We start from the raw sequence: 56,330 nt of genomic DNA on the forward strand, positions 1-56,330 counted from the left end.
AGGCTGATGCTCCGTTTCAAGAAGGGCACGCTCAACCCGCAGGCCATCCCCTCCACGCTCATCATCGACCGGGAGGGGAACGTCGCGGCCCGCTCGCTGTCGGCGCTCAGTGAGGAGAAGCTCCGCAAGATGCTCAAGCCGATCCTCGCGGAGAAGTGACCTGACGTGCTCCTCGCCGCAGCCACCGACGTGAACCAGACCGTTCTCACCGGGGCCCTGGTACTCGCCATCCCGATCGCCATGCTCGGCGGTCTGGTCTCCTTCTTCTCGCCCTGCGTCCTGCCGCTCGTACCCGGCTACATCTCGTACGTCACCGGCATCAGCGGCACCGACCTGGCCGACGCCCGGCGCGGACGGATGGTCGCCGGCGCCTCGCTCTTCGTCCTCGGCTTCACCGCGGTGTTCGTCTCCGGCGGCGCGCTGTTCGGCTACTTCGGCTCGACCCTGCAGGAATACCAGAGCACCCTCTCCAAGGTGCTCGGCGGCCTCATGATCCTCATGGGTATCTTCTTCATGGGCCTGATGCCCTGGGTCACCCAGCGCGAATTCCGCTTCCACAAGCGGCCGGTGGCCGGGCTCGCCGGCGCCCCCCTCTTCGGCGCGCTCTTCGGGATCGGCTGGACGCCCTGCATCGGCCCGGCCCTCGCCTCCGTGCTGGCCCTCTCCTCCAACGAGGCGAGCGCGGGCCGTGGGGCCATACTGACGATCGCGTACTGCGTCGGCCTGGGCGTGCCCTTCGTCCTCGCCGCGGTCGCCTTCCGCAAGGCGCTCGGTGCCTTCGGCTGGGTCAAGCGCCACTACGTGTGGGTGATGCGTATCGGCGGCGGCATGATGATCGCGACCGGCCTGCTCCTGCTGACCGGCGCGTGGGACAGCATCGTGCAGGAGATGCAGGGCTGGTCCAACGGCTTCACGGTAGGGGTCTGATCCATGAGCACGACACGGAACACCGACGTGCGGACCGAGGAAGAGAACGAAGAGAACGACACGGCGGCGCGGGACGCGAGCGAGCTCGGCGCGGCCGGGGCGCAGCTGTCCACCGCGCCCGTGGAGAAGGCGGTGCCCGGCTCCTTCGGCGGTTCGCGCGCCCCCGGTGCCGCGGGATGGCTCGCGTGGACGGGCCGCGAAACCGTCGGCTGGGCCCGCTGGTTCTGGCGGCAGCTCACCTCCATGCGGGTCGCGCTGATCCTGCTCTTCCTGCTGTCGCTCGGCGCGATCCCCGGCTCGCTCATCCCGCAGTCGGGGACCGACGAGACGAAGGTCGCCGACTTCCAGCAGCGGCACACCACGCTCGGGCCGATCTACGAGAAGCTCGGGCTGTTCCACGTCTACAGCTCGGTGTGGTTCTCGGCGATCTACATCCTCCTGTTCATCTCGCTCGTCGGCTGCATCGTGCCCCGCACCTGGCAGTTCGTCGGCCAGCTGCGCGGCCGGCCGCCGGGTGCGCCGAAGCGGCTGACCCGGCTGCCCGCGTACACGACGTGGCGGACCGAGGCCGAGCCCGAGCAGGTCCGTGCGGCCGCGCTCACCCTCCTCAAGAAGCGCCGCTTCCGGGCGCATGCCGCCGGGGACGCCGTCGCCGCCGAGAAGGGCTACTTCCGCGAGGTCGGCAACCTCGCCTTCCACCTCGCGCTGATCGTGATGCTGATCGCATTCGCCTGGGGCCAGCTCTTCAAGTCCGAGGGCAACAAGCTGATCGTCGAGGGCGACGGTTTCGCCAACACCCTCACGCAGTACGACGACTTCAAGTCCGGCAACCTCTTCAGCACCGACGACCTGGATCCGTTCAGCTTCACCCTGGACAAGTTCATCGGTACGTACGAGAAGACCGGCCCCAACCGGGGCACCCCGCGCGTCTACAAGGCCGAGGTCACCTACCGCGAGGGCGCCGACGGCAAGGAGCAGAAGACCTCCGTCGAGGTCAACGACCCGCTGGCGATCGGCGGTTCGAAGGTCCACCTCGTCAGCCACGGGTACGCGCCCGTCGTCACCATCCGGGACGGCAAGGGCGACGTCGTCCTGAGCCAGCCCGTGGCGCTGCTGCCGCTCGACTCCAACGCCACGTCCTCCGGTGCGATCAAGGTCCTCGACGGCTACCGGAACGCCAAGGGCGAGAAGGAACAGCTCGGCTTCAACGCCTTCTTCGTGCCGACCTTCGCCGGGGCGGGCCAGGGACAGATGCTCTCCCAGTTCCCCGCGCTCGACTTCCCCGTGCTCGCGCTGTCCGCCTACCACGGTGACCTGGGTGTCGACTCGGGACTGCCGCAGAGCGTGTACCAGCTCGACAAGACCAACATGAAGGAGTTCAAGGACTCCAAGGGCAACCTGCTCAAGCAGCGGCTGCTGCCCGGCGAGACCATGAAGCTTCCGAACGGAGCCGGCTCGATCACCTTCGAGAAGGACATCAAGGAGTGGGCCGGCTTCCAGGTCACCCGGCAGCCCGCCAGTGGCTGGGCCCTCGGCGGAGCCTTCACCGCGATCTTCGGCCTAGCCGCCTCCCTCTTCGTCCAGCGCCGCCGCGTGTGGGTGCGCGCCACGACCGGCCCCGACGGCGTCACCGTCGTCGAGATGGCCGGCCTCGGCCGCAGCGAGTCCGTGAAGGTCCCGGAGGAACTGGGCAACCTGGCCTCGCTCCTGTACGACGTGGCTCCGGGCGCACCCGACGCACCGGACCCGCACACCGACTCCGGGACCGACCCGGGCACGGACACCAAGGCTTCCCCCACCTCCACCTCCACCTCGACCTCCACCCCCTCCGAACCCCACGCCGTATCCGCCGCCGAAGGGGCTGACAAGAAGTGACTTTCGCCGCCGCAACCGAGCTCGCCGCCGCGACCAACGAAAACCTCGCGAACATCAGCAACACGCTGATCTACTCCTCGATGGCCGTCTACACGCTGGCCTTCTTCGCATACATCGCCGAATGGACCTTCGGCAGCCGCAGCAAGGTCAGCCGGACGGCCGCCGCGCTCACCGCCACCAAGGACGGCAAGAAGGCGGCGGCTCCCGCGGTCACGGTGAAGAAGGCGGGCGGTACCGCCGTCCTGGAGCGGCCCAAGATCATCACGCGGGCCGCCGCCGGCGCCCGTGACGTGCCGGACGGGCCCGGCGCGCACGGCGGCAACGCGCAGGGAGACCTCTACGGCCGTATCGCCGTGTCCCTCACCGTGCTCGCCTTCGCGATCGAGTTCGGCGGCGTGCTCACCCGCGCCCTGTCGGTGCAGCGGGCGCCATGGGGCAACATGTACGAGTTCAACATCACCTTCTCCACCGTCGCCGTGGGCGTGTACCTCGCGCTCCTCGCGCTGAAGAAGAACGTCCGCTGGCTCGGACTCCCCCTGGTCACCACGGTCCTCCTCGACCTCGGTCTCGCCGTCACTGTCTTGTACACCGCCAGCGACCAGTTGGTTCCCGCCCTCGACTCGTACTGGCTCTACATCCACGTATCCACGGCGATCTTCTGCGGTGCCGTCTTCTACGTGGGCGCGATGAGCTCGATCCTGTATCTCTTCAAGGACTCGTACGAGAACAAGCTCGAGAACGGCGGCAAGCCGGGCCGTTTCGCCACCTCCGTCATGGAACGGCTGCCCGCCTCGGCCTCGCTCGACAAGTTCTCGTACCGCGTGAACGCCGCCGTCTTCCCGCTGTGGACGTTCACGATCATCGCGGGCGCCATCTGGGCGGGCGATGCGTGGGGCCGTTACTGGGGCTGGGACCCGAAGGAGACCTGGTCCTTCATCACCTGGGTCGCCTACGCCTGCTACCTGCACGCGCGCGCCACGGCCGGCTGGAAGGGCCGCAAGGCCGCGTACATCGCGCTCGCCGCCTTCGCCTGCTGGCTGTTCAACTACTACGGGGTGAACATCTTCGTCACCGGCAAACACTCCTACGCGGGCGTATAACTCGCCGTACATCCCCGTACGTTGAAGGCCGGTTCGCGTGTGACCCAGGTCACCGGAACCGGCCTTCGTCGTACGGACAGGTAGAGGGCGTGGATACGAATCTCCGAAGACGCATCCGCGCGGGGGACCACGACGCTTTCGGCGATCTCTTCGACGCGTACGCACGCTCCGTCTACAACCACGCCTACCGGCTCACGGGAGAGTGGGCGGTGGCCGAGGACGTCGTCTCGCTGACCTTCCTGGACGCCTGGCGGCTGCGCGAGAAACTCGACGAGGAGGGCGGCTCGGTGCGGCCCTGGCTGCTCGGCATCGCCACCAACGTCACTCGCAACACCCGCCGCGCCGCCCGAAGACACACCGCCGCGGTCGCCCGCCTGCCCCGGGACGAGACAGTGCGCGACTTCGCCGACGAGGTCGCGGACCGCCTCGACGACGCCGCGCAACTGGCCGCCGTACGGACCGCGTTGGCGAAGCTGCGGCGGGCCGAGCGGGAGGTGCTGGCGCTGTGCGTGTGGTCCGGGCTGGACTACCAGGCCGCCGCCGAGGCGCTCGGAGTGCCCGTCGGCACCGTGCGATCACGGCTCTCCCGCGCACGGACGAAACTCGCGAAACATATGGAACCGCCGCTCGAGCGCGGACAGATGAGAGGTGACCGCACCACCGCGGTCGGGCCCCTGAGGGAGGGAAACCGATGAACCAGCTTCCCGAGAGAGACCTTCCGCCGGGCCGTCACCGACTCCTCAAGGAGTATCTGATGACCGAGATCCGGCGCGAAGACCAGCCGAACGCCCGAGCTCGCACCCCGTGGCTGCGGCCCGCGATCGCCGCTGCCGCCGTTGCGACCGCTGCCGCTGTCACCTTCGTCGTCCTCCCGTCGTCCGGCGGCGGCGTGAGCGCCCGGCCGCCCAGCGAGGCGACCGTCGCCCTGCTGGAGGACATCGCGCTGGCGGCCGAGCGCGAGAACGACTACGGCGACATCAGGGACGACCAGTTCGTGTACGTGGACAGCAAGGTGTCGTACTCCGAAGCGGCGGACGGGAAGGTCACCATCCCGCCGCTGCACCGGCTGGAGGCCTGGTGGTCGGTGGACGGTCTGCACGACGGCTTGCTGCGGGAGGTGGGCCGCGAGCCCTTCGTCATCGAGCCCGACGTCAAGCCGGGCGAGCTCGGCTGGGAGGTCTCCCACCTCTACAACCACGTGAAGACGCTGCCCACCGACGCCGACGCGATGTACGAGTACCTGTACAAGACCGCCCCGAAGTACAGCGGTCAGGAGACCTATCAGGCGATGTTCGTGCTGGTCGGAGACCTGCTGAAGCAGTCGATCGTGCCCCCGGAGCAGAGCGCCGCGCTCTTCCGGGCGGTCGCCAGGATCCCCGGGGTGACGGTGATCGAGGACGCGGTGGACGCCGCCGGACGGCGCGGTGTCGCCATCGCCCGAAAAGACCCCGACAACCCCAGCCGAGATGAGTGGATCTTCGACAAGGAGACCCGTGAGTTCCTCGGCGAGCGCAGTGTGGCCACCGACGACTACTCGGACGTGAAGGAGGGCACGGTCACCAGCAACACCGCCGTCCTGCGCCGGGCCGTCGTCGACGAGGCCGGCCGGCGGCCCTGACCTCACCCTGTCGCCTCACCCTGGCCTCTCTTCCTGGGCGGTGTCGTCGGGGGACAGCGGCGGCAGCGGAACGAGGAGCGCCCGGGAGGAGATGGACGCGTCCGGCTCCCAGCCGCTGCTCAGGGCCACCTCGGACAGCGTCCGGCGCACCGCGTCGCGCAGTGCCGGATGGCCCTGGCCGCGCAGCCCCGCGAAGAACGCCACCCGGTCTGCGATGCCCTCGGCCCGGTCCCGCAGCACCGGCCCGACCAGGCCGCTGCCCGGTGCGGTCTGCGCGTTGTCGATGAGGACGACCGGACGCCCGGGCCGGTGCGTGCGCTGGATGGCGCCGGTGTACGCGTCGTCGAGGTCGGTCAGCAGGGCCCGTACGAGATACCTCTCGGCGTGCGCGCGGGAGCCGCCGCACGCCCTGAAGTGCCCGGAGAGCAGGACGAGTCCGAGCTTCGGACTGCCGCTCGCGTTCGGGTAGTCGCGGTACCAGGCCGCCGCCTTCCGCAGCCGGCGATGGGCGGGCGAGACCCCTTCGCAGAACGCTTCCAGGGTCGCCTCGATGATCGGCTCGACCACCGGTCCCGTACCGGACATCGCCGCGATGACCTTGCCCGACACCCGGCCGACCCAGCGCCCCGCGAGCACGGGCGGCCATGCCCCGGTGTCGTTCAGCAGCAGGATCCGCTCGGTCTCCCGCCGGATGCGCGGCACGTCCCGGTCGCCCCAGCCACCCGCCGCGACGGCCAGCAGCCCCGCCGCGAGCCGCGGGAAGGGGATCCGGCCGGCGCCGGTCACCGGCTCGGCGAGCTGTTCGGCGATCGTCAGCAGCGCCTGCGACACGGGCGACCAGGCCTCGCGCGGCCGGTCCGGGGGCGCCCCGGCGAACTGCGGCTCCTCGCAGTCGATCAGCGCGACCGGAGTACGCCCCAGGTAGGCGTCGCGCAGTTCGCCGAGCACCGCGCTCTTGCCCAGGCCCCGGCCACCCGCGAACACCACGAAGGGAAACTCCTTCGCGTGCTCGTACGGACTGGACCCCTCCTGGAACGGGAGCAGGCCGACGAGCCGTGGAGCGAGGCCGGGCGGCTCTGTGTCGAACACCGCTCCACGCCCGTGCGGCCCTCCGTGCACGGCATCTCCCCCTGGCGCGGTCCGGCTTCTCTCCGTCTGTCTTTCTTTCTCTCTGCTGCTGTGAGGTGTATCAACAGCGGTGCGACAAGGGGGACTTGGTTCGGATTACTTCGGATCACGTCGCGTGATGCCCGTCGAGTTACGGACTTCTTCCGCTGTCAGCCGACCGTGATCGAGTCCAGCTTCTCCCGCAGATACGTGTGTGAGTCGACCGGCTCGTGCGCGACCCGCCCCACCGGAGCCGGGACGGACTCGACCAGCGTCCCCGGGGTGCACTCGCCGAAGTAGACCAGCGACATCAGCTCTTCGGCGGGCGCGTCGGCGGGCGGCGGCAGCACGCGGTGGCGGCCCGAGCGCCAGCGGTCTCCTGTCCAACGGGCCATCAGGTCACCGATGTTGATGGTGAACGCCTCCGGGTCGAAGGGCGCGTCCTCCCAGCCGCCCTCGTCGGTGTAGACCTGCAGGCCGCCCTTGCCCGCCTGCCGGTCCAGGATCGTCACCGTGCCGAAGTCGGTGTGCGGGCCGATACGGAACTGGCCGGGCTGGGGCTCGCCGATGACCTCCGTACCCGGGTACCAGTTGATGTTAAAACCGTAAGTGGGGTGGTCCATGTGCTTCGTGAAGAAGCTGGCCTCCAGACGGAGAGCCTCGCCGAGGAGGCCGAGGAGGTGGTTCTCCAGTTCCGCCATCCGGGCCAGGTACTCCTCGCAGAGCTTCCGGAGCTCGGGCGCCTCGGCCGGCCAGACGTTCGGCGCGTACCACTCCGCGTTGGTCTCGGGGTCCTCGAAGGGCTCGTGCGTCGCGAACGTGAGCGACTCCTTGAGGTCCGGGGGCGTCTCCGTACCCTCCGAGTAGCCGTTGGCCTCCGCGCCCGGGCCGAGCCAGCCGCGGCCGCCGACCTGGGCCGTGTATGGCTGCTTCACCTCGACCGGTAGCCGGAAGAAGGTGCGGGCGGCCTCCCGGATCGCCGCACGGAGCCCGGGGTCCACACCATGTCCGGTCACGAGCAGGAACCCGGCCGTCTGCAGGGCCTCGTCGACCGTGCGGGCGATGTCCTTGCGGGCCACCGGGTCGCCGGAGAGCCAGGGCCTCAGGTCGACGGTCGGGACGCGGGGGGTACGGGAGACAGGGGCCGTACGGGGGGTGGTGGACTCACTCACCAATGTCCTCATTCCACAGTGCCGGGTTGTTCTTGATGAAGTCGCGCATCAGGGACACGCACTCGGGGTCGTCCAGGAGCACGATCTCGACGCCGTGCTCAGCCAGCCAGTCGTGCCCGCCGTGGAAGGTCTCGGCCTCCCCGACGACGACCCGGGAGATCCCGAACTGCCTGACCAGACCGCTGCAGTACCAGCAGGGCGAGAGCGTGGTCACCATCGTCGTCCCGCGGTACGTGCGCTGCCGTCCCGCGTTCCGGAAGGCGGCCGTCTCCGCGTGCATCGAGGGGTCGTCGTCCTGGACGCGGAGGTTGTGACCGCGGCCGAGCAGCGTGCCGTCCGCCCCGTACAGCGCGGCGCCGATGGGGATGCCGCCCTCGGCGAGCCCGGCCCGGGCTTCCTCGACGGCCGTCGCGAGCCACGCGCGGGCCTGTGCCTGATCGATGTGCTCGATGCGCTCCATTCCGCTCATGACTCCACTCTCCTGTGGCCGAAACACCAGGGCAACGTGCGGAAAGTACTCTTCCGGCAGCCCACAGCCGGACGAACTGTCGGTTCAGCCGGACGAACTGTCGGTCTCGACCCGCCAGGAGGCCCGAATGCCCGCACTCACCCTCCGCGAGATCCTGGCCCTCGACTCCGTCCGCTCCGCCGCGCCCTCGCTGCTCGCGGGCCAGGACGGGCTGGACCGCCCGGTCCGCTGGGTGCACTCCAGCGAGGTCTACGAGGGCGCGAACTTCCTCGACGGCGGCGAACTCCTCCTGACGAACGGCTTCGGCCTCGCCGACGCGGACGCCGCCTCCCGCCGCCGCTACGTCCGCGAACTGGCCGCCCGCGGCGCCGCCGCCCTGGCCGTCGAGGTGGGCCGCTCGCTCCCGCGCATGCCGGACGAGGTCACGGACGAGGCCCGCAGCCTGGGCCTCCCGCTGATCGCCCTGTGCCGGGTGGTCCCCTTCGTACGCATCACCGAGGCGGCGAACCGCGCGATCGTCGCCCGGGGCCTGTCGGGCCGTGCGGTACGCCCCTGGGGCGCCGACCACACGGCCGCGCTGCTCGCCGACCTCGCCGACCGCCAGGCGCTCAACCAGCCGGAGGTGGAGGCGCGGGCCGCGCTGGCGGGGTTCCGGCCGGGGCCGGGTTCGCGCCTGGTCGGCGTCTCGGTCCACGGCCCGCAGCACGCCGCGGCGGCCGCGATCGACCGTTCGGCACGGGCTGTCGGAGGGGCCGGGGTACTGCGGGCCGGCTTCCCCGGGGACGTACTGGCCCTCCTCGCCCTCCCCGACACGGGCACGCGCGATCCCGTACGGGCGCTGCAGGAAGCACTCCGCGCCGCCGCCGAACCGTCCCTGACCGTGGCCGTCGGTCATACCGTCCCGACCGGTGCGGGCTGGCTCCGCTGGAGCGACACCCTGCGCACGGCCCGTACGACCCTGGAACTCGCCCTCACGGTCCCGCCGGCCTCACCGTGCCCCGCCGAAGGCCCCCTCGTGACGTCGTCCCGCGCCCTCGCCCTGGAACGCGAGCTGACGCGGGGCGGTGTCGACGCCAACCGCGACCGTCTCTCCCGCCTCGTCGAGCACACCCTGGGCCCGCTCCTCTCCTGGGAGGCGGCCCACCCCTCCGACCTGGTCCGCACCCTGGAGACCCACCTCCGCCACGGCTGCTCCCCGACCCGCACGGCCGCCCTCCTCCACATCGGCCGCCAGTCCCTCTACCAGCGCCTGGAACGCATCGAGTCCCTGCTGGGCCTGGAGATCGACGACCCGGACCTGCTGGGGGAACTGCTGGCGGCCACGTGCGCGCACCGGGTGGTTCGGGGGATGGGGGCGGCCGGGGCGGGCGGGTTGCGGACGGTGGCCTGAAAGGTCTCGGGTCGCTGACGGGCCGAGTCACCGATGCGCCGATGCGCCGATGGGCGACCAAAGTCGAGGCACCGTAGACCATCGGCCGACGACTGAACGTGTCCCTGCCCTCCAGACTGTTGGCCACGCCAACAGCGCCGGACGGACGATCGGGGAGCGGCAGCGTGGACATGAGGAAGCGGCCGGATCCGCAGGGACAGGGACAGGCACAGGCACAGGGACACAAGGCCACGGTGCTCGCGGAATCGGCCTGGGCGATCACACTCTTCTGCGTCGCGTGCGGGGCTGTCGTCGGCTTGTTGGTCCCGGTCCTCGCGGACTGGCTCGTGACACTGCGCTGGGCACCGCTCAAGGGACCGGCCAAGCTGCTGACTTCGATCCCCGAGCCCGGCCTGACCATCGGCGCGGTGGTCGTGGGCGGGCTTCTGGGCCTGCTGGTCGGGCTCATCGCGGTGCACGAGTCGCTGACGGCGCGTATCTCCGACAGCCGCGTGGTTCTCACCATCAGGGACGAGGACCAGGAGTTCCCGCACGACGCGATCGCCCTCGCGTTCCGGGACGGCAAGCAGCTCGTGCTGCTCGCCCCGAACAGCATGGAAATCGCGCGGGAGCACTGCGGCCTCCCCTGGCGACGCCTCGCCGACGCCTTCACCGAGCACGGCTACAGCTGGGCGGACGAGGATCCCCACCGGGACGAGTTCCGGCGCTGGGTGCCGGAGACCCCCGGCCTGCCCGACGGGGCGAACGCACTGCTGAGGGCTCGCGCGCAGACACTGAAGAAGGACGACGACGCCGCGGACGCCCGGGAGTTGCGTGCCGAGCTGATGAGACTCGGTGTGGTCGTGCGTGACGAGAACGGACGGCAGTACTGGCGGCTGCCTCAGCAGTCCTAGCCCTGGGAGGCTGGGAACCCCTGGGAACCCCTAGGAAGCCCTGGTGATGACCGAGAACTCGACGCCGAACGGGTCGGTGATCGTGGCGATCCGGCCGTAGGGGGAGTCCTCCGGGGTGCTGGTCGTGCCGCCCGCCGCGAGCGCCCGGCCGGTGACCGCGTCGGTGTCGGCCACCTCGAACGTGGTCGCCCACGCGGACGAGGGCGCGCCCGGGAAGCCGAAGACACCGCCGATCTCGTGGCCGTCCTTACGGCGGAGGAAGGTGAAGTCGGCGTCCGGGAGAGTCTCGTTGAGGTCCAGGGTGTAGTCGAACACGGCCGCGTAGAAGGCCCGGGCGGGTTCGGGGTCCGCGGTGACCAGGTCGTTCCGCACGAGCGAACCGGGCTCGTTCACGACCTGGCAGCCGAGGTGCGCGCGAGCCTCCCAGAGTCCGAAGCGGGCGCCGACCGGGTCCTCGGCGATGGCCATACGGCCCTGGTCTCCCTTGTCCCCGACGTCCGTCGGAGCCTTGAGCAGCGTTCCGCCCGCGTCGGCGATGCGCTTCGCGGTGCCGTCGCAGTCGGCGGTGGCGAAGTACATGTTCCAGCCGAAGCCCGTGGTGGCCGGGGCCTGCGTGATGGCCGCGACCGGCCGACCGTACAGCAGGCACGTCGTGCCGAGCCCGGTCCCGGTCTCCGCCGGCTCCTGGGCGTACTCCCAGCCGAAGAGCGCACCGTAGAACTCCAGCGCGCGCTCGCGGTCGGGAACCCGGAGGTCGATCCACGTGGGGGTGCCGTCCGGCTGAATGCTGGTGACGTAACTCATCGCGTACTCCCTGGTGGGCGTCGAAGAATGCACGTCCCACGCTAGGAGCCATACAGGTCAGATCCTGTCCTAGTAGGACTCCTGGGTTGATGGCGGCGCGGGGCCGCGCCCCCTCAGGGGCGCGGGGCTGTGACGATTTGCGGCTCCGCCGCGTGGGCGCGCCCAGCCCCCACCCACCCGCAGACAAACAACCACCCCACCGCCGGAGGCACCCGCACCCGCACCCGAACAACCGCTCAACCGCTGGAGGCACCCGCCTCGGCCGGCCCGTACACCGCGGCCGGTGCGCCGGTCGTCATCGCCCAGTAGCGGTCCCCGTACGACCAGTGCCACCACTCCGTGGGGTAGTTGACGAGACCGGCGGTCGTGAGCGCGGCGGTGAGGGTGCGGCGGTTGCGGCGGGCGGTGTCCGAGATGTTCGGCGCGGCCGTGTAGCAGGCGCCGTCGCTCTCCTCCGGGCTCGCGTTCACCGGGGTGCCGAGGTCCAGTTCGGTGCCGTCGGCCGAGCACAGGGTCAGGTCGACCGCCGCGCCCGCCACGTGCGGGCCGATCTCCGGCGGCGAGAGCGAACGGCTCGTCTGCGTGTGCAGATACGACTCCGACCAGTCGGGGTGGGCGGCGCGCAACTCGGCCGCGTAGTCCTCGAAGTATCGTATCTGCAGGTCGAGCGGACGGTAGCCCTCCGTCACCAGCAGTCGCAGCCCCTCGGGCAGCAGCTTCGCCGCACGGGCCAGCCGCCAGGCGACGCCCTCCCGGAGCAGGGCGTAGGCGCCGGCCGGGTCGGCGAGGCGGGTGTCGACGCGCACAAAGGGCAACTGCCGCAGATCCACCAGGGGTTCAGCGCACTCGCGCACAGGGGTGTCGGCCACCCGGGCGTCGTTCATGAGGATGATCTCTGGCATGTCCGTCCTGAGCGTCGTGCTGTCGGCGCACCGCGATGCCCCGGGAACGGTCCCCCGACCGCCCCCGGGGCTCCCCCGCTCCCCCCATTGCATTGGCCTTTGCACCGGCCTTTGTGTGGGCCTTACACGTCCGCGCGGTGACACGCCGCCCCTGTGGTGGAGGACCGCGTTGGTGAACTCCCATGAGAAGCATTGCCGAAGCCGCTGTAAGTTCTCTGCAAGTCCGCATCAAGAGACCGCAAGGGACTTCAAGCGACCGCAAGCGACTCCAACAGGCCGCGCACGAGCTCGCGGACCCCCCCCACGGACTGCCGGGCGCCTACGGACTCCCGGGCCCCTCCGGCTCGTCCCGCTCCCGGGCCTCGTACGCCCGGAACACCTCCAACGCCTCGTCCCGCATCACCAGGGCCGCCGCGACATCGCCGACGGCAACCCGTACCGCCGCGAGCGACCGCAGCGTACGGGCTCGGTGCAACGGCAGCCGGAGTACGTCCCAGAGTTCGACGGCGGCGCGCAGGTGGGCCTCGGCGGACACCAACTCGCCTTCCACCATGGCCCATTCACCCAGCGTACGCAGCACCAGGGCCTGGCCGAAGCGGTCGTTGTGCCGACGGCACACGTCGAGCAGCCCGTCCAGATCCGCGGCCGCCTCCCGCGTACGGCCCAGCCGCAGCCGTGCCTTGGCCCGCGCCTGCGCGGCGTACGCGCTCATCAGCGGATCCCCGAAGTCCCGCAGTATCACCAGCGATTGGCCGAACAGCTCCTCGGCGGCCGCGTACTCGCCGAGAGCCCTGTGCACCAGCCCCATCGACCGCAGGGTGAGCGCCTCCCCGCGCCGGCTGCCGAGGCGGCGGTACGCGGTCAGGGACTCGTCGAGCAGGGCGCGGGCCGCGTCGTAGTCGCCGAGTTCGAGGTGGACGGACCCGGCGATACGGCAGGTGAGGCCGAGCCCGGCCGCGTCGTCGAGTCGCCTGAACTCCCGGGCCGCGCCGGTGAGTTCGTCCACGGCGTCCCGCAACTTCCCCTGCTCGCGGTAGGCGGTGCCGAGCCCGGCGAGGGCCGCCGCATGCCCCCGTACCTCGCCGAGTTCGGAGCACAGATCGGCCGCCCGCCGGAAGTACGCCACGGACTCGTCGAAGTCGTCCTGTTCATAACGGAGTTGACCGAGGCCGATGAGCAGCAGCGCCTCACCGCCGAGGTCCTCGGCGCGGCGCGCGGCGGCGAGAGCCGCGTCGTGGGTGCGCCACCACGGGTCGAACCGATTACCGGTGGCGTACGAGGACGAGCACAACGCGGCCGCCACCTCGCAGGCGAGGCTGTGCAGGTCCATGGCGGCGGCCCGCTCGACGGCCACGGCGATCGCGTCGGCCTCCGCCTCGAACCACGCGGTGGGATCGGCGAGGGCCCGCTCGGCGACCTCCTCACCGACCGGCAGCAGCGTGTGCGGATCCCGGAAGACCACCGCGCCGGAGGGGGCCGCGGCGGAGACCCGGTCGTTCAGCCACAGCCAGCCGCCGAGCGCGCGGCCGAGCGCGGCGGCGCGTTCGGCGGGGGAGTCCTCGGCCTCGGCTCGCTCGGCCGCGTACACCCGCACCAGGTCGTGCAGCCGGAAGCGCGGCTGCCCCGCCCGGTCGGCGCCCGCGAAGTGCAACAACTGGGCGTCGATGAGCTGCTCCAGAACGTCCTCCGCCTCGGGTACGCCCAGCAGCGTGCCCACCACCCAGGCGGCCACGTCGGGCGCGCCGAGCAGGCCGAGGCGGCGCAGGGCGGTACGGGCCGGGGTGTCCAGCGCGTCGTAACTGAGGCCGAGGCCGGTACGTACCTCCAGGTCGCCGACGACGAGCTCGTCCAGGCGGCGGCGCTCGTCCGCGAGGCGGTCGGCGAGCATGCGCGGCGTCCAGTGGCGGCGGGTCGCGAGCCGCGCCCCGGCGATGCGCAGGGCCAGCGGCAGCCCGCCGCACAGCGCGACGATTTGCCGGGCGGCCTCGGGCTCGCCCCGCACCCGATCCCCGCCGGCGGCCCGGTCGAGGAGCTCCAGGCCCAACTCCTCGTCCAGTACGTCGAGATCGGTACGGTGGGCGCCGCCGAGGCCGGCCAGCCGGGCCCGCGAGGTGATCAGTACGCCGCAGGTGGCGCTGCCGGGCAGCAGCGGGCGTACCTGCGCCTCGCTGCCCGCGTCGTCCAGTACCAGCAGGATGCGGCGGCGGGCGACCAGACTCCGGAACAGGTCACCGCGCTCGGCCAGCCCTTCGGGCGGCTCGGCGCCCAGCGCCCGCAGCAGCCGGCCCAGCACCTCGTCGGGCGGCACGGGGTCGGTGAAGCCGCGCAGTTCGGCGTAGAGCTGGCCGTCGGGGTGATCGGCGGCGACCCGGTGCGCGACCTTCACGGCGAACGCGGACTTCCCGACCCCGCCGGGCCCGGAAACGACCGCGATCGGCATCGTCTCGCGATGCCCGGACAGAACGCTCGCCACCTCGTCGAGCTGAGCGTCGCGACCGGTGAAGTCCCCGATGGCGGGCGGGAGAAGGGAGGCGGTGGGCGGGGCAACGGCCGGGGTCGCCTCGCGAGAGGACTCCGATACGTCAGATACCCCAGATACGCCTGATCCCTCTGATCCCTCTGATCCCTCTGATCCATTCGATACCTCCGATACCTCCGATACGGAGTCTCCGGGCGCGACATCCGCCGCCGGGCCGGGGTTCGCCGCCAGGCCGGGCGAGGGAGCCGCTTCCCCCCGGAGGGGCCCCGCGAGGACCAACCCCGCGTCCCCCCGCAGGATCGCCTCGTGCAACCGGCGCAGCCCCGGCCCCGGGTCGATGCCCAGCTCGTCGGCGAGTGCGGCCCGCCCCTCCGCGTACACCGCGAGGGCGTCGGCCTGGCGGTCCAAGCGGTAGAGGGTGAGCATCAGTTGGCCTCGTAGCCGTTCGCGTGTGGGATGCGTGCCGACCAGTGCGGTGAGTTCGGAGACGAGGTCCCGCTCGCGCCCCGGCGTCGTGAGGTCCGCCGCGATCCGGTCCTCCAGCGCGGCCTGCCGTGCCTCCTCCAACCGCCCGGCCTCGACCCGCAGCGCGTCCCCGACACCACCGAGCGCCGGCCCGCGCCACAACTCCAGTGCGTCCCGGAGGAGTTGGGCGGCCTCTCGGTGATCACCGGCGGCCGCACGCTCCCGCCCCCGCGCCGTCAGCCGCTCGAACTCCGTGAGGTCGACCCGGACCCCGTCCCCCTCCACCCGCAGCAGATATCCGGGCGGGCGGGTCTCGATCGGGTCGACGCCGTCGACGCCGACGGGCAGCGCGCGCCGCAGCCCGGAGACATACGTCTGGATCAGCGCGCGTGCCGTGTCCGGCGGCCCCTCGCCCCAGACAGCGTCGATCAACGTGTCGGCGGAGACGACTCGTCCCGGCCAGAGCAGCAACGCGGCCAGCAGAGCACGGGGTTTGGGCCCGCCGAGCGCGAGACGACGGCCGTCGGACCAGACCTCGACCGGGCCGAGTAATCGGTATTCGAGCTCCACGGAGTCCTCGTTCCGTGTCCACGGACTGGCTACGCATCGTACGCAGCCGATCTGTAAGCGTTAGGTGGAACACGCGAGGATAGTGGGGAACCTCGACGGAGCGGCGGCTGGTTCCAGCCTCGCTGGGGCCAGGGTCTGTCGTCGCCTGTCGTCAGACCCCCGCGTGACCAGAAGCATCACGAACCGAGCGCGGTTCCGTGAGCAACTCCGCCATGTGGTCCGCGAATTCGGTGAGCCGTTCCAACAGTGCTCCACCGCGCGCGATGCGGAATCCATGACGGCGGCCGGAGAACGCGGCCTGAACGGCATGGAACTGGGCCCAACGCCGCGTGCGTTCACGGTCGAGTTCCGCGGCCTCGGCGAAGACGTCCAAGGCGCGGTGGAGAGCCTTGCGCAGGTCGTCCGCTTCAAGGAGCGTCAGCGCGCGCGACTTCAGCAGCGTGCCACCGTCGTACGCCCGGTCTCCCGCGTATCCCTTGGGATCGACGGCCAGCCATGGCTCACGCTCGGCGCGCAGGACGTTTCTGGCGTGGAGGTCGCCGTGGACGAGGGTGTCCGGCTGGACGCGGCCCAGCTCACGGACGGTCGCCACGGCGGAGTCCACCACGTAACGCGGCAGCGCGTGCGTCAGCTCCTGGGCGTCCTGGCGCAGTTGCTTCTCCCAGGCGTCCGCCCGCTCCCGCAGCCGAGGCAGGCCCGGCGGGGCGGGGATGGCCAGTCGACGGTTGATCCGCCCCGCTACCGTCACGACCTCGTCGCCGTTCTCGACGTCGGCCAGGGTTGACGCCTGGGCCCGTTCGAGGAGCATCGCGAACCGCTCGTCGTCGCGCTCGTGCAACAGGACGGCTCCGCGCCCGCCCCACGCCATGAAGGCATCCGGCTCGTGGACGTTGCCGGGATGCGGAAACGACACCTTGAGCACGGCGGCGGCGCCCTCGGCTCCCCGTCGCACCGGGACGATGACCCCGACGCCCCCGTGCATGACCTCCCCGTCCGGCACGCACCCCCAGCGCCCCAGCAACTCGTCCACGATCCCCGGCAGTTCGGTGAGCCACACCGCTCCGCGTTCTCCTTCGCGCTCGACGGTGCTCCGCGCGAACGTCTCTGGTGCCTGGAACATCCGGGCACCTTACGACCCCGGTGGCGATCAGGGGCGTGCTCGCGCCACGCTCCGGACGTCGACCAGCAGCTTCCCCGGGGCTCGCTCGTGCCCTACCGGCGCGACGGTTACGACGACACCGCTTCCGGCTCCGGCTCCGGCTTCCGGGCGAGGATGAAGGCCTGAGGGGTCTTCTCCGGCGCGTCGGCCTCCCGCACGAGCCGCGCGACCTCGACGAGCCCCGCCCGGCGCAGCAGTTCGGCGACCCGCTCGGGCGGGAACCGGTACACGTAGAGGTCGACGTCATGGCCGTACGCGTGCTCCAGGCGCACCCGCTCGTCGCCCACCTTGAAGGCGAGCAGCAGATGACCGCCCGGGGCCAGCACCCGCTGGAACTCCTCGAAGAACACGGGCAGTTCCTCCAGTGGAGTGTGCACCGTGGAATACCAGACGATCGCCCCGGCGAGCGACTCGTCCTTGATGCCGAGGCCGGCCATCGAGCCGACCTCGAACCGCAGACGCGGATGGCTCCGCCGGGCCACCGCCACCATCTCCGGCGACAGATCAACCCCGAACGCGTCCAGCCCGAGCCCCTCCAGATGCCCGGTCACCCGCCCCGGCCCACATCCGAGATCCGCAACCGGCCCACCTCCACCGGACCGCACCGTCTCCGCGAACGCGGCCAGCATGGCCCGGTCCAGCGGCTTGTCGTCCAACTGGGCTTTGAGCAGCTCGGCGTAGTCGACGGCGACGGTGTCGTACGACGCCCTGGTGGCGTCCAGATGTGAGGTCATGGCCGGGAAGACTAACCCGCGGGTCTGACAACCCGACGCCCGTGGTGGGGCCGGCTGCACCCTCGGTCCGGGAGGATGCCACCTCGTGCCGGCGAGCGGACGGCGGCATCGTTGAACCCAGCAGAAGCCAGCCCAGAAGCCAGCCCAGAAGCCAGCCCAGCGGAACAAGCCGAGCCCAGCGGATCCCAGAGATCCGCGGCTGCCCATCCGGAAGGAAACCACCATGAACTCGCTGCTCGCCTCCACCAAGAACACGGACACGGCCATGGGCGCCCTGACCGAAATCCCCTGCACGTCGGACGAGTTCACCGAGGCCGAGAGTGAACTCGCCCCGCTGCTCGCCGCCTGGGACCGTGCGCACCCCGCCGTCGCCGACCCCGAGTGGCGGCACCTGCTGGACGAGATCACCCGCCCCCGCACCACCCAGGCGTTCCACCGCCTGGCCGTCGCCGCGGGGAGCTGAATGACACCGAAGCCCTCAGACCGACCTGGCGAACCGCCCCCGCAGCGCCGCATACAGCCCCGCGCTCACCACAAACCCCACCAGGCACGTGATGTCCCCGAAGGACGGCCACTGCTCCGGCACCCAGCCCACGTACTTCTCCTGGTTGGAGAAGAGCGGGACGGAGATCGCGATGCCCGCCAACAGGGCGGTGACTCCGGGCCAGTTGGTGAAGGTGCGGTCGCCGAGCCGCGGGGACAGTTCCTCGGCCGGCGTGCGCGAGCGGGCCCACCGCTCCACCAGGACCACGCCCAGCCACGGTCCCACCCAGTACGCGATGACCAGCAGGAACGCCTCGTAGGCGTGCCCCGCGTCGGCCAGTGACGCCCACGCGGCGGCCGTACCGGCGAGTCCGGACAGCACGACCAGCGCGCTGCGGCCGAGCCACCGCGGCAGGCGCAGGCCGAGCGAGGTGACCGACATGGCGGAGGAGTAGACGTTGAGGGCGTTCGCCGAGACCGCGCCCAGGATGATGGCGAGAAGTACCAAGTCGCTGAGCCAGCCCGGCAGATGGCCCGTGAAGGCGGCGGTCGGGGTCGAGCCCTCCGGGGCCACGATCGTCGCCGAGGCGGCGCCGATCACGGAGACGACGGCGACGGAGACGAAGAGACCCACGGCCGGATACAGGGCCGTACGCAGCCGGGACGCGGTCGGCGGCAGATAGCGCGAGTAGTCGGAGGCGCCCGGGTTCCAGCCGGCCGCGTACCCCCACGCCGCGCTGAACGCGAGCAGGAACCCGCCGATGCCGCCGCTGCCGCCCGCTGTCGAGAAGTCCGCCTCCTTGAAGGTCCACACGCCCGCCAGCAGGAACACGACCGCCAGCACCGGGAACGCGTACCGCTCGAAGACGTGCACGAAGTTGTGCCCGATGAAACCGATGCCGATCTCCACCGCGACGACGAGGAGGAGGGAGGGGAGGGGGCGGAGGCCGGTGAGGGTGTTGAGTGCGAAGGCCGCGCTCACGCTGTTGACGGCGAACCAGCCGACCCCGGCCACCAGGGCGTTGACCCCGGACGGGAACACGTTCCCCCGGTAACCGAAGGCGAACCGGCCGATGGCCATCTGCGGGACGCCGAAGCGCGGCCCGTCCAGCGACAGGATCCCGTGGGTGAGGGCCCCCAGCGCCGTGCCGAGCAGCAGCGCCGCCGACGCCTGCCAGAAGTTCAGGCCGAAGAAGAGGACCGAGATGACACCGATGTAGACCGTCGCGAACTCGATGTTCGGCGAGGCCCACGTCCACAGCAGCTGAAGCGGGCTGCCGTGCCGCTCGGAGAGGGGGATCGGCTCCGAGCCCGCCGTCTCGACGGCGATGACCTTGTCGCCGTACTCGGGGGGCGGGGACGCGGAGGTACTACTGGCCGGAGCTGTCGTCATGCCCGCCAAGTGTCCGGCCCGCGCGCGCTCGGGCCCAGGGGCGCATTGTCCGCTTCGGGAGGCTCGTCGGCGTACACCTTGTAGGGAGACGGGGCGGCGTCGACTCCAGAGCTCTCAGCTCTCAGCTCTCAGCTCTCGGCTCTCAGCTCTCCGGTCAGGGCTTGGGCGGTGCGGCGTCGTCGGGGCCGTCGCCGGTCCCGCCCTCGCGGCGCTTCAGCTCCTCCTCGCGGCGGCGCAGATCGTCCTCCCAGTCCTTGAGGTGGGCGTCGTCGTCCTTCTCCGCACTCGGGCCGTCGGCCTCGCCCTTGACGTCGCCCTTCTTGCCCTTCTCGCCTTTTTCGTCCTTGAGGGACTTGAGGAACTCGGGGTTGTCGTCGGGCGCGACCCAGCCGCCCCGGCCGCCCGGCGAGGCGCCGCGGGGCGTGCGCTTCCTGCCGACGAGCAGCCAGGAGATGGAGCCGACCAGCGGGAAGAGCAGCACGAGGATCGCCCAGAGAGGCTTGGGGATGTACCGGATCTCCTTCTCATCGGTGGAGATGCAGTCGATGAACGCGTAGATGCTGAGTGCCAGTGGCACCAGGATCATCAGCACCCGAAGCATGAGGCGGTCCCCCTGCGTGTGGAGATCGGGACCGGGTGGGCGGCCCCCGTTACAGGGTCAGCGTAGCGAGTAGCCGATACTGAAAGGCATGGCTTACGACGATCTTCGTTCCCTGCTCCGGGCGCTGGAGCGCGAGGGCGACCTCCAGCGCGTCAAGGTCGAGGTCGACCCGTACCTGGAAGTCGGGGAGATCGTCGACCGGGTACAGAAGGCGGGCGGCCCGGCCCTGCTCTTCGAGAAGGTGCGCGGGTCGGCGATGCCGCTCGCCATGAACGTCTTCGGGACCGACCGCCGCCTGCTCAAGGCGCTCGGCCTGAAGTCGTACGAGGAGATCAGCGAGAAGATCGGTGGGCTGCTCAAGCCGGAGCTGCCGCACGGGTTCGTCGGTGTGCGCGAGGCCTTCGGGAAGCTCGGCGCCATGACGCACGTACCGCCGAAGAAGGTGAAGTCCGACAACGCCCCCGTTCAGGAGGTCGTGCTCCGGGGCGAGGACGTGGACCTGGACCAGCTCCCGGCCCTGTTCACCTGGCCGCAGGACGGCGGCTCCTTCTTCAACCTGGGCCTGACGCACACCAAGGACCCGGAGAGCGGCATCCGCAACCTCGGGCTCTACCGCCTCCAGCGCCACGACAAGCGCACCATCGGCATGCACTGGCAGATCCACAAGGACAGCCGCAACCACTACCAGGTGGCCGCGCGGCGGGGTGAGCGGCTGCCGGTCGCGATCGCCTTCGGCTGCCCGCCCTCGGTGACGTACGCAGCCACGGCCCCGCTTCCCGGAGACATCGACGAGTACCTCTTCGCCGGGTTCGTCCAGGGCAGGCGGATCGAGATGGTGGACTGCAAGACGGTGCCGTTGCAGGTCCCGGCGAACGCGGAAGTCGTACTCGAAGGCTGGCTGGAGCCCGGTGAGATGCTCCCCGAGGGACCTTTCGGCGACCACACCGGCTTCTACACGCCGCAGGAACCCTTCCCGGCGCTCACGATCGACTGCGTGACGATGCGGAAGCGCCCGCTGCTCCAGTCGATCGTGGTCGGCCGCCCCCCGACGGAGGACGGACCTCTCGGCCGGGCCACGGAGCGCTTCTTCCTCCCGCTCCTGAAGATCATCGTGCCGGACATCGTGGACTACCACCTCCCCGAGGCGGGCGGCTTCCACAACTGCGCGATCGTCGCGATCGACAAGAAGTACCCGAAGCACGCCCAGAAGGTCATGCACGCCGTCTGGGGCGCCCACATGATGTCCCTGACCAAGCTGATCGTGGTCGTCGACGCCGACTGCGACGTCCACGACCTGCACGAGGTCGCGTGGCGCGCGCTCGGCAACACGGACTACTCCCGTGACCTCACGGTCGTCGAGGGCCCGGTCGACCACCTCGACCACGCCTCCTACCAACAGTTCTGGGGCGGCAAGGCGGGCATCGACGCGACGCGGAAATGGCCCGAGGAGGGCTATACGCGGGACGGGGGCTGGCCTGAGATGGTGCTTTCGGACCCGGAGACATCCGAACGGGTGACGAAGCGCTGGAAGGAATACGGACTGTGAGGGTCGAGGCGATGACGGAACGCGGCAGCGCGGCGGCGGGGCTTCTCCGCAGCCGCGGAGGTGCTGTGCTTTCCCGGGGGGCAACCCCCGGACCCCCGGTGGTCGATCGCCGCTGGACGGAGTGCGGCCTGTGAGCGCCTCCGCCGCCGCGATGCCCCAGCCCGGCAGGGCGCGCGCCTTCCTGCGCCTCGTCATGATCGAGCACTCCGTCTTCGCGCTGCCCTTCGCGTACATCGCGGCGCTGACGGCGATGTTCCAGCTGGACGAGAACATCCACTGGGGCCGACTGCTCCTCGTCACCGTCGCGATGGTCGGTCTGCGCACCTTCGCCATGGCCGCCAACCGGATCATCGACCGCGAGATCGACGCCCGCAACCCCCGTACGGCCCATCGCGAGCTGGTCACCGGCGCGATGACGGTCAAGCACGCGTGGACGGGCGCGCTGGTCGCCCTGGTCTTCTTCCTGGGCGCCGCGGCCCTGCTCAACCCGCTCTGTCTGGCCCTGGCGCCCATCGCGGTGATCCCGATGGTGGTCTACCCGTACGGCAAACGGTTCACGAACTTCCCGCAGGCCATCCTCGGGCTCGCCCAGGCGATGGGCCCGATCGGCGGCTGGCTGGCGATCACCGGGGAGTGGTCCTGGGAAGCGGTGATCCTCGGCCTCGCGGTCGGCGTCTGGATCGGCGGCTTCGACCTGATCTACGCCTGCCAGGACGTGAAGACGGACCGCGAGATCGGCGTCATGTCGGTCCCCGCCCGCTTCGGCATCCCGGCGGCGATCTGGGGTGCGCGGCTCTGTCACGCGGTGACGACGGGGCTCTTCGTCTGGTACGCCGTGGCCACCGACGCGGGCGCGTTCTTCTGGCTGGGCCTGCTGATCGTCACGGCCGCGTTCCTCTACGAGCACTCCATCGTCAAACCGCACGACCTGTCCCGTGTGAACCGCGCCTTCTTCAGCGTCAACGGCTTCATCGGCATCGCCCTGTTCCTCTGCGCCCTGCTCGATCTGCTGGTACGCGGCCTCACGGTCTGAATACCGTCAGCCGCCGGATAGGCTCGACACCATGAAGCCAGGAGAGACGCAGCGCACGCCTTGGATCGTGGGGGTGTCCGGGGCATCAGGGACCCCGTACGCCGCTGCCGTGCTGCGTGCGCTTCTCGCGGCCGGTGAGAGCGTCGACCTGGTGGTCTCCCGTGCCTCCCGGCTCACGCTCCTTGACGAGACCGGCATCGGCTTCCGGGACGCCCACTGGCAGGAGGACCTGCGGGAGTGGCTGGCCCGGGGCGCGGACGGGAAGCCCGGCACCTTCAGGGCTTTCGAGGAACGTGTCGACGCCGTACGGCACTGGGGTTCCGGTGACCTGGCGGCGGGGCCGTCGTCGGGCTCGTACCCCTCGAAGGGCATGCTCATCGTGCCCGCCTCCACCGCCTGCGTGGCCGGAGTCGCGCTCGGCCTCTCGAAGGACCTGTTGCAGCGTGCCGCGAGCGTCACCCTCAAGGAGCGGCGCAAGCTGGTCGTCGCCGTCCGGGAGACCCCGTTGAACGGGCAGACCCTGCGGCACCTGGTGACACTGGACGACGCGGGCGCGACCGTGCTCCCGGCCTCCCCGGCGTTCTACGCGGGCGCCACGCACATCCAGGACCTGGTGGACTTCGTCGCCGGGCGCGTGCTGGACGCGGCGGGCGTCGAGCACACGCTCTACCGCCGCTGGGAGGGCGAACTCGGCGGCGGCTCACGCACCACCTGAGCGCCACCGAGTACTACCGGAGCACCACCTGAGCAACACCGGTCGAGCGTTGAGCGACACCGGTCGAGCAACGAGCAGTACCCACTCATCACTTCAGGAACTCTCAGCGGAAGGCTATCGATCGCATGGACGCGGTGGACAGGCAGCTCATCCAGGCCCTCAGGGAGAACGGCCGGGCCTCCTACGCGGAGCTGGGACGCCTCGTCGGACTGTCGGGACCCAGCGTCACCGACCGCATCAACCGCCTGGAGGCCGCCGGTGTCATCACCGGCTACCGCGCGACGGTCGACGCCGCCTCGCTCGGCCTCGGCGTCACCGCCCTCATCGGCATCTCGCTCTCCGACGCCGCCGACCACGAGGACGTGGCACGCCGGATGAAGGACCTCAACGAGATCGAGGACTGCTGGTTCATCGCCGGCGACGACTCCTTCATGCTCAAGGTGCGAGCGCCGGACGTGGACGGTCTCGAGAAGACGATCCGGCGGCTGTCGGGGACGAAGGGCGTCTCGCGGACGCGCACCACGATCGTGCTCTCCACGAAGTGGGAGAACAGGGTGGGCGAGCTGCCGGAGGAAGAGCAGTAGAAGAGCAGTAGTGGCTCAGGCACGGAGTGGCTGATGGGGGCTCCTACCGCCCGAAGGGTGGGGGCGTACGGTTGGCACGGTTCGTTCGTCTTCGGGTTCGAGGAGAGGCAGAGGCATGGATGTCGGGCTCAAGCGCGAGCTGGAGGAGAAGGTCCGGGCCGGTGAACGGCTGACCCGTGAGGACGGCATCGCGCTGTACGAGTCGGACGACCTGGCCTGGCTGGGCGGGCTCGCCCACGAGGTGCGGACCCGCAAGAACGGTGACGTGGTCCACTTCAACGTCAACCGGCACCTCAACATGACGAACGTGTGCACCGCGTCGTGCGCCTACTGCTCGTTCCAGCGGAAGCCGGGCGAGAAGGACGCGTACACGATGCGCATCGAGGAGGCCGTCCGCCTCGCCAAGGCGATGGAGAACGACAACCTCACCGAGCTGCACATCGTCAACGGGCTCCACCCGAACCTGCCGTGGCGGTACTACCCGCGGTCGCTGAGCGAGCTGAAGAAGGCGCTGCCGAACGTCTCGCTGAAGGCCTTCACGGCCACGGAGATCCACCACTTCGAGACGATCTCGGGTCTGTCGGCGTCGGAGATCCTGGACGAGCTGATCGAGGCGGGCCTGGAGTCGCTCACCGGCGGCGGCGCGGAGATCTTCGACTGGGAGGTCCGCCGGCACATCGTGGACCACCGCACACACTGGGAAGACTGGTCACGGATCCACCGCCTCGCGCACTCGAAGGGCCTCAAGACCCCGTGCACGATGCTGTACGGGCACATCGAGGAGCCCCGCCACCGGGTCGACCACGTGCTGCGCCTGCGTGAACTCCAGGACGAGACGGGCGGCTTCCAGGTCTTCATCCCCCTCCGTTACCAGCACGACTTCGTGGACATGAAGGACGGCAAGGTCCGCAACCGCCTCCAGGCACGCACCCAGATGGCGACGGGCGCCGAGGCCCTGAAGACCTTCGCGGTCTCGCGGCTGCTCTTCGACAACGTTCCGCACGTCAAGGTCTTCTGGGTCATGCACGGCGTCCAGACCGCCCAGCTCGCCCTCCAGCACGGCGCCGACGACATGGACGGCTCGGTCGTCGAGTACAAGATCACCCATGACGCGGACAACTACGGCACCCCGAACAAGCTGACCCGCGAGGATCTGCTCGACCTGATCCGCGACGCGGGCTTCCGCCCGGTGGAGCGCAACACCCGGTACGAGATCATCCGCGAGTACGAGGGAGCGGACCCGGAGCGCCGGGAGTCGCCTCAGCCGATGCGGGTCTGAGGCGGAAGCGGGGCTGAGCCTTTCGCCGGGGCGGGGCAGCGGGGCTCTGTGTCCCGCACGCCCACCCGTCATCGTGCAGGTGACACCCCGCGTCGGGCGGGTACTCGGTCGGCATGGTTACCACGGCGCCCGAGGACGCGTATACCGCCGAGCCGTTCGTTCCCTCGCGTGGCGGGCTCGCCGCGCTGCGCAAGGCCGCTGCCGAGTGCCGGGGGTGCCCGTTGCATCGGGAAGCGACTCAGACGGTGTTCGGGAGCGGTGATGCGGGGGCGCGCGTCATCCTCGTGGGGGAGCAGCCCGGGGACCAGGAGGACCAGAAGGGGGAGCCCTTCGTCGGTCCCGCGGGGCGCCTGCTCGACCGGGCACTGGCCGAGGCGGGGATCGACCCGGAGCAGACGTACGTGACGAACGCCGTCAAGCACTTCAAGTTCACCCAGTCGGGACCGGGCAAGCGCCGTATCCACAAGGCGCCGAGCCTGCGCGAGATGACGGCCTGCGGCCCCTGGCTCGCCGCCGAGCTGGCCCTCGTCGAACCCGAGCTGATCGTGGTACTCGGAGCGACCGCGGGCAAGGCGCTGCTCGGCTCGTCGTTCCGGGTCACGCAGCAGCGCGGAACGCTGCTGGAGGAGGAGATCCACGGACGGAAGGAACGGGTCGTCGCGACCCTCCACCCGTCCTCCGTCCTGCGCGCGGACGACCGGGAGGCGGCCTACCGCGGGCTGGTCTCCGACCTGAAGGTGGCGGCACGGGCGCTGCACTGACCGGGTTCTGAGCGAGGTTCCGTCGTCCTGCCGTCCGGCAGCCTGCCGTCTGTCGTCCTGCCGTCCGTCGTCCTCTCCGTTCCCCGAAAACATCCTTGAGTCGCGGTCGAGGTAATGGATAACCTCCCCCGATGGCTCTTACCTTCGAGCTCGACCCCTCCATCGACCCGGCGCTGCGTGACGGCCTCGTCGACCTGTGGGCCGACGTGTCCAACGCGGGCGGCGCCGTCGGCTTCGTACCGCCCGTCTCGCGCGAGGCGATACGTCCGGAACTCGTGAAGCACCTTGCCGCGATGAGCGAGGGGCGTGGGCGGCTGCTGGTCGGACGAGACGAAAACGAATGCAAAGGCCAAGACCAGGACCAGGGCGGGGCCGGGTCCGTCGTCGCGGCCGCCTTCCTCACCTTCAACACGCACCGGCTGATGACGCACTGGGTGTGGCTCTACACGGTGATGGTGCACCCGAAACACCAGGGCAAGGGATATGGGCGGGATCTGCTCGCGGCCGCCGCCGAGACCGCCCGCGGGTTCGAGGGGATCGACGCGATACGGCTCACCTGCCGGGGCGGGGAGGGGCTCGAGCGGTTCTACGCCTCCTGCGGTTACAAGGAGGTCGGCCGCGTGCCCCAGGCGATCAGGGTGGCACCGGGGGACGACCGGGACGACATCACCATGCTGCTGCCGCTCACCTGACGAACCCCCCTACAAGATCCCACCGGGCCCGTGCTTCACTTGACGGTGCCCTTTGGGATCGTTCGGAACGGGAAGAGTGGATTGAGATGCTCCGCTACACGCTGATGCGCCTAGGAATCTTCGCGGGCTGCCTCGTGGTCGTCTGGGGCCTCGTCTACTCCGGTATCGCGCCGCGCGGCCTCGGCGACTCCAACTACATGTGGGTCGTCCTGCTCTCCCTGGTGATCTCGGCTCCCATCAGCTTCGTGGCCCTCCGCAAGGAGCGCGACCGCGCCTCGGCCCAGGTCGTGCAGAAGGTGGAGCGCGTCAAGTCCAACCTGGAGGCGAACCGCAGCCAGGAGGACGAGGCGGTGGACGACGTCGCAAGGGCCCAGGGCAGGACCCAGGGCCAGACGTCGTAAGACACTCCCAGCCCGCGCAGCCGGCAGCCCGCGGCTTCCAGCCCTCGGCTCACAGCTCACAGCAAAGGCGCACCTCAACCCGGCCAAGCCGTCGGCAGACCATACGCTTGACACATGGGTGCAGTGAAGAACAAGCGGATGCCGCGTGCCGTGCGCGAACAGCAGATGCTGGACGCCGCCGTGCGAACCTTCGGGCAGCGGGGGTACCGGGCCGCGTCGATGGACGAGATCGCCGATCTGGCGGGCGTGTCCAAGCCGTTGGTGTACCTGTACCTGAACTCCAAGGAAGACCTGTTCACCGCATGCATCCGACGTGAGGCGCAGGCCCTGACCGAGGCCGTACGCGCGGGGGTCCAGCCCGGCCTGCCCGCCGACCGCCAACTCTGGGAAGGCCTGCGGGCGTTCTTCACGCACACCGCGCAGAACCCGGACGGCTGGGCGGTGTTGCACCTCCAGGCGCGTACGCACGGGGAGCCGTTCGCCGCCGAGGTCAGCGCGATGCGCGAGGAAATCGTCGCGTTCGTCACCCAGTTGATCGTGGTGGCGGCTCGGGAGGCCCACCAGGACCCGTCGTTGCCCGAGCGCGAGGTCGCCGGTCTGGCGGAAGCCCTGGTCGGTGCCGCCGAGTCCCTCGCCGCCTGGGCCAACGCCACGCCGGGCATCTCGGCGAGACAGACGGCCGCGACCCTGATGAACTTCGCCTGGGCGGGGCTCGGCGATCTGATGGAGGGGCGGCCCTGGTCAGAGCAGCGGTGACACTTCCCCCGCCAGGTGGAGGCGTCCGCTGTCCCCGCGCAGTTCGAAAGCGCCGCCCTCGGCCCCGTACGCCACTGTCCCCGGCAGCAGCACCGGTGCCCTGAACTCCGCCCTCACCAGGGCCGCTTGGGGCGCCCCGTGCTCGGCGAGGCAGCGCGCCACGCTCCACATGCCGTGCGCGATGGTCCCGGGGAAGCCGAACAGGCGGGCGGCGAGGGGATGCAGGTGGATCGGGTTGCGGTCGCCGGACGCGGCCCCGTACCGCCGCCCGACGTCCCCGGCGAGCCGCCACTCGGCGAGGACGCGCAACGGCTTGCGTTCGTCCACGGGCCGCTGCTCGAGCGTGCTCTCCGGCGCGGTCCCGTGCCGGAGCGAGGTCTCGGTGGTGGTGCCGTGCCTGAGCGAGGTCTCCGTCGTGGTGCCGTGCCGGAGTGTGCTCTCCGGCGTCGTCCGGTGCCGCGCGAGATACGTACTCCTCGACTCCCACACGAGCTCCCCGCCCGCCCGCGCCTCGGTCACGACGGCGGCCTCGGTGCCGCGCCGATGGGGCACCAACTCATCGACGTACACGGAGAGTTCGTACTCCCCGGTGGCCGCGAGGGCCTTGTGCCGGCTGACTTCGATGGACGTGTGCACCAGCCCGAGCAACGGCAACGGAAACGCACGGCCACTCATCAGGCGCATGGCCAACGGGAAGCCGAGTACGTGCGGATACGTCAAGGGCAACTCATCGGCCCCGACACCGAATCCACAGGCCCGTTCGTATGCGGCGAGTTTGGCCAGATCGATCCGGACGTCTGGGAGAACGAGCCGGGTACGGGACGCCGTGACTCCGGTCCGGGGTCGCTTGAACGGCGAGAGGAGGGCACCCCGGGCGAGGAGAGGGACCAGGGCGGGGGAGCTGGTGAGGGCCTGGGTGTGCATCGTTTCCGTCGTGTCGTCCATCGTTGATCCACTCCTACGCCGGCGCAACGGCGCCGGCTGCGGCAGCCCGAGCCGACGGGTCACGAAGCGGGCCGGTCCCGGTCCCGGTGAAGCCCAGGTAGCGGTCGGCCACGGTCCAACTCCCAGTTCGGTCCTGCACTCAGGCTTGCTTACTCCAGAGTAAGGTTACCCTAGGTAAGGGTATGTCACAGGTGGGGAGCGGGTCGAGATGAGTCCCCGGAAGCCCTCGCAAGCGCCTCAAGGCCTTCACATTCCTAGGCCTCAGCCTCAGGCGCGCCGCGTCGCGGTCGTCGGCGATTCCGGCCTACGTTGTTGTCGTCACCTCGAAACCCTCGAACTCGAACATCCCTGATGCGCATGCCTGTTGGGCAAAAGATGAACGGTCGTACGCTACGAACACGAACTTCTCACTCTTCCGCACACAAGCCCCCCGGTTTCCCAGGTGAACCCGCCACTTCACAGGGCCGTAATGGGGAGAGCACAAGAGTAAGGAGCCGCCTGTGTCCCGCGATCCCTCCGCCAACCCCCAGCCCGTCGTCCCGGAACCCGAGGTCAGGCGGCTGGACGGGGTCGTACGAGAGGTCTCGGTCCCCCCGCTGGTCCGCCCCGTCACGCACGGATCGCTCGCGGACATCCCCTTCGACAACGCGGAACAGGCCCCCGACGCCCCGGTGCTCAGCCGCAAGGGACCGAACGGCCACTGGACGGACGTCACGGCGGCCGAGTTCGCGGACGAGGTGCTGGCGGTCGCCAAGGGGCTGATCGCGGAGGGGCTGATGCCGGGCGACCGGCTAGCGATCATGGCGCGTACCACCTACGAGTGGACGCTGCTGGACTTCGCCGCCTGGGCCGCGGGACTGATCACCGTCCCCGTCTACCCCACCTCGTCCGTCTTCCAGACGCGCTGGATCCTCCAGGACTCCGGCGCCGTCGCGCTGGCCGTCGAGCACGTGTCGCAGGCCGCCGCGCTCGGTCCGGAGCGCGACCGGCTCCCCGACGTCCAGCACATGTGGATCTTCGAGAAGGGGCACACGGAGCGGCTGGCCGAGCTGGGCCGGGACGTGCCGGACCAAGAGGTCGAGGTACGCCGTGGAGTGCTCGGCCCCGACTCGCTCGCGACGATCATGTACACCTCCGGCACCACGGGCCGCCCCAAGGGCTGCGCGCTGACCCACGGCAACTTCTTCGCCGAGGTCGACAACGCGGTCGAACTGCTCCACCCGGTCTTCAAGTCCAGCTTCAAGGAACCGGCGTCCACGCTCCTCTACCTCCCCCTCTCGCACGTCTTCGGCCGGATGGTGTCCGTCGCCTGCATGCGCGCCCGGGTCCGGCTGGGCCACGCGCCGAGCATCCGCACGGAGGAACTGCTGGCCGACCTCGCCGGGTTCAGCCCGACCTTCCTGCTGGCCATCCCGTACGTCCTGGAGAAGGTCTACAACACCGGCCGCGCGACCGCGGAGAAGATGGGCCGCGCCGCCTCCTTCGACCGGGCGGCCCGGGTGGCCCGGAGCTACGGCGATGCCATGGAGGCCGAACAGCACGGCACGGGCTCGGGGCCGGGTACGAAACTCAAGGCGGCCCGCGCCCTCTACGACCCGCTCGTCTACCGCCGCATCCGCGCCGCACTGGGCGGCAAGGTCCGCCAGGTGGTCTGCGGCGGCTCCCCGCTCGGCCGGCGCCTGGCCTCCTTCTACGCCGGCGCGGGCATCCAGGTCTACGAGGGCTACGGCCTCACCGAGTCGACCGCCGCCGCGACGCTCACCCACCCGCGCAGGCCCCGCCTCGGCACGGTCGGCTGGCCGCTGCCCGGCACCCGTGTCCGGATCGCCCAGGACGGCGAGATCCTGCTGAGCGGGGGCACGGTGTTCCGCGGCTACTGGGATCCGCGAGCGGGCGGGGTGGTCCCGGCCGACCAGGAGGGCTGGTTCGCCACCGGCGACATCGGCGAACTCGACGACGACGGCTACCTCACGATCACCGGCCGCAAGAAGGACATCCTCATCACCACCAGCGGCAAGAACGTCGCCCCCGCGCCCCTGGAGGACTGGCTCCGCGCCCACCCCCTCATCAACCAGTGCGTGGTCATCGGCGACAACCGCCCCTATGTGACGGCCCTCGTCACCCTCGACTCCGAGGGCATGGCCCACTGGTGCCGCATGACCGGAAAGTCCCACCTCCCGATCCCCACCCTGGTGACCGACCCGGACCTCCTCGCCGTCCTCCAACGCGCCGTCGACGACGCCAACCGCCTCGTCTCCCGCGCCGAATCCATCCGCGCCTTCACCGTCCTCCCCCTGAACTTCACCGAGACGGCCGGCCACCTGACCCCCACGATGAAGCTCCGCAGGGCGGTGGTCACGCGGGAGTTCGCGCGGGAGATCGAGGAGTTGTACGGGGAGGAGAGCGGGCCGGGCCAGTAGGGAGGGGCTTCCTCGGCGCCCCTCCCCGGCCACCCTGAGCCGCATGCCGGAGGACCCGTCGGTGGCGGCCTTCTACGACCAACTCGCCCCCGACTTCGTCACCGAGGCCGGCCTCGCGGCACCCACCTGACAGCACCCCGAAGGCACCGGCTTCTCCCAGCCCGTGCTCACGGCCGTCAACCGCTCGCGGCGCCGCTGACCCGAACCGCGGGAAGCGGAAAGGCAGGAGCCCCAACACCTGACGGTGTCGGGGCTCCTTGGGTGGTGCTCTCAGTTCCGGATCAGAGCATTGGGCTCATGAAGCCAAAGACTCAGCCGAAGGATCAGACAGGGGTGACGTTCTCCGCCTGCGGGCCCTTCGGACCCTGGGTCACGTCGAAGGTAACCGCCTGGTTCTCTTCGAGAGAGCGGAATCCGCTCGCGTTGATAGCGGAGTAGTGGACGAAGACGTCCGGGCCGCCGCCTTCCTGGGCGATGAAACCAAAGCCCTTTTCGGCGTTGAACCACTTCACGGTTCCGGTAGCCATAAGCCCTCCTTGGGCCCAAAGGGTTGCCCTGCTCCAGAACCTGCGATTGTCTAAACAACTGCATTCATCTGAATACGACGAGAGCCCGCGGTCACATGCTCCGCAGGCTCTGTACTGCAAGGGAAACCAAACTGCAACTTGCGGCGAGCCTAGCACGCAGGCAGCCGAAAGCAATAGAGGGCAAGATCACGTCACCCTGAAGTTTGACGAGATTGCCAGATGGGTTGACGTAGCGACGTAACACGGTGTCATAAAGGTTGACACGAGAGGTCGAGATGGTTTCTGAAACCACTCCGGGACCCTGAAGCCTGCACCGTACCTCATGGGACGAGCGCCTGCCTGGCGGTTCAGGTCCGGGGTGGTCGGCCTGATCCGCCGGGCAGGCGTTAGCCTCGCGATGTGGACAATTCTCCCGAGGCGCGTCCCGACGCCCGTCGCTCCCGGCCGCGCGTCGGCCACATCCAGTTCCTGAACTGCGTGCCCCTCTACTGGGGTCTCGCCAGAACGGGCACGCTCCTCGACTTCGAGCTCACCAAGGACACCCCGGAGAAGCTCAGCGAGCAGCTGGTGCGGGGCGATCTCGACATCGGGCCCATCACGCTCGTCGAGTTCCTCAGGCACGCGGACGAGCTGGTCGCCTTCCCCGACATCGCGGTCGGCTGCGACGGCGCGGTGATGTCCTGCGTACTCGTCTCCCAGGTCCCGTTGGAGAACCTGGACGGGGCCAGGGTCGCCCTCGGCTCCACCTCGCGCACGTCCGTACGCCTCGCGCAGCTGCTGCTGTCGGAGCGCTTCGGCGTCGAGCCCTCGTACTACACCTGCCCGCCCGACCTGGGCCTGATGATGCGGGAGGCCGACGCGGCGGTGCTGATCGGCGACGCGGCCCTGCGCGCCAACCTGCTCGACGGCCCGCGCTACGGCCTCGCCGTGCACGACCTGGGCACGCTGTGGAAGGAGTGGACGGGCCTGCCGTTCGTCTTCGCGGTCTGGGCGGCCCGCCGCGACTACCTGGAGCGCGAGCCGCTCGTCACGCGCCAGGTCCACGAGGCCTTCCTCGCCTCCCGTGACCTGTCCCTGGAAGAGGTCGGCAAGGTCGCCGAACAGGCGGCCCGCTGGGAGGCCTTCGACGAGAGCGTCCTGGAGCGCTACTTCACGACGCTCGACTTCCGCTTCGGAGGTCCACAGCTGGAGGCGGTCGCGGAGTTCGCGCGGAGGGTGGGGTCGACGACCGGGTTCCCGGCGGATGTGAAGGTGGATCTGCTGGAGCCGTAACGGTTCCACGTGGGCCGCGGCCGTACGGCACTACCCTGCTGGAGGAGCACACGGGGGATACGGGGGAGGTGCGGGCGCCATGAAACCGCTCGAGGTCGGCGAACCCGCCGTCGTGGGGCCCTACCGGCTGCTCGGCCGGCTCGGCTCGGGCGGCATGGGCCGCGTCTATCTGGGCCGCAGCGCGGGCGGCCGTACGGTCGCGGTCAAGATCGTGCACCCGCACTTCGCGCTCGACGAGGAGTTCCGCGCCCGGTTCCGCCGCGAGGTGGCGGCGGCACGGCGGGTGGGCGGCGCTTACACGGCACCGGTCCTGGACGCCGACCCGGACGCGCCGGTGCCGTGGGTGGCGACGGCCTACGCCGCCGGCCCTTCCCTGACCGCCGCGGTCGCCGACTACGGCCCCCTCCCCGACCATTCCGTACGAGTCCTCGGCGCGGGCCTCGCCGAAGCGCTGTCGGCGGTGCACGGTCTGGACCTCGTCCACCGGGACGTGAAGCCGTCGAACGTTCTCCTCACCCTCGACGGCCCCCTCCTCATCGACTTCGGCATCGCACGGGCGACGGACGGCACGGCATCCCTGACCTCCACGGGTGTCTCCCTCGGCTCGCCCGGCTACATGTCACCCGAGCAGATCCTCGGCAAGGGCGTCACGGGAGCGGCCGACGTCTTCTCCCTGGGCGCGGTACTGGCGTACGCGTCCACGGGATCCTCCCCTTTCCCCGGCGACTCCTCCGCCGCGCTCCTCTACAAGGTGGTGCACGAGGAACCTGAACTCGACGCCTTGTCAGGTGAGTTGAGGGACTTGGTGGCCGACTGCCTCTCGAAGGACCCGGCCGGCCGCCCGTCTCCGGCCGCTCTCGCCTCCCGCCTCGCGCCGGAGGGGGCGGCGAGGCTGGTGGCGGCGGGCTGGCTGCCGGGGCCGCTGGTGGAACAGGTGAGCAGAAGTGCCGTACAGCTGCTGAACCTTGAGGCGGGGGAGGCGGAGCCTTCGGGGGTGGTGGGGTTCAGCAGTCCTTCGGTGGAGCCGGCGTCCGAGCCCGGGTCCGAGCCCGCGTCCGCGTCCGCCAACGGGGCGGCTCGGGCGGGGGTGTTCGGCCCACCGGACCCTTCGTACGCGAACCCTTCGTATGCGAGTCCCTCGTACGCGGATCGGGCGGGTATGCCTGGGGTGCCGGGCGGAGCCGGCTCGCCCACGTACGTCCCGCAACCGCGCGACGCCGCCGGGAAGCTGTCCGTCAGCGTGACGGCGACCTCCGGCCCGACGGCCAACGGCCGTGGCCGCAAGCTCAGTTGCACGGTGGCGCTCGCCGTCGCGGGCGCGCTGGCGGCGGTGACGATCGGCTCGGCGTTCATGTTCGATCTGCTGCCGAACGAGGATCCGGGCGGTTCCCAGGCGAGCGACGACGGGGCCGCGCCGAGTGCCTCCGCCTCGGGGGGCGATGCCTCCGCCGGGAACGCCCCGGGCATCCCCAAGTCCTACCTCGGCACCTGGGAGGGCGACGGCCTCGCTCTCAACGGCACACTCCCCATGGGCAAGTTCCGCGTCACGGTCCGCCAGGCCAAGGTGGGCGACCAGTTCGGCACGTTCCGTCAGACCGACCTCATCGGTGGCACCTGCGACACCGTACTCATCCTCAAAAGGGTCGCGCCGAAGCAACTCGTCGCCACGAGCGTGGCCAAGCCGTCCACCACGGCAGAGTGCACGACCGGTCGGCACGAGGTGCGGCTGATTCCGGTCGGGGACGACTTGCGCTACGAGACGGACAACGCGAAGGCGGGGGACCCGGTGGCTCGGATGTCGAGGATCAAGTGAGCATCACCTGAGAGTCAAGTAGTCGAAGGCTCCGCCATGTTGAGGGCTCGGCGCTCGCGGGCGGAGTAACGCCTCACGAGTACGGTGATCAGCGCCGCGGCTACGAGCAGCGTCGCGGACAGGCCCACGGCCCAGAAGTACGGGTACTGCTCGTGGACCCAGCAGGGGCCGCCCTCGCCGTAGCGGTCGTAGTCCCAGTCGCGACGGCGCTTGGGCCGCCTACGCCGAGAAGATCACGACCTGGAACAGTGCGGAGGCCAGCCGGCCCGGGCAGCGCGGCTGCCGCCCAGGCGAGCGAACGGGCCTTGTTCTTCTTCCACTTCATCCGCGTCAGCGGGGCGATCGTCGCGGCCACCGCGACGGGCACCAGGCCCCCGACGGTGCCGGTGAATCCGTAACCGCCGCCGGGCCAGTCGGCGACCTCGCCCCAGGTCGGGGCCCCAGTATTCACGGCAGAGCCGGCAAGCGGCGCAGCAACATGGCCGACAGGCTAGGGTCGGCCTCCTGCGCGGGCTCCGTCGTGGGTGGGTTCGCGGGCTCGGCGCTCTGGCTGACAGGGGTTGTCTGCCTGGGGCAAGCGGTGTTCGACCCCTCCCTGCGCCAAGAGCCGGTGTCGGTGCTGCCCGTCACGGTCACCTTCGCCTCGTCGATGTCCGGGCTGGTCATGAGGTGGGCCATGGCGGCCGTGCAGATCAGCTGGTCGGCCGCGGTGCGGGAAAGGGGGCTTTTGACCATCGGGGGCAGTTCGATCGACACCGTGTCGACGTCCGTCCGCACTTTCGTCGCGAACGCCTTCCGCTCCAAATCCGCAAAATTCGGCAGATTGAAATGTTCCGTCGCCAACGATGGCAACTTGGTGGTCAGACCTTGGAACTGTTCCCGGAGGTCCGGCCCGCTGAGCACCTCCGGCCCCCCGAGCACCATGGCCACGGCCTTCTCGACATCGACCGGATCAGTGCTCGTGCGGGGGACGGCGACCAGGGTGCCGTCGACGATGAAGTAGAGCAGCGTGGTCCGCTTGATACCGGTGGCGGCATCCCCCGCCTGCACCACGCCGGTCGAAGGGATGCCGCAGGCGGAGAGCGTGAACAGCGCCGCCGCGAGGAGGGCGGAGCGCAGAAGCGGGGAACGCGGAAGCGGGGCGGTGGCACGGCGAGCGGGTCTCATAGGGGGCCTCCCGTGGGCCGGTCGTCGTGGAGTCGCACCGGAAGTTCCACGGTGAAGACGGCACCGCCCCGGCGTGGTTCGCCGCACGGATGGTGCCGCCGTGCACGCGTACGTTCTCGGCAGTGATCGCGAGTCCGGGCCCGCTGCCCTCGGTGCGGGTCCTGGCCCTGTCCGACTTGTAGAAACGCTCGAAGACATGGGGGAGGACGCTGTCACTGGGCCGCGAACCGGTAGCCGAAGCCGCGTGCGGTCTGGACGTAGCGGGGCCGGCCCGCCGGCTCTCCCATCTTCGAGCGAAGCCGATTGACACAGGCGTCCACCAGGCGCGCGTCGGCGTGGTAGCTGTGCTCCCAGACCGTCTCCAGGAGCTGCTGACGGCTGAACACCTGGCCGGGCGAGGCGGACAGGGCCAGCAGGAGCCGCAGTTCGGACGGGGCGAGGGCGACCGGCACGCCCTGCCGGGTGATGGACAGCCCGGCCCGGTCGATGGACAGGTCGCCGTGGGTCTCGATCTTGGGTATGCCGTCGGCGGCCGGTGCGGCGGTCGCGCCGCCGGCCGTGCGGCGCAGGACGGCGCGGATGCGTGCCTCCAGCACACGCGCCTGGACGGGTTTGACGACGTAGTCGTCGGCTCCCGCCTCCAGTCCGATAACGATGTCCACGTCATCGCCCCGTGCCGTCGCCATGATGATCGGCATCGTCTGGTCGACGGCACGGATCCCGCGGCACACTTCAAGGCCGGTCATCCCGGGCAGCATGAGATCGAGTACGACGACATCGGGCCGGAACGACCGCAGGCGGGCCAGCCCGTCCTCCCCGGTCTCGGCGGCCGCGACTTCGTGGCCTTGTCGGCGCAGCGCGAGCCCGACGCCCTCTCGGACGGCGCGGTCGTCTTCGATCAGCAGAACACGTGGCATGGACTCAGTATTCGCACAGGGCCGCGTGGGCCAGGGGGCTGTTACGGGATGATCATATAGTCTTCGTTATCGTTTCGTGATCCCGTGGGTCAGGTACTCGCACCTCGCCCACCCGCCCCGCGGTCACCGAGCCGCAGTGCGGAACTCCACCGCCACCTCGCGGGCGGTCCCCATCCCCGCGTCCGGTCCCGGAACGTCCACCGCCGCCCCGAGGTTGTCACCCGGACGCCGCATTACGGGACCTCCGGACCGGACGGGCCCTGTTCCGGGCCGGAACAGGCACCCGCCCGCGCAGGGCACACGCGGCGACGGCTCTTCCAAGACATGGCATGCTCATGCCAAGCCCCTGTCAAACCCTGCCTGCACGGATCCGTCGCCAACGCCTGGCCCTATGACAAGAGTGGTCACCTCGCCTCCGGGCCGAATACGTAGTGGGCCCACTGACGGTGCGCACCAGGAACGGGCCGCTGTGTGGCCCGGGCCGGGGTGGTAGCCGGCAGCAGACCGGAAGACCGGTGTTACAGCTTGGTCATCATCCGCGCCAACGGCCATCAACTGCGGACGCCACTCTCGAACTCAGCGACAACCCCGTGGTCGTCAAGGCCGTCGGACGACTCTCACCGTGCCGTGTGCCCGGTGCGGCGATGCAGCCGGTGCTCCGGGTGTGAGCAGTGGGCGACGCCTCACGATTCCAAGGTCCCCGTGGCTCGTCATGGGACCTCAACCCTCTGAAACGGATGGAATGAATGTCTGGATCCCGCACCGTTCGGAAACTGGCCGTAGCGGTGAGCCTGTTGCCGCTGCTGGCGGCTTGCGGCGGCGCTGAGACGACATCCCCCTCGGAAGGCGGCGGGTCCGCCTCGGCAGGCGGCGAGTCCGCCTCCGCCGGATCGTCGGGGCAACTCGACGTTCCCGCGGACGCCAGCGCCGAACTCAAGAAGCAGTACCTGGTGGAGAACGCGATCGCGACCTGCATGAAGAAGCAGGGGTTCACCTACACCCCCGAACCTCCCGTGGATTTCAGGACCGGCTGGGCCACCGACGGGGCGGACTACGGGCTCACCAAGAAGTTCCGGCAGAAGTACGGCTTCGGCTACACCGCGGTCGCGGTCTACCCCGATGATCCCCAGGTGTCGCGCAAGGAGGCGAACGAGCCCTCGGCCAACGCGAAGTACCTCGAGACGCTCACTCCCGCGCAGAAGGCCGCCTACGAAAAGGCGCTGGGAGGTCCCCCCGACCCGAAGGTCGGCGAAAAGAAGTGGACCGGTTGCTCGGGAACGGCCGACAAGGAGGTCTACGGCTCCGAGTCGGTCGAAGACCGAAGCGCCGCCTCCACGTCAGAGAACCAGGCGAACGCGCAGGCACTCAACGGTGACCAGAAGCTGGTCGGGCTGGCGCAGTCGTACGCCTCGTGCCTGAAGCAGGAAGGCATCTCCGTCACGACCACGCAGCCGACCAGCATCGGGGAAATGGTGAAGCTCCAGGCGGCTTCATCCGCTCCCGCCGGCGCCGGTGGTATCGCTCCGGTGGAGGCCGGCGCGGATGGGGAGAAGCCGACCGAAAACTCTTCCGCGGAAGCCATGAGCAGGGACAAGGCTCTGCCGCTGCTCACCAAGGAAATCGACCTGGCGATGAAGGACCTGGAGTGCGGCAAGGCTTTCCGGGCCGCTTACTTCCCGAAGTTCTTCAAGGCCCCGGGGTCCACCGGTGCCGGGTGAGACAGCACCGGAACCAGCCGAGCAGCTGTCCCAAGCACGTGCGGAAGACACACGGAGGTACCGGGTGAGGCAGCGCCCGAAAAGCGCGAGCAGCCGTCCCAGGCAGTTGGGGATCATCGTCACCGCGGTGGCGCTGGTGGGAGCGGGCGGGTGGTTCGCCGGATCGCAGATGCAGTCGCCGGCGGATGCGGCTGCCGCCCGTCAGCCACCGAAGGCCGGACCGGTCACCGTCGCGGTCGAGAAGCAGTCGCTGTCCGCGAGTGTGGTGGCCCAGGGCTCGGTGGAGTTCGACTCACCGCAGAGTCTGTCCCTCGCCGGGGCCGTAGGCGCCCCGGATTCCGGCTCCACCGATCCCGTCACCGAGCGAGTCACCAAGGCACCGGTCGCCGGGTCGGAGGTGAAGGAGGGCGACGTGCTGATGCAGCTGAGCGGCCGACCGGTGCTGGTGCTGCGTGGAACCGTTCCGATGTACCGCACACTGGGCCCCGGCACGTCCGGGGACGATGTCAAGCAGCTCCAGCGGGCCCTGGCCCGGCTCGGTTTCAACTCCGGTGCGGCCACCGGGCAGTACGGGCAAGGGGTCGCCACGGCGGTGAGCCGCTGGTACAAGAGCAAGGGTTTTCAAGCGCAAGAGCCCAGCGTCGCGGACAAGCAGCAGCTGGGAGCGCTTGAAGCAGGGGTGACCGCCGCGCAGCAGGCTCTCCTCGCGGCCCGGAACCCGGGTGGTGAAGCGAAGGGGTCCGGCAGCGGCACGGACACCAGCGGTGAAACGAAGGGGACCGGCAGCGGCACGGACACCAGCGGTGAAGCAGAAAAGCTGCAGCTCAAAGCGGCACAGCAGCAGTTGGATACGGCCAACACCGCGCTCTCCGCCTTCCAAGCCGGCTACGGAACCAAGATCCCCGCCGGTGAGGTGGTCTTCCTGCCGGATCTGCCGGCCCGGTTGGACAAGGTGTCGGTGAAGGTCGGTGACACCCCGTCCGGACCAATCGGCACGGTGACCAGCTCCAAGGTCGTGGTGCAGGCCGTGGTGCAGGGCAGCGATGCCAAGTTGCTCCACAAGGGTTTGACAGCACAGGTGGAGACCACCGACGGCAAGAAGGTGGAGGGGGAACTGGTGGCACTCGGCGACGATGTGCCGAAGACGGACTCGGCAGATGGCAAGACCGCGCAGGGGACGTCGGCCGGCGAGAGTGAAGACGCGTCGGCTCCTGTACCGGTGCAGATTTCCATCCCGTCGGGGAAGCTGACCAAGAACGCGGGCGGTTCCGCGAAGGTGACCATCAAGGTGGGCTCGTCGGACGGTGACGTGTTGACGGTGCCCATAGCCGCGCTCCACACATCGGCCGACGGCCAGGCCAAGGTGCAGGTCCGGCGCGGCGGCAAAGTGGTGGATGTCTCCGTCAAGGCGGGCCTCTCCGCGGACGGGAAGGTGGAGGTCACACCGTCCGATGACGCCCTGAAGGCGGGCGATCAAGTGGTGATCGGGCAATGACCGGCCTGCCGACGTCCGTCGTGCCCGACGCGGACACGGTCATCCAACTGGCCTCCGTCGACCGGACCTTCGACTCCCAACCCCCGGTACATGCCCTGCGGGACGTGAACCTGGCCGTGCGGCGCGGCGAGCACCTGTCGATCGTCGGCCCGTCCGGTTCCGGCAAGTCGACGCTCCTCAACACCCTGGGACTGCTGGACCGCCCCACCTCGGGCGCCTACTGGCTCGACGGGGTGGAGACCAACACGCTCGGCGACCTGGAGCGCACTTCGCTGCGCGGCAGCCGGATCGGATTCGTCTTCCAGTCCTTCCATCTGCTGCCCTACCGGACGGTGGACGAGAACGTCATGCTGGCCGAGGCCTACCGTCGGCCGCGCCCCGGGCGCGGCCGTGCCGGCCGCCGCACCAGGGCCGAGCAGGCGCTGGAACAGGTGGGCCTGGCGCACCGGTTCGGCTTCCGGCCGGACAGGCTCTCCGGTGGTGAAAGGCAGCGTGTGGCAATCGCCCGGGCGCTGATGAGCGAGCCGGCTCTGCTGCTCTGCGACGAGCCCACCGGCAACCTCGACAGTGAGAACACCGAGTCGGTGCTGGACCTCTTCGACCAGCTGTCCGAGCAGGGCATGACCCTGGTCGTGATCACCCATGAAGAGGCGGTCAGCAAGCGGGCCGACAGGCGGGTAAGGATCAGCGACGGACGGCTCACCGAGGAGAACCGATGAGGGCCCGAGCACGCCCCCTGGAGCCGGCGGCCCCGGTGGATCCGGCAGAACCGGCGGATCCACCGATCGCCGACCAGTACGGCGGCGGACAGCAGCCTGCTCGCCGGGGACGTGCACGGCGCCGCGGCAAGCCCAAGGCCGAGGACAAGGGCATGGAGCGTCCCTGGATGGATTTCAGGGACCTGTGGACCGAGGCGCTGGCGGGGGTACTCGCCCGTCCGATGCGCTCCGCACTGACCACGCTGGGAACGGTTCTGGGCATCACCACCCTGGTCATCACCATCGGGGTCTCGGCCACGGCGGGCAATCAGATCGTCGGCCGGTTCGACGCCCTCACCGCCACCTCGGTCACGGTGGTGGTACCCCCGTCGGGCGAATCGGTCCCGCTCGTCGACTGGTCGGGGGTCGACGCGGTCCGGCGGCTGGCCGGGGTCGATTCGGTGGCGGCGCTCGCCGCCTCCACCGATACCGCGAGCGTCCAGGTACGTGCGAACGACGTGGTCTCCCCCGGGGACGTCACCGGCCAGACCATGGCCGTGTTCGCCGCGTCCCCCACGCTGCCCGCCGCGGTGCGCGGCAGGATGACCGCCGGGCGTTTCTTCGACGACGGCAACATCACCCGGCACGACCGGGTGACGGTGCTCGGCGACCAGGCCGCACGACTCCTCGGCATCAGCTCGATACGGGACTCCCCCGCGGTCTTCCTGAAGGGCCAGTCCTACACCGTGATCGGGATTCTCGGCGAGGCCGAGCGGGAGCAGCAGCTCTCCACCGCGGTGATCCTGCCGCCTACGACAGCCGAGGACCAACTGGGTCTGGGAGCGGTGACCCGGGTGCTGATCAACACCGCGCTCGGCGCGGCGAAGCAGGTTGCCCACCAGGCACCGATCGCGCTGGCTCCCGGCGCCGAGAACGCCCTCGCCGTCACGGCACCGTCCGACCCGGTCAAGGCACGCAACGGAGTGCAGGGCGACGTCAACGGCCTGTTCCTGGTACTCGGACTGGTCTCGCTGGTGGTCGGAGCCATCGGCATCGCCAACGTGACGCTGGTGACGGTCATGGAACGGATCGGGGAGATCGGACTGCGCCGCGCCCTCGGCGCCTCCCGACGACAGATCGCCGGCCAGTTCCTGGTGGAGTCGACGACCATCGGACTCCTCGGCGGCGTCATCGGCGCCGCCTTGGGCATGGTCGTCGTGGTGGCCGTCTCGGCCGTCAGGGACTGGACTCCGGTCCTGGACGTCCGTCTCGCTTTCGGAGCACCGGTCGCCGGAGCCCTCGTCGGACTCCTGGCGGGTCTCTACCCGTCACTGCGGGCCTCCCGGATGGAACCCGTCGACGCTCTGCGCTCCTGAGCGGTCTCGGGGAAGTGAGGCACGCCCCCACGCCGCCCGGCACGGCACCTCGCCGCACTGCCGCATCACCCAAGTACGTCCAGTACGAGGGCGATGCGGCAGCACGCCGATGCACCGCACCGGACGACGCGGGAACGCACCCCACCTCCCCGAGACCCCTTAGGGCCCGTGCCATGTCGTGATCAATCGGCTTTTCGCAGGAGGTCCTCGAGCCAGATCATTGAGGCACGGAGTTCGAGGCCTGCGAGGTAGCTCTCGGGCGTCTTGTCCAGGCGTGTGGCGATGCCGCGCCAGTCCTTACATCGGCGTGGTGACCGTCATGTGCTCCCCGCTGCCCAGATGCAGCATCCCCTTGCCCGGCGCGATGGGACCGCCGACCATGCTCCGCGTCGTGCGGATCCCGATCAGGTCACCGGCGGACGAGTCCTGCGGCGACAGCAGAATCCCGCGGCGTGCCTTCTTCGCGTCGACCTGCCAGCCGGAGAACCCGTCACAGATCTCCTCCTCGTCACCGGCGATGACCACCGCGAGACCGTCCTCGGCGCCACGCTTCACGATGCGCTCGAAGACGTCCTCGGCGTCGCAGTCGTCCAGGACCTCGGCGTCATCGACGAGCACGACGACGGGCTGCTGCCTGGTGGCCGAGGCGATGGCCTCCTCGAGCTCGTCGGTCTCGATGTCGCTGCCCGTGAAGACCTGCAACACGCCTTCCTGGCCCTCCAGTTCACGCAACGGGGACTGACGCGGCGCCGCGACGACCAGCCGGACTCCCTGCGCGAGATACGAACGAGCGAAGTTCAGCAGCACCGTGCTGCGGCCGGACTTGGCGGGGCCGCCGATCACGAACGCGGGAATCCCCTCGGCGAGATCGGGGCCGAAAGCGGTCAGCTCGTCGCCGCCGACGCCCACGAGACCCCAGAGCGGGGAACCGTTCGTCTCCGGGGCGCGCATCGACCACGCGTCCGCGAAGGAGATACGGCTCGGCAGCACGTCGACCCGGAAGGGCCGGTGGGAGCGGGGGACGGCCGCGTCACGGGCGGTCGCGGCCTCGCCGATGGCGACCAGCGCGGCGGCCTGGCCCTGCCCGGTCGTGTCGTCGGCGAGCAGCGCGAACTGCGTCTCCGCGGCCGTCTCGTTCCTGAAGGCGCGTCCCGGGGGGATCTCCTCTGGAACCTTGCGGGAGTTGATGTCCAGCATCGAGAAGTCGCCGCGGTCCGCCAGCCGCAGGCCGTACTTGTCCTCGGTGAGGGAGGAGATCCGCCCGGCCAGCACCTGACGGTCACCGGTGATCACGACGTGGATGCCGACGCTCGCGCCCTCGCGCATCATGGTCATGAGCTGGTCGGTCAGGTCACCGTGGTCGTACTCGCCGAGCGTGGGCAGCCAGCCTTCCCAGCGGTCGAGCAGCAGGACGATGTGCGGCAGTCGCTCGGCCTGAGCCGCGGCGGCCCGCTGCTCACCGATGTCGGCGTAGCCATGCTCGGCGAACAGGTCCTGGCGGCGGGTGAGTTCACTCGTCAACCGGACGAAGAGGCGTACGACCCGTTCCAGCTGATTGCGCCCGACGACCGCTCCGCAGTGCGGCAGCCGGGTCAGCGCGTTGAGGGCGCCGTTGCCGCAGTCGATCCCGTACAGATGGACGTCGGCCACGGAGTGCGTACGGGCCAGTGAGCCCGCGATCGTCCGCAGGACCTGCGAGCGGCCCGTGCGCGGAGCGCCGCCGACGAGCAGATGCCCGAAGGTGGCGAAGTCCACGGCCACCGGACGGCGGGCCTGACTGGCCGGCAGGTCCTCGACGCCGTACGCGGCGGCGGGCAGCGCGCCCGCGCTCCGGACCGGGGGAATGTCGTCCAGCAGCAGGGTGTCCTCGAGGGCGGGCAGCCACGGGCTGTGCTGCGCCGGAATGGCCAGCGTCCGGTTGGCTTCCCGTACGGCGTCCACGAGCACCTTGAGGTCGGTGATCTCCTCTTCCTCGCGGGCCTCGGCCTTCGGCTTCACCAGCGCGGCCCGTCCGAGGTCCGCCCACTCGATCGGTCCGGCCCACGGCGCGAGCGCCTGCGGGTCGGCCGCCCCGGGACGGCGTCCGCCGACGCGGCCGGACTGGAAGGGGATGAGGGAGGCGTGTCCCAGACGTACGTACGCGCGACCGGGTGTGCTCTTGGAGATGTGACCGGCCTCGGGCGAGTCGATGACGTCGCTGGACTCGCTGCCGTCGGTCACGCGCAGCGCGATGCGCAGGTTGGTGTTCGCGCGGATCTCCGGCGAGACGACACCGCTGGGCCGCTGGGTGGCGAGCAGTAGGTGGATGCCGAGGGAGCGGCCTCGCTGGGCGATGTTGACCAGGCCGGCGACGAAGTCCGGGAGGTCACGGACCATGGACGCGAACTCGTCGATGACGATGAGCAGTCGGGGCACCGGAGGATGAGAGGGATCCCGGCGCACCAGATCCTGGTAGTCCTCGATGTCCTTGGCGTCGGCCGCCGCCAGAATGTGCTCGCGCCGCTTCAGCTCGGCGCCCAGCGACTCCAGCGCTCGCTCGACCAGGTGCGCGTCGAGGTCGGTCACCATGCCGACGGTGTGCGGAAGTTTCACGCAGTCCTTGAACGCCGAGCCACCCTTGTAGTCGACGAGCACGAACGTCATGTTCTCGGGGGTGTTGGCCACGGCGAGCGCCGCCACGATGGTCTGCAGCAGTTCCGACTTGCCCGAACCGGTCGTACCGGCGATCAGACCGTGCGGCCCGTCCCGCCGGATGTCGATGCCGAAGGGACCGTCGTACGACTCACCGACGACGGCCATCGTCGACTGCCCGCCCATCCGCCAGCGCGCGGCGACCGCGTCACTGGTCGGCGGCTCCAGCTGAAGCACGTCGAGCAGCCGGCTGGAGGCGGGCAGCGCGGAGTCCTCGGTCTCACCGCTGATGTCGCGCAGGGGGGACAGCGAGCGGGACAGCCGGGCGCACCAGGCGGGCGAGACGAAGTCGGGTCGTACGTCGCTCATGCGGCGGGTGCCGCTCTGCTCGACCCGCAGGCGCAGCTCGGGGGCCTTTTCCTCGCCCTCCGTGGTCGGTTCGGCTGTCTGATGCCAGGCGTGGAAGGACGGGAATCCGCCGCCTGCCGCGGGCTGCGCGGCGCCGAACCCGGCGGCCCCGCCAGCGGCTTCCTCGGTCCGCCGCGGCTCGGCGACGACCACGGCCTGGCACTCTCCGGGCAGGAACCGCTCCTCCTCGTCCAGGCAGATCGCGTACATGGCGACGCCCGGACCTTCGCGCAGCAGCCGTACGACGCCCGGCATCGAGCGCAGACGACGGGACCCGTCCCAGACGACCACGATGTCGGGGTCACTGAAGGCGGGACCGTCACCGCGACCGCCGCCGCCTTCCTTGAGCGCTTTCTGCCGTGCGTCCAGCAGCTGCGTCAGCTCACCGACCCTGGCGCCCACGGTCTCGGAGTCCATGCCGATCAGCACGTTGACGTCCTGGCCGCCCGACGGACGCGCATGGGGGAGCCAGCGCACCCAGTCCCAGCGCGTGTGGGCCTCGTTCTCCGTCAGCACGTAGAACTGCACGTCCATGGGACTGTGCATGACCGCCGCCTGGGCGACCGCCCACCGGCCGAGCGCCTCGGCCGAGTCACCGGGCCCGGCTATGCCGATGACACCGAGATCCTTGAGCGGCAGCGCCACCGGCGCGTCCTCGATGTCCCAGGTGACCTGACGCTTGTGGTCGTCCTGCTCCGGATCGTCGAGCACGACCACGGAGGGGACCCGGCCCGTACCGACCCGCATCAGCAGATGGTCGGCGTCGGTGCGCCGCCGTTCCCACAGCCGGGTACGGGGACCGGTGCCGAAGTTCAGTACGGCGGCGGGGTCCGGGATGGCGTTCCGCCGGTCCAACCGCTCGGTGCGCAGCGCGTCCTGGGCGTCCTTCTCGATGCGCTCCTTGGTCTCCTTGTACTCCTTCACCTGCTTCGCATGCGACTTCCGGCCGTGCTTCTTGTCCATGAAGTAGTTGCCGAAGAGCATGATCGGGCTCAGTCCGGCCATGATCAGGTAGTACCAGCGCTGGAAGATCATGGCCGCGACCACGGCACCGACCAGCGGGAACAGCGCCATGAGCCAGGGCAGCGGCCGCGCTTCGTACTCTCCGGGGGGCGAGGGCAGCCGGAAGTGGGTCTGGCGCTCGGCCGGCCGCAGCCGCGGGGGCCGGTTGTAGTCGAGTCCGGCGCCGTCGTCCGACCATTTCAGGGCCGCGTTCGGCGGCGTGTAACCGACGATTTCCAGCAGGCTGTTGCCGATGGCGAGTTGTGAGCCGAGGGGCCAGTCGTCGCCGTCGAGTTCGGCGCCGTCGAGGCGAGGAATCGGCGGGCTGCTGGTACTCCTCGTGTCACCCTTGTCGTTGTTGCCGCTCTTCTCGCCCTTGCCGTTCTTGTCGCCATGAAGGGTGACTTGGCAGGTGCCATCGATTGCGATCGACAACGTCGCCGCGCGGGGGGCCAGTTCCGGATCGTCGATACGGATGGGTGCGGCCGGGCCGCTGCCGATGTCGTACCGTCCCACTCCGAGCCGATGCACGGCACCGGCCGCCGGACCGCCGACCACGCGGAACTCCACGACTCCGGTGGGCTCTCCGAGCAGACAGCCGGCCGGATCGTGGAGGCTGACGACGGCTCCCTCCCGGAGCGGCGACCCGACGACGGTCGCGCTCGGGTCGAGGGCGTACCCGTCGACGAATGCCTGCGCGACTCCGCCGCCCGGGCTGCGATGCGCACCTATGGGGATGATCTGCGCACTGTCGCCCAGACCGACGTGCCGCGCCAACTCCCGCGTGATGTCACCGACCGAGGACTCCGGATCGGCGTCGAGCACCACATCGGCCTTGGCGCCGCCGATGGGGTCGACGACGGTCAGACTCAGGCGCACGTTCGTCCTCCTCGTTGGGCTGAGGCCGCCCCCGCAACGCTGAACACAGTGGAAGTGACCACACAGTGGAAGTGACCTTAGCCGCCCCGCCTTTCCCTCCCGCAACGGGATGTGCAACGGGATGTGCACGGGCTCACGGTCCCGTTACCCAACAGCCCTGTGATCCCAACAGCCCCACCCGTAGGATCTTTGCTCACGCGGATGGCCGAAGATCCGCATGACGCCGCCAGCGGGGGTAGGCCCTGCGGCGATCCGAACGGGAGGGGGCCGTCATGGCCAAGGACGCAGATCTCACTTATGCCGAGATGGAGAAGGAGGCCGGCAAGCTTCTGAAGGACATGGACCGGCTGCACACGGAACTCGACACGATCGACGACCGGATCAGGACGCTGGTGGACAACGGCGGCTACACGACCCAGAAGGGTTCGTCGGCCTTCGAGGAGTCCTTCAAGGACTTCACCAAGGGCGCGAAGAAGACCATTGAGGGACTTGAGGGCATGTCCAAGTTCCTGACGAAGGCCAAAGAGGCTTACGAGAACCTGGATGAGCAGCTGGCTCGGGGGGTCAAGGGCGGCTGAGGCCCCGGTCTCCTTGGTGTGCGGTGCGATGGGGCGCTGTTGGCGTCCCCATCGCACCCGCGCGTCCATCGCTTACGGGTCTCGGTGCATGTGCCTGAACTGCCCGACCCCGAGCCGGTTCACGGCACCGGCCGCGGGTCCGCTCCAACCCTTTCCCCGAGGATTCTCAAGATTCCCCGACAGAGGCGCTCAATGAGCCGCCCCAGGAAGCCGGAGCGTCCGCGCGAAGTCGTCCAGGGCCTCCATCGCCGCGGCGATCACTTCCGGATCGTCGTGGTGCCCGCGTAGGCAGACGTCGGGGAGGCCGGGCACGGTGTGCCAGTGGTACGTCACCGAGGTCATCATGATGGTGCGGTCCGCGGGGTAGGAGCGGGTGACCCGGACCCCGTCCGAGCCCAGGTACGGGGAGGCGAAAGCGACGCTGCCGGTTCGCTGCTGCCACTCGGGGATCTCCGGGTGCGGCACCGTGAGCGCGGCGATTCCCTCGCAGGAGGCCGCGTCGGGGGCCTGGCAGTGGAAGCGGGTGGCGTGCATCACCAGCGGCATGAGCTGCAGTGGAACGGCGTGGTAGATGAACGCCTCGTCGGCCTGGAGCTTGTCCCGGAGCGTCACCAGCGTCTGCTCGTAGAAGTTCTTGTGGAACTTGCGGAGTTTGCGGGTGAGTTCGATGCCTTGGACCATGGCGATGCCGGTCAAGTGCAGGTCCAGCCACTCCTTGAAGTTCGCCTTGTCGATCTGGAGGTGGAGATAGCCCCAGAGGTCGGGGTTGGCATCCGTGTCGATGGGGAGCGGGGTGCCGAGATCGGTGCTCCACAGGGTGCCGTCGGACATGAGGGGTCTCTTTCGTCGGGGGCGCGGGTGGTGGAGGAAGCCTTCAGACATAGCTCCAGCGGAACGTGCCCATCACGGCGTCGAACAGCTCCACGAGGGCGTCGGTGAAGGCCGGCTCAGAGTCGGGCGCGATCAGAGCGCTGAAGGAGAAGGTGAGGTACTTGTCGGGGGTGCTGTCCGGGACCGGCACGAAGTACTCGACCCGGCGGTGCGCGACCTCGATGCCCTGTGAGGTGCTGGCGGGGACCTCTCGTTCCGAGCGCAGGGCCGTGGTGTGGTCGAGCTCCCGCATCTCGGCTCCGGGGGTCTCGGAGGCGAGCGCCATCATGACCGCTTCCGGTCCGCTGTCGGGCCTGACACTCGGAATTTCGATCGGTTCGGAGGCGACGATCGAGACGGGCAGGGTGATGCCGTGGAGGCGTTCGGTGGGGAGGTAGAGGGTGAGACCTCCCTTGGAACGGGCCCTGCGGACGACCTTCTTCATCTCCTTGGCGAGCTTCAGCCGGGCCTGCGGAATGTCGTCCTTGGGAAAGCCGACGGGCAGCTGCGCGACGGCCTTGCGGATGACGTGGTCCACCGCTGCGGCGGTGCCCTGGCGAAGCGGAATGGTGTCCCAGCCGGGCGGCGGGACCAGGTTGAAGCCGGCCGGGGCCCGGCGGTGCTCAGCGGTGGTCACGGCGCTCCTTGATGCCTTCCACGACAAAGGCGAGACCGACGAAGAGCGCCCACGCCGGTGCGGCGAAGATGCCCGGCCAGAAACCGAGGAGCATCGAGGGCAGGAAGAAGCCGCCGCCCATGGCGAGATCCCGGGTGAGGTGGGGCGGGCGGTCGGCATTCTGCCCCGTCCCTTTCGGCATTTTGGTCATGGCCCGCCCCATGTCGTCCATGACGCCGTTGAGCCCTCTGCTCAGGCCGGCGGTTCGGGCGGCCTGAGCAGCGCCCACAGTGGCCTTGGCGCCGCAATCGTGAACACTTTCCGGGAAAGTGTTCACGCTTTTCGCAGCTGGTGCCCCGGCGGAGGGGAATTGGCCAACAGGGTCCGTCCATGGACGTGACACGTTCCACGTCCCCGCCGATCCCGTTCGAATCCCAGCGGCTGCCTGACTGCTCCTGACCGACTGGGCCAGCTATCCTCATCCGGACCTGGCGAGGAATGGGAGAGTCCATGTCTGTTGGATCAGGGGCCGGGAAGCCCCAGGCGCAGAGTGGTGGGCGCTCGCTGGCAGGGAACATCGCATTTGGTGCGGGGCTTCTGCTGGTCCTGGCGACCATAACGCTCGGCGGCTACGCGGGCGCTGCCCTGATCGCCGGCTTGGCCGACGACTCCTTCTTGTCGTCAGCTGTCCCTGACGACGGGCGGGCTGCCGTGATCGTCGGAGGTACCGGCATGGGTGGACTGCTGGGGCTGATGCTGCCGCTGAATCTCCTCGCGGCGGTCCGGGGGACCGAGGAGAATCCCAGGCTCGGACCGGGCGAGGCCCTGCTCAAGGCGCTCGCCACTGTTGTGATCAGCGTCTACCTGGTTGTTGTCTCGCTGCTTGCCGCCCAGCTCGGCTGGATCCTTCCCGAAGGGGTCGTCACGCTGCTGAGCGTCTTCGTCGTCGGATTCAGCTGGCTGCCTCTGGTGATGATTCCCTGGGAACGGTTCGGGCTGGGGGCTATGGGAGGGCTGCGCGTGACTTCGCGTGCTCGCGGCGGTTCAGGTAAGTCGGACTGAGGTCGCCAACTCGTCGGCAACCTTGGCGAGTTCCTCGCCGAGCCCGATGACTCTCCAGAGAAGTCGGCACTCCAGCGCGGTGGAATGCGCCCGGGGCAGGATGTAGTGGGCCACACCTTCCAGCACTGAGCCGCTGCCGGAGTCGGGGTCGGTGGGTTCCAGCCGGTGCACGCGGAGCGCGGCGCCCAGCGGAAGCTCGACTTCGGTGATGTCCGGAGGCCTGAAGTACGGTCCTTCGGCGCGCTCGGCCTCGGCACGCAGCGCGTCCAGGCGCAGTGACTCCGACGGAATGCTCAACTCCCGTACGGAGTAGAAGGCGACGACGCCACTGTCCGGAGGCGTGTGCAGCGCTGCGCACAGCGCTTGCTGGCGCTTCGCCACGCGCCAGTACCAGAGCACATCCTCGGCGAACGCCGCGCGCCAATCAATGGGTACCTCAGCCGTGAAGTGCTCCTCGGCCACCAACTGTGCCCATGCGTCCGGCTGCTGGGCGGTGAGGTCGAGAATGAGCCAGTTGTGCGGGGCGGGCAGCGTGACTCGGCACTGGTTCCAGTCCGCGGCTGCGGTGTCTGCGGTGTGCATCAGGGCTACCGCCCCGCCAAGGACGCGTCGGGTCCGGTCACATCGATCTCATCGTTCCCGAAGAGCCCGGCGAAGCTTTTGAAGTCCGCGCCCGCCGCGGTACCCGTGGCACCGATTGCCCATGAGTTGTACTGCATGGCTTGTTTGAAAGCGTCGGGTGTGCCGACGAAGTTCAGGTCCGCGGGATCGATGTTCTTGATACGGGCCAGTTCGTCGACCATTCCCGGCCCCGCGTACATGCTGCCGATGCCGCGTACGCCACCCGCGTTCCAAGCGTCCCGCCATGCGGCGACGTTGTCACTGCCCTTGAACAGGTCCCTCCAGTTGCCCCGGATCGTGCCGAGGTCGTCGGCGAAGGAACCGGGCAGGCCCCTGAAGGCGGCACCCAAGGAGACATTCGGCGCCGCGGCACTCGTGGTCGCTCCGGCTCTGGCACCGACCATCTCCACGACGAGTGCACGTCGTGCCGCCGAATCGAGATTCGGGTGCCATCCGCGTACGTACTGGGTTGCCGCATTCCAGACGCGGCTCCGCCCGGCTGTGGCGGCGAGCTTGGCGCCGGCGGAGAAGACGCGGCCGATACCGAAGGTCGCCAGCCCCAGAACGTCCATGGCGACATCGCCCCACGACCCGTCGCCGTTGATGGCCAGGAGGACGTGGCAGACGAGCGAGATGGCGGTCGCGATCAGCGCGATCGTGCCCAGAACACCGGCGAGAGCCTGCCCGATGATCGGGATCCAGCCGACCAGGAGGGCCAGCAACCCGCACACGGCCGCGATGGCTCCCGCGACATCGGCGATGATTTTCAGGGTGTCGCGCAGGTCGTCCAGCCAGGAGTCGTTGAGGTCATCGCTTTCGGTGATCTCGCGGATGCGCTTGGCCGCCGCGTTGCCTGCTGTGTTGTGCCGACTCTTGAGCGTGGCGAGCTTTCCGCGCAGCTCGTCGAGTTCGCCCTGCAGATCCGTGACTTTGGTGTCGAGCTTCTTCTGCCCGGCCTTGTCGGTGTCCTTGGGCGGGTTGTCTGCCTGGGACTGCGCCGTGGTGAGATCGCCGCTCTTCGTCTCGGCTTGGGTGAGAAGCCGATCCGCCTCGCCCTGGATCGTTTCGAGCTCGGTGTAGTACTCCTTGAGGGCGGCACCGGCCTCGTCGTAGCGGTCGTACGCCTTGCTCACGGTCTTCGCCGTACCACTTGCCTTTTCGGCGAACTCCCGGCCCGCGTCGGAGTCCCAGCTCTTCAGGTCTCCGAGGCGGCGCAGTGCGGCGGCGGTATCGGAGATCGTCTTGGCCGTGGCAGCGAATCGCTTGGACAGCGCCGTGAGGTCGTGCACGTCACCCGGGACCGGGTCGTCGCTCTCACTCAGCGCTTCCCAGCGGTAGTCGGCGGGGCGGGTCACTTCTTCTTGTCCTTGCCTACGAGTGCCTTGTAGAGCTCGGTGTCGATCTCGGTGTATGCCTCGCCGGCTGTCTTGGCGATCTCGCCCAGACCCTTGATCTCCTCGATCATCTTCTCGCGGTTGTCGTTCCAGCCGTCCGAGAATTCCTGTAGCCGTTCCTGGAGCTGCTGGTGGCCGACCGTTCGCCGGTCGTAGGTGTCCATGAGCTTGTCGAGCCCCTCGAACTCCGTGGCCACGGTCCGTAGTCCTCTGCCGGCCGCGTTCAGGTCGTCGATGGAGACCCTGAGCCGCTCGCCCATCTCTGTTACCCCCGTGATTCCTGATTCTGCGAACGCCAGCGCAGAGTACCCGCGACCGCGTCGAAGAGCTCCACCATCGCGTCCGCGATCGGTTCCAGAGGAGTGCTGAACGTCAGCATCAGTACTTCGTCCCGATCAGGGACCGGGACGAAGTACTCCACGATCGTGTCCTCGAACTCCGTGCCCAGCCGCCGGGCTTCCCGGGTTCGCTCCGTGCGTCGCCGACGTGCCGCACGTCCGGCGGCAGGCAGACGTACCGGAGCCACCTCGCCTTTGCCCGCCAGTGCCGCGACAGCGTCGAGACTGTCGAATCGATGGTGGAGCCTCGAGATCAGCAGCGAGGCGGACAGCGGGATTCCGGCCGCCTCCAGAAACGACAGGTAGAGCACCACCCCACCTTGGTCGGCCCCCGCTTCGGCGGCGCCCAGCAACTGCTTCTCGGACCGGCGGCGCAGCATCGGCTGATCGTCCACTCCGGCGAACTGCCTTTTGACCAAGGCGCTCACTGAAGTTTCCCGCTGTTCCAAGGGGTGCAGTGGGATGCGATACCAGTCTTCGGGTGTGATCAGACCGAAAACATTCTCGCCACCGGCGGCCCGGTCGGACAGTGTGGTTTGCTGCATGCTCATTCTCTCGGGTCGCGACGGGCCCCACTCGGGTGGGGACGGCTTGGCCTCCCGTGGGACGAACGCTGAGTCAAGGGCACCGACGCTATCCGTGGGGTACCTGGTTTCGCCACAGTCACCTTCTCTTACAAGAGATGACAGACGGGACCAATTCGAATTGGGCTGACGGTCTCGTCGGTCGTATCCGTCGTGTCAGCCCCGCTCGGGGACAGTGAGATCCCGGGAGAAGTCCCCCCGCCCCACCCGAAGCGCCAAGCTGTCCTCCGGCCCCGCCAGCAGTGAGCCGTAACCTGTCCTCGACCAAAGGCTGTTGGACACCTCGAAGTACGGCACAAGCCGGTCGTCCTCCGTCGTGCTCATGAGTACCTCCGGAGCCCGTCGCGAACGCACTGCCTCCGTGCAGGTCGTGCACGTCGCCACCCGGAGCGATTCGCGGCGGCCGAGGAGGCGCCAGGTGATGTGGGAGGCGGCGCGGCCATGGAGGGGGTTGAAGAAGCAGAGGGGGAGGGGAGCGGGGGTGATGAGGGCCGCCAGGGCATCGTGGCCCTCGGCGACCAGGGCCAGGACTCCGGCCAGGTCCGGTGTGCCGCGGGCCGCGTCGAGGACCGTGCCGGCAGCGGCGTAGGCGTCAAGTGCTCGCTGTAGGTCAGAGGTCGAAGAAGTCGCCGACTGGACCGATTCGCCCAGTGACAGGACCTCCGCCTCGGCCTGGCGGCGGAGTAGGGCCTCGTCGGCCGTGCGGGCTGCGGTGAACACCGCGCGGGGGTATGGGAGGGGTACGCGTCGGCGGCGTACGAAGAGGAAGGCGACGAAGGCCGCTGCGAGGGCCAGTACGGCGATCAGTGCCGGCCACAGCCATGGTTGCGTTGAAGTGCCTTTCTCGGAGCGGGAGTTCGATGGCGGCGGGTCGCCGCCCAAGTCCTCTGTCGCCTCCTCGTACGCCTTCTCCCCGTCACCCTCCTCCACCAGCTCGATCGCCTTCGCCGTCCGGTCCGCCAGGCCCGTGTCCTCCATCGCGTCCAGGAAGCCGACCGCGGCCACCGCGTCCTGCGCCTGGTGGGCTTCGCCTGGCCATTCGTATCCGTTCAGGGAGTCGGTGAAGTTGCCGTCCGTGGTGATGAGGATGAGGTCGCGCACGCCGAGGCGGTCGTGGACGATCTCCGCGAGCGTGGCCGAGTCGCCGTTGAAGGAGTCGCCCTTGGTGAGGGGAGTCAGAACTACCTTGATGGGGAGGTCAGTTCGAGCGACCTGATCGGCCAGCTCCCGCTGGCGGGTGGGTGGGACCGAGCCCTCGTACGCAGGGTCGACGTACACGGGCGACGAGCGCAAGGCGTTCGCGATGCGTTCGCCGGGGCTCGGGGCCTTCGCCCAGGACGCCGCCGGGACAGCGGCGAGGAGCAGAGCGGTCACGAGAGTGGTGAGGAGCAGGACGGCGGGGTCTCGCTTAGCGGACACTGGCGAACTCCCGCACATGATCGATGAGTTGGAGAATTCCGTCGCGTACGGCGGGAAGGGGCCCCTCGACCTCCTCGTACGGCACGCGCTCGTGGCGCTCCTGCCCCGGCAGCGTCATCCGGAGCGTGTGCACCGCGCCCGGCTCGACGATGGCCGTGTCGCGGCACACCTCGCAGACGGGGAGCATGCGCCTGCGTACGGTCTCGGTGGGGCCGGAGATGCGTACATGATGGCGGCTGACCGCCGGGCCGTGCAGGGGGTTCAGGCCGCAGCAGAAGTTGTTCGTGTTGCCGGTGAGGGCGGCCCGGCCGGCGCGGGCGAGGACGATGACCGCCACCAGGGAGGCGGGCTGCATGTCGTCGTCGGAAAGCGCGCCGATATCGCCGTCGACGAGCAGCATCGCGGCGTCGAAACAGTCCCAGGCGCGGATGCTCGCCTCGGGGGCAGGTGCGGTGCCGGTGGGGTCGCAGTGCCCGTCCCTGTCGGTGAACTCCCTTGCCAGCGTGCCGAGTTCCGTACGAGCCGTCCGGCGCAGGTACGCGGTCGGCGGGTCTGTCGGCGCCTCCAGGGGCAACACCGTCGTCGGCACGGGCGCAGGGTTGCGTCGGCGCAGCACCGCGCCGACGATTCCGAGCACCACTGCGACGAGCGTGGAGCCGAGCAGCGCGGCCACGGCTCCGACGATCAGTCCGGGCCAGAAGTCGCCGGAGAAGAGCGGGGGGAGAGCGTGCGTGTCAATGGGTTCCCGACTCGGGACAACGTCAGGGGAGTTGGGCTCCTCCGTACGCGGTGTCTTGTCGAGGAACGTCATGAGCTGGTCGAGGCGTTCGCCGAGCCGATAGCCGTCCGACTTGCCCGACCCGGCGGAGTGATCGCCGGCACCGATGGAGTCCGGCAGTTCGAGGGTGAGGTGGTTGTTGTCGAGGCGCAGGCCGTAACTGAGGACGCTGATGTCTCCCTCGAGCGGGTCGGCGACGACGTACACGCCGTCCCTGCCCAGCTTCTTGTACACCGCTGATGCGAAGACGTCCGCGTTGCCGTCCGACTCGTCCCCGGACATCGTCGGGACGACGGACAGGTAGATCGGTCCGCCGTCTTCGGAACGGCCGAACTCCTCTATACGTCGGCCCAGTTGGTCCCTCTGCTCGGCGTCGAGGACGCGCGGGCTCTCCGGATCCTCGTAGACCGGATCCTGCCGCAGCCCCTTCGCGACCCGGTCGATCCGAGCCGACAGATCGGCGGCGGTGGACGTCTGCGCGGCGCTCGACGTGGTCTGGTCGAAGGTGAGCCAAGAGCCGAGGGCGATCGCGACGGCGGCGAGGAGGGCGAGGCCGGTCACCGCGCCACGGGGTACGCGGGATGCGGCGGCGTCCGGATTCGCTGCGTCGGGATCCGCGGCGTCCGAATTCGCGGTGCGCGCCGAGGGCAGTCGGCGCCGCCAGCGACGTACGAACGTCGTGAGCAGCAGAATCAGCAGAGGTACGCCGACGAGCAGAATCCCGGTGAGGAACGACTGGTTGTCGCGGTCCGTCGGACCGATGTACAGCGGTTCGGGATCCTCGCCGGTGCCGCTGCCGTGCTTCTCGCGCGCTGCCTCAGCCCGTGCAGCCGCCTTCTCGCCGCCCAGCGCGACAACTTCGGCGAACCGCTCGAAACTCTTCAACGGCCCCGC

The 56,330-nt window shown here is 69.7% G+C and carries 51 protein-coding genes and 1 pseudogene (2 of these 52 cut by a window edge); 27 read left to right on the plus strand and 25 right to left on the minus strand.

Annotation, left to right across the window (positions count from 1 at the left end):
• From ACTWQR_RS10750 to ACTWQR_RS10775, 6 genes are all read left to right on the plus strand, one after another.
• A protein-coding gene (locus ACTWQR_RS10750) for a TlpA family protein disulfide reductase (RefSeq protein WP_443226736.1) crosses the window boundary here: on the plus strand, positions 1–159 show its end. It extends 507 nt beyond the left edge of the window; 159 of the gene's 666 nt are visible here — the last part of the coding sequence; the start codon falls outside the window, past its left edge; it ends in the stop codon at positions 157–159.
• Between the two features lie 6 nt (positions 160–165).
• A complete protein-coding gene (locus tag ACTWQR_RS10755) occupies positions 166–927 on the plus strand; it encodes a cytochrome c biogenesis CcdA family protein (protein WP_443226737.1) in 762 nt (253 codons plus the stop codon).
• 3 nt (positions 928–930) lie between these two features.
• Entirely contained in the window at positions 931–2,802 is a 1,872-nt protein-coding gene (resB, locus tag ACTWQR_RS10760; RefSeq protein WP_443226738.1) for a cytochrome c biogenesis protein ResB, read from the plus strand.
• A complete protein-coding gene (gene ccsB, locus ACTWQR_RS10765) occupies positions 2,799–3,902 on the plus strand; it encodes a c-type cytochrome biogenesis protein CcsB (RefSeq protein WP_443226739.1) in 1,104 nt (367 codons plus the stop codon). The genes resB and ccsB overlap by 4 nt, the downstream gene beginning before the upstream one ends.
• An 89-nt stretch (positions 3,903–3,991) precedes the next feature.
• Positions 3,992–4,597: an RNA polymerase sigma factor gene (locus ACTWQR_RS10770; RefSeq protein ID WP_443226740.1), complete on the plus strand. Its 606-nt coding sequence runs from the start codon at positions 3,992–3,994 to the stop codon at positions 4,595–4,597.
• Positions 4,594–5,520 carry a CU044_5270 family protein gene (locus tag ACTWQR_RS10775; RefSeq protein ID WP_443226741.1) on the plus strand — a complete coding sequence of 309 codons (927 nt, stop codon included), beginning with the start codon at positions 4,594–4,596 and terminating at the stop codon, positions 5,518–5,520. The genes ACTWQR_RS10770 and ACTWQR_RS10775 overlap by 4 nt, the downstream gene beginning before the upstream one ends.
• 15 nt (positions 5,521–5,535) lie before the next feature.
• On the opposite strand, the gene ACTWQR_RS10780 is transcribed toward ACTWQR_RS10775, so the two are convergent.
• The 3 genes from ACTWQR_RS10780 to ACTWQR_RS10790 form a co-directional block, all read right to left on the minus strand.
• On the minus strand, positions 5,536–6,609 hold the full coding sequence (locus ACTWQR_RS10780) for a hypothetical protein (protein WP_443226742.1): 1,074 nt from the start codon (positions 6,607–6,609) through the stop codon (positions 5,536–5,538).
• Positions 6,610–6,797: 188 nt separating this feature from the next.
• Positions 6,798–7,799: an isopenicillin N synthase family dioxygenase gene (locus ACTWQR_RS10785; protein WP_443226743.1), complete on the minus strand. Its 1,002-nt coding sequence runs from the start codon at positions 7,797–7,799 to the stop codon at positions 6,798–6,800.
• On the minus strand, positions 7,792–8,259 hold the full coding sequence (locus ACTWQR_RS10790; RefSeq protein ID WP_443226861.1) for a nucleoside deaminase: 468 nt from the start codon (positions 8,257–8,259) through the stop codon (positions 7,792–7,794). The genes ACTWQR_RS10785 and ACTWQR_RS10790 overlap by 8 nt, the downstream gene beginning before the upstream one ends.
• Positions 8,260–8,395: 136 nt before the next feature.
• On the opposite strand from ACTWQR_RS10790, the gene ACTWQR_RS10795 reads away from it, so the two are divergent.
• Both ACTWQR_RS10795 and ACTWQR_RS10800 read left to right on the plus strand, forming a co-directional pair.
• Positions 8,396–9,658 carry a PucR family transcriptional regulator gene (locus tag ACTWQR_RS10795; protein ID WP_443226744.1) on the plus strand — a complete coding sequence of 421 codons (1,263 nt, stop codon included), beginning with the start codon at positions 8,396–8,398 and terminating at the stop codon, positions 9,656–9,658.
• A 170-nt stretch (positions 9,659–9,828) separates the two neighbouring features.
• A complete protein-coding gene (locus ACTWQR_RS10800) occupies positions 9,829–10,551 on the plus strand; it encodes a YqeB family protein (protein ID WP_443226862.1) in 723 nt (240 codons plus the stop codon).
• 30 nt (positions 10,552–10,581) lie between these two features.
• Here the strand turns inward: ACTWQR_RS10800 and ACTWQR_RS10805 are convergent, their stop codons facing one another.
• The 5 genes from ACTWQR_RS10805 to ACTWQR_RS10825 form a co-directional block, all read right to left on the minus strand.
• The gene (locus ACTWQR_RS10805; RefSeq protein ID WP_443226745.1) at positions 10,582–11,355 is read right to left on the minus strand and encodes a VOC family protein; all 774 of its coding nucleotides are present in this window, start codon (positions 11,353–11,355) and stop codon (positions 10,582–10,584) included.
• A gap of 236 nt (positions 11,356–11,591) precedes the next feature.
• The gene (locus tag ACTWQR_RS10810) at positions 11,592–12,257 is read right to left on the minus strand and encodes a M15 family metallopeptidase (RefSeq protein ID WP_443226746.1); all 666 of its coding nucleotides are present in this window, start codon (positions 12,255–12,257) and stop codon (positions 11,592–11,594) included.
• A 319-nt stretch (positions 12,258–12,576) separates the two neighbouring features.
• Positions 12,577–15,771 (minus strand): AfsR/SARP family transcriptional regulator, encoded by a 3,195-nt coding sequence (locus ACTWQR_RS10815; protein ID WP_443226747.1) that lies wholly within the window; start codon positions 15,769–15,771, stop codon positions 12,577–12,579.
• Between the two features lie 151 nt (positions 15,772–15,922).
• Complete coding sequence (locus ACTWQR_RS10820) at positions 15,923–16,891, minus strand: aminoglycoside phosphotransferase family protein (RefSeq protein WP_443226748.1); 969 nt, start codon at positions 16,889–16,891, stop codon at positions 15,923–15,925.
• 107 nt (positions 16,892–16,998) lie between these two features.
• Positions 16,999–17,664, minus strand: a complete 666-nt coding sequence (locus ACTWQR_RS10825) for a class I SAM-dependent DNA methyltransferase (protein WP_443226749.1) — start codon at positions 17,662–17,664, stop codon at positions 16,999–17,001.
• Positions 17,665–17,887: 223 nt separating this feature from the next.
• Between ACTWQR_RS10825 and ACTWQR_RS10830 the strand changes: the two genes are divergently transcribed.
• On the plus strand, positions 17,888–18,127 hold the full coding sequence (locus ACTWQR_RS10830; protein ID WP_443226750.1) for a hypothetical protein: 240 nt from the start codon (positions 17,888–17,890) through the stop codon (positions 18,125–18,127).
• Positions 18,128–18,142: 15 nt separating this feature from the next.
• On the opposite strand, the gene ACTWQR_RS10835 is transcribed toward ACTWQR_RS10830, so the two are convergent.
• Together ACTWQR_RS10835 and ACTWQR_RS10840 are read right to left on the minus strand one after the other, a co-directional pair.
• A complete protein-coding gene (locus ACTWQR_RS10835) occupies positions 18,143–19,540 on the minus strand; it encodes a purine-cytosine permease family protein (RefSeq protein WP_443226751.1) in 1,398 nt (465 codons plus the stop codon).
• A 154-nt stretch (positions 19,541–19,694) separates the two neighbouring features.
• Positions 19,695–20,141 carry a PLD nuclease N-terminal domain-containing protein gene (locus ACTWQR_RS10840; RefSeq protein WP_443226752.1) on the minus strand — a complete coding sequence of 149 codons (447 nt, stop codon included), beginning with the start codon at positions 20,139–20,141 and terminating at the stop codon, positions 19,695–19,697.
• Positions 20,142–20,229: 88 nt separating this feature from the next.
• Between ACTWQR_RS10840 and ACTWQR_RS10845 the strand changes: the two genes are divergently transcribed.
• From ACTWQR_RS10845 to ACTWQR_RS10885, 9 genes are all read left to right on the plus strand, one after another.
• Positions 20,230–21,687, plus strand: coding sequence for a menaquinone biosynthesis decarboxylase (locus ACTWQR_RS10845; RefSeq protein WP_443226753.1), 1,458 nt, complete (start codon positions 20,230–20,232; stop codon positions 21,685–21,687).
• A gap of 130 nt (positions 21,688–21,817) precedes the next feature.
• Positions 21,818–22,720 carry a menaquinone biosynthesis prenyltransferase MqnP gene (gene mqnP, locus ACTWQR_RS10850; RefSeq protein WP_443226754.1) on the plus strand — a complete coding sequence of 301 codons (903 nt, stop codon included), beginning with the start codon at positions 21,818–21,820 and terminating at the stop codon, positions 22,718–22,720.
• Positions 22,721–22,751: 31 nt separating this feature from the next.
• Positions 22,752–23,435 (plus strand): UbiX family flavin prenyltransferase, encoded by a 684-nt coding sequence (locus ACTWQR_RS10855; protein WP_443226755.1) that lies wholly within the window; start codon positions 22,752–22,754, stop codon positions 23,433–23,435.
• A 125-nt stretch (positions 23,436–23,560) separates the two neighbouring features.
• On the plus strand, positions 23,561–24,019 hold the full coding sequence (locus ACTWQR_RS10860; protein WP_443226756.1) for an Lrp/AsnC family transcriptional regulator: 459 nt from the start codon (positions 23,561–23,563) through the stop codon (positions 24,017–24,019).
• Positions 24,020–24,134: 115 nt separating this feature from the next.
• Entirely contained in the window at positions 24,135–25,298 is a 1,164-nt protein-coding gene (mqnE, locus tag ACTWQR_RS10865) for an aminofutalosine synthase MqnE (protein ID WP_443226757.1), read from the plus strand.
• A 113-nt stretch (positions 25,299–25,411) separates the two neighbouring features.
• The gene (locus tag ACTWQR_RS10870) at positions 25,412–26,059 is read left to right on the plus strand and encodes a UdgX family uracil-DNA binding protein (protein ID WP_443226758.1); all 648 of its coding nucleotides are present in this window, start codon (positions 25,412–25,414) and stop codon (positions 26,057–26,059) included.
• 131 nt (positions 26,060–26,190) lie between these two features.
• Positions 26,191–26,751: a GNAT family N-acetyltransferase gene (locus ACTWQR_RS10875; RefSeq protein WP_443226759.1), complete on the plus strand. Its 561-nt coding sequence runs from the start codon at positions 26,191–26,193 to the stop codon at positions 26,749–26,751.
• A gap of 86 nt (positions 26,752–26,837) precedes the next feature.
• Positions 26,838–27,152, plus strand: a complete 315-nt coding sequence (locus tag ACTWQR_RS10880; RefSeq protein ID WP_443226760.1) for a DUF4229 domain-containing protein — start codon at positions 26,838–26,840, stop codon at positions 27,150–27,152.
• Between the two features lie 114 nt (positions 27,153–27,266).
• Positions 27,267–27,908 (plus strand): TetR/AcrR family transcriptional regulator, encoded by a 642-nt coding sequence (locus ACTWQR_RS10885; protein ID WP_443226761.1) that lies wholly within the window; start codon positions 27,267–27,269, stop codon positions 27,906–27,908.
• Here ACTWQR_RS10885 and ACTWQR_RS10890 read toward each other — a convergent pair.
• On the minus strand, positions 27,894–28,853 hold the full coding sequence (locus tag ACTWQR_RS10890; protein ID WP_443226762.1) for a MaoC family dehydratase: 960 nt from the start codon (positions 28,851–28,853) through the stop codon (positions 27,894–27,896). The genes ACTWQR_RS10885 and ACTWQR_RS10890 overlap by 15 nt on opposite strands.
• 500 nt (positions 28,854–29,353) lie before the next feature.
• Here ACTWQR_RS10890 and ACTWQR_RS10895 point away from each other — a divergent pair, with 500 nt between their 5' ends.
• Positions 29,354–31,273 carry an AMP-dependent synthetase/ligase gene (locus tag ACTWQR_RS10895; RefSeq protein ID WP_443226763.1) on the plus strand — a complete coding sequence of 640 codons (1,920 nt, stop codon included), beginning with the start codon at positions 29,354–29,356 and terminating at the stop codon, positions 31,271–31,273.
• Between the two features lie 323 nt (positions 31,274–31,596).
• Here ACTWQR_RS10895 and ACTWQR_RS10900 read toward each other — a convergent pair whose 3' ends face one another.
• The gene (locus ACTWQR_RS10900) at positions 31,597–31,800 is read right to left on the minus strand and encodes a cold-shock protein (protein WP_033319512.1); all 204 of its coding nucleotides are present in this window, start codon (positions 31,798–31,800) and stop codon (positions 31,597–31,599) included.
• A gap of 399 nt (positions 31,801–32,199) precedes the next feature.
• Here ACTWQR_RS10900 and ACTWQR_RS10905 point away from each other — a divergent pair, with 399 nt between their 5' ends.
• A complete protein-coding gene (locus tag ACTWQR_RS10905) occupies positions 32,200–33,072 on the plus strand; it encodes a menaquinone biosynthetic enzyme MqnA/MqnD family protein (protein WP_443226764.1) in 873 nt (290 codons plus the stop codon).
• 79 nt (positions 33,073–33,151) lie between these two features.
• Positions 33,152–34,885, plus strand: coding sequence for a protein kinase domain-containing protein (locus tag ACTWQR_RS10910; protein WP_443226765.1), 1,734 nt, complete (start codon positions 33,152–33,154; stop codon positions 34,883–34,885).
• 447 nt (positions 34,886–35,332) lie between these two features.
• Here the strand turns inward: ACTWQR_RS10910 and ACTWQR_RS10915 are convergent, their stop codons facing one another.
• The 3 genes and pseudogenes from ACTWQR_RS10915 to ACTWQR_RS10925 form a co-directional block, all read right to left on the minus strand.
• Positions 35,333–35,938, minus strand: coding sequence for a hypothetical protein (locus tag ACTWQR_RS10915; RefSeq protein ID WP_443226766.1), 606 nt, complete (start codon positions 35,936–35,938; stop codon positions 35,333–35,335).
• Positions 35,939–36,048: 110 nt separating this feature from the next.
• Positions 36,049–36,263 (minus strand): annotated as a pseudogene (locus ACTWQR_RS10920) (ATP-binding protein); the annotation flags it as partial.
• 1 nt (position 36,264) lies between these two features.
• Positions 36,265–36,969, minus strand: coding sequence for a response regulator (locus tag ACTWQR_RS10925; RefSeq protein WP_443226767.1), 705 nt, complete (start codon positions 36,967–36,969; stop codon positions 36,265–36,267).
• Positions 36,970–37,715: 746 nt separating this feature from the next.
• Here ACTWQR_RS10925 and ACTWQR_RS10930 point away from each other — a divergent pair.
• From ACTWQR_RS10930 to ACTWQR_RS10945, 4 genes are all read left to right on the plus strand, one after another.
• Entirely contained in the window at positions 37,716–38,687 is a 972-nt protein-coding gene (locus ACTWQR_RS10930) for a hypothetical protein (protein ID WP_443226768.1), read from the plus strand.
• 64 nt (positions 38,688–38,751) lie between these two features.
• A complete protein-coding gene (locus ACTWQR_RS10935; protein ID WP_443226769.1) occupies positions 38,752–40,182 on the plus strand; it encodes a peptidoglycan-binding protein in 1,431 nt (476 codons plus the stop codon).
• Positions 40,179–40,901 (plus strand): ABC transporter ATP-binding protein, encoded by a 723-nt coding sequence (locus tag ACTWQR_RS10940; RefSeq protein WP_443226770.1) that lies wholly within the window; start codon positions 40,179–40,181, stop codon positions 40,899–40,901. Before ACTWQR_RS10935 ends, ACTWQR_RS10940 begins: the two co-directional genes overlap by 4 nt.
• Positions 40,898–42,256: an ABC transporter permease gene (locus ACTWQR_RS10945; protein WP_443226771.1), complete on the plus strand. Its 1,359-nt coding sequence runs from the start codon at positions 40,898–40,900 to the stop codon at positions 42,254–42,256. Before ACTWQR_RS10940 ends, ACTWQR_RS10945 begins: the two co-directional genes overlap by 4 nt.
• Positions 42,257–42,553: 297 nt before the next feature.
• Here ACTWQR_RS10945 and ACTWQR_RS10950 read toward each other — a convergent pair whose 3' ends face one another.
• Positions 42,554–47,176 (minus strand): FtsK/SpoIIIE domain-containing protein, encoded by a 4,623-nt coding sequence (locus tag ACTWQR_RS10950; RefSeq protein ID WP_443226772.1) that lies wholly within the window; start codon positions 47,174–47,176, stop codon positions 42,554–42,556.
• Positions 47,177–47,448: 272 nt separating this feature from the next.
• Here ACTWQR_RS10950 and ACTWQR_RS10955 point away from each other — a divergent pair, with 272 nt between their 5' ends.
• Complete coding sequence (locus ACTWQR_RS10955; protein ID WP_443226773.1) at positions 47,449–47,754, plus strand: WXG100 family type VII secretion target; 306 nt, start codon at positions 47,449–47,451, stop codon at positions 47,752–47,754.
• A 189-nt stretch (positions 47,755–47,943) separates the two neighbouring features.
• Here the strand turns inward: ACTWQR_RS10955 and ACTWQR_RS10960 are convergent, their stop codons facing one another.
• Genes ACTWQR_RS10960 through ACTWQR_RS10970 form a run of 3 tightly spaced genes read right to left on the minus strand, consistent with a single transcriptional unit; the run spans position 47,944 to position 49,577 of the window.
• The gene (locus tag ACTWQR_RS10960; RefSeq protein WP_443226774.1) at positions 47,944–48,585 is read right to left on the minus strand and encodes a hypothetical protein; all 642 of its coding nucleotides are present in this window, start codon (positions 48,583–48,585) and stop codon (positions 47,944–47,946) included.
• Between the two features lie 43 nt (positions 48,586–48,628).
• Complete coding sequence (locus ACTWQR_RS10965) at positions 48,629–49,261, minus strand: hypothetical protein (protein WP_443226775.1); 633 nt, start codon at positions 49,259–49,261, stop codon at positions 48,629–48,631.
• Complete coding sequence (locus tag ACTWQR_RS10970) at positions 49,248–49,577, minus strand: hypothetical protein (RefSeq protein WP_443226776.1); 330 nt, start codon at positions 49,575–49,577, stop codon at positions 49,248–49,250. Before ACTWQR_RS10970 ends, ACTWQR_RS10965 begins: the two co-directional genes overlap by 14 nt.
• Before the next feature lie 173 nt (positions 49,578–49,750).
• On the opposite strand from ACTWQR_RS10970, the gene ACTWQR_RS10975 reads away from it, so the two are divergent.
• On the plus strand, positions 49,751–50,302 hold the full coding sequence (locus ACTWQR_RS10975; protein ID WP_443226777.1) for a hypothetical protein: 552 nt from the start codon (positions 49,751–49,753) through the stop codon (positions 50,300–50,302).
• Here ACTWQR_RS10975 and ACTWQR_RS10980 read toward each other — a convergent pair.
• The 6 genes from ACTWQR_RS10980 to ACTWQR_RS11005 all read right to left on the minus strand — a co-directional run.
• A complete protein-coding gene (locus ACTWQR_RS10980) occupies positions 50,285–50,884 on the minus strand; it encodes a hypothetical protein (RefSeq protein WP_443226778.1) in 600 nt (199 codons plus the stop codon). The genes ACTWQR_RS10975 and ACTWQR_RS10980 overlap by 18 nt on opposite strands.
• Positions 50,885–50,889: 5 nt before the next feature.
• Positions 50,890–52,278, minus strand: coding sequence for a hypothetical protein (locus ACTWQR_RS10985; RefSeq protein WP_443226779.1), 1,389 nt, complete (start codon positions 52,276–52,278; stop codon positions 50,890–50,892).
• Positions 52,275–52,577, minus strand: a complete 303-nt coding sequence (locus ACTWQR_RS10990; protein ID WP_443226780.1) for a DUF6317 family protein — start codon at positions 52,575–52,577, stop codon at positions 52,275–52,277. Before ACTWQR_RS10990 ends, ACTWQR_RS10985 begins: the two co-directional genes overlap by 4 nt.
• Positions 52,578–52,582: 5 nt before the next feature.
• Complete coding sequence (locus ACTWQR_RS10995; protein ID WP_443226781.1) at positions 52,583–53,083, minus strand: hypothetical protein; 501 nt, start codon at positions 53,081–53,083, stop codon at positions 52,583–52,585.
• 312 nt (positions 53,084–53,395) lie between these two features.
• Positions 53,396–54,658 (minus strand): hypothetical protein, encoded by a 1,263-nt coding sequence (locus ACTWQR_RS11000; protein ID WP_443226782.1) that lies wholly within the window; start codon positions 54,656–54,658, stop codon positions 53,396–53,398.
• Positions 54,648–56,330 carry the 3' portion of a hypothetical protein gene (locus ACTWQR_RS11005; protein WP_443226783.1) on the minus strand. It continues 516 nt past the right edge of the window, so 1,683 of the gene's 2,199 nt are visible here — the last part of the coding sequence; its start codon lies beyond the right edge, outside the window; its stop codon occupies positions 54,648–54,650. Before ACTWQR_RS11005 ends, ACTWQR_RS11000 begins: the two co-directional genes overlap by 11 nt.

The sequence above is a fragment of the Streptomyces sp. 2A115 genome (assembly GCF_052245575.1).
GTDB lineage: Bacteria > Actinomycetota > Actinomycetes > Streptomycetales > Streptomycetaceae > Streptomyces.

Excerpts from the sequence above, each read along its gene's own strand:
- ACTWQR_RS10810 (WP_443226746.1), bottom strand. The coding sequence starts at position 12,257 with ATGCCAGAGATCATCCTCATGAACGACGCCCGGGTGGCCGACACCCCT.
- ACTWQR_RS10945 (WP_443226771.1), top strand. The coding sequence starts at position 40,898 with ATGAGGGCCCGAGCACGCCCCCTGGAGCCGGCGGCCCCGGTGGATCCG.
- ACTWQR_RS10795 (WP_443226744.1), top strand. The coding sequence starts at position 8,396 with ATGCCCGCACTCACCCTCCGCGAGATCCTGGCCCTCGACTCCGTCCGC.
- ACTWQR_RS10870 (WP_443226758.1), top strand. The coding sequence starts at position 25,412 with ATGGTTACCACGGCGCCCGAGGACGCGTATACCGCCGAGCCGTTCGTT.
- ACTWQR_RS10900 (WP_033319512.1), bottom strand. The coding sequence starts at position 31,800 with ATGGCTACCGGAACCGTGAAGTGGTTCAACGCCGAAAAGGGCTTTGGT.
- ACTWQR_RS10885 (WP_443226761.1), top strand. The coding sequence starts at position 27,267 with ATGGGTGCAGTGAAGAACAAGCGGATGCCGCGTGCCGTGCGCGAACAG.
- ACTWQR_RS10830 (WP_443226750.1), top strand. The coding sequence starts at position 17,888 with ATGAACTCGCTGCTCGCCTCCACCAAGAACACGGACACGGCCATGGGC.
- ACTWQR_RS10910 (WP_443226765.1), top strand. The coding sequence starts at position 33,152 with ATGAAACCGCTCGAGGTCGGCGAACCCGCCGTCGTGGGGCCCTACCGG.
- ACTWQR_RS10825 (WP_443226749.1), bottom strand. The coding sequence starts at position 17,664 with ATGACCTCACATCTGGACGCCACCAGGGCGTCGTACGACACCGTCGCC.
- ACTWQR_RS10775 (WP_443226741.1), top strand. The coding sequence starts at position 4,594 with ATGAACCAGCTTCCCGAGAGAGACCTTCCGCCGGGCCGTCACCGACTC.
- ACTWQR_RS10975 (WP_443226777.1), top strand. The coding sequence starts at position 49,751 with ATGTCTGTTGGATCAGGGGCCGGGAAGCCCCAGGCGCAGAGTGGTGGG.
- ACTWQR_RS10845 (WP_443226753.1), top strand. The coding sequence starts at position 20,230 with ATGGCTTACGACGATCTTCGTTCCCTGCTCCGGGCGCTGGAGCGCGAG.
- resB (WP_443226738.1), top strand. The coding sequence starts at position 931 with ATGAGCACGACACGGAACACCGACGTGCGGACCGAGGAAGAGAACGAA.
- ACTWQR_RS10820 (WP_443226748.1), bottom strand. The coding sequence starts at position 16,891 with ATGTTCCAGGCACCAGAGACGTTCGCGCGGAGCACCGTCGAGCGCGAA.
- ACTWQR_RS10835 (WP_443226751.1), bottom strand. The coding sequence starts at position 19,540 with ATGACGACAGCTCCGGCCAGTAGTACCTCCGCGTCCCCGCCCCCCGAG.
- ACTWQR_RS10990 (WP_443226780.1), bottom strand. The coding sequence starts at position 52,577 with ATGGGCGAGCGGCTCAGGGTCTCCATCGACGACCTGAACGCGGCCGGC.
- ACTWQR_RS10940 (WP_443226770.1), top strand. The coding sequence starts at position 40,179 with ATGACCGGCCTGCCGACGTCCGTCGTGCCCGACGCGGACACGGTCATC.
- ACTWQR_RS10930 (WP_443226768.1), top strand. The coding sequence starts at position 37,716 with ATGTCTGGATCCCGCACCGTTCGGAAACTGGCCGTAGCGGTGAGCCTG.
- ACTWQR_RS10805 (WP_443226745.1), bottom strand. The coding sequence starts at position 11,355 with ATGAGTTACGTCACCAGCATTCAGCCGGACGGCACCCCCACGTGGATC.
- ACTWQR_RS10855 (WP_443226755.1), top strand. The coding sequence starts at position 22,752 with ATGAAGCCAGGAGAGACGCAGCGCACGCCTTGGATCGTGGGGGTGTCC.
- ACTWQR_RS10980 (WP_443226778.1), bottom strand. The coding sequence starts at position 50,884 with ATGCACACCGCAGACACCGCAGCCGCGGACTGGAACCAGTGCCGAGTC.
- ACTWQR_RS10955 (WP_443226773.1), top strand. The coding sequence starts at position 47,449 with ATGGCCAAGGACGCAGATCTCACTTATGCCGAGATGGAGAAGGAGGCC.
- mqnE (WP_443226757.1), top strand. The coding sequence starts at position 24,135 with ATGGATGTCGGGCTCAAGCGCGAGCTGGAGGAGAAGGTCCGGGCCGGT.
- ACTWQR_RS10925 (WP_443226767.1), bottom strand. The coding sequence starts at position 36,969 with ATGCCACGTGTTCTGCTGATCGAAGACGACCGCGCCGTCCGAGAGGGC.
- ACTWQR_RS10860 (WP_443226756.1), top strand. The coding sequence starts at position 23,561 with ATGGACGCGGTGGACAGGCAGCTCATCCAGGCCCTCAGGGAGAACGGC.
- ACTWQR_RS10880 (WP_443226760.1), top strand. The coding sequence starts at position 26,838 with ATGCTCCGCTACACGCTGATGCGCCTAGGAATCTTCGCGGGCTGCCTC.
- ACTWQR_RS10960 (WP_443226774.1), bottom strand. The coding sequence starts at position 48,585 with ATGTCCGACGGCACCCTGTGGAGCACCGATCTCGGCACCCCGCTCCCC.
- ACTWQR_RS10790 (WP_443226861.1), bottom strand. The coding sequence starts at position 8,259 with ATGGAGCGCATCGAGCACATCGATCAGGCACAGGCCCGCGCGTGGCTC.
- ACTWQR_RS10875 (WP_443226759.1), top strand. The coding sequence starts at position 26,191 with ATGGCTCTTACCTTCGAGCTCGACCCCTCCATCGACCCGGCGCTGCGT.
- ACTWQR_RS10890 (WP_443226762.1), bottom strand. The coding sequence starts at position 28,853 with ATGGACGACACGACGGAAACGATGCACACCCAGGCCCTCACCAGCTCC.
- ACTWQR_RS10800 (WP_443226862.1), top strand. The coding sequence starts at position 9,829 with ATGAGGAAGCGGCCGGATCCGCAGGGACAGGGACAGGCACAGGCACAG.
- ACTWQR_RS10840 (WP_443226752.1), bottom strand. The coding sequence starts at position 20,141 with ATGCTTCGGGTGCTGATGATCCTGGTGCCACTGGCACTCAGCATCTAC.